This window comes from Nonomuraea sp. CX421 (assembly GCF_059358955.1).
Genome location: NZ_JCADBK010000007.1, coordinates 1 through 56480, shown reverse-complemented (window position 1 = coordinate 56480; position 56480 = coordinate 1). Strand labels below are relative to the sequence as shown.

The window sequence follows — 56480 nt, the reverse complement described above, 5'->3', positions numbered from 1 at the left end:
TTTCGTGCCTGTGGACGCGGCGGCTACGGAGCTTCCGCTGGACGGCCGGACATACCCCATGGTCGTCGCTGGGGATGGGGAAAAGGTCGTTGATCGCCCCGAGCGAACGCTGTTATGCCGTACGCGGAAAACCGCTGATGCCGCGCCAGGCGAGCCGGGCCATGAGCTGCTCGGCCGCGTCCTTGGGGATGGAGCCGTGGGTGGTGACCCAGTAGCGGGCGCTCACCTCGGCCATGCCCACCAGGCCCACGCCCAGCAGGTGGGCCTCGTCACTGGCGCAGCCGGTGTCCTCCTGGATCACCGCGCTGACCATCTCGGCGCACTCGCTGAGGGACCGCTCCACCCGCTGGCGTACGGGGGCCACGTTGCGCAGGTCTGACTCGAAGACCAGGCGGAAGGCCTCACCCTGGGTGGAGACGAAGTCGAAGAACGCGCTGAACGTCGCCTGAACCCGCAGTTTGTTCTCGTTGGTGGAGGCGAGCGCCTCACGGCAGCGGTTGACCATGTCGTCGACGTGCAGGTCGAGCAGGGCCAGGTAGAGCTCCAGCTTGCCGGGGAAGTGCTGGTAGAGCACGGGCTTGCTGACCCCGGCCCGGTCGGCGATCTCGTCCATGGCGGCCGCGTGGTAGCCGTTCTCGACGAACACTTCCTGCGCGGCGCTGAGCAACTGCCGTCGGCGGGCGAGTCGGGGCAGCCGGGTGCCCCGGGGCTTGGCGTCCGGGGTAGCGGTCACGCGGGTCTCCAAGAGGTATGGCGGCGGGCCGGATGACATCCTACGTGCGCGACCTCAGCGATAGTCGTCATCGTCGAGCTCTACGACCCGCTCCTGGTCCGCCGCGTCGGCGGGGTCGGCCTCCAGCGGGAGAGACCAGTGCGGCTCGTCGCCCGCGTCGGCCTCACGACGCTGCTCGGCGACGTCGGCCTCCGGCGCCTCCACGGACAGCCCACTCTCGTCGAAGGGGCCGTCGTCCCCGCGTACGTCCATCTCCGACATGTGAAGTCCCCTTCCAAGGTGTGGACGGCACCAGCCTACGCCTGGCCGAAAAGATCACCGTGTTCTTCCACTCTGGCGAGTACGTCGGGCGCGGTGAAGATCAGGTCGTCGGGGTGCTCACAGCTCTCGACCTCCTTCCACAGCAGCGGGGTGGACACCGTGGGGTGGTGCCGGGCCCGCAGTGAGTAGGGGGCGACGGTGGTCTTGGCCGGGTTGTTCTGGCTCCAGTCGATGAGCACCTTGCCGGGACGGGCCTTCTTGGCCATCACGCTGACGACCTGTTCGGGGTGCTCCTTCTCCAGCAGCTGGGCGAGCCGCTTGGCGTACACCGACGCCTCCTCGCGGCCGTCCCACGCGGCGTACAGTTGCATGCCCTTGTTGCCGCTGGTCTTCGGCCGGGCGGTGAGCCCGTCGGCGCGCAGCACCTCGCGAAGCGTGACGGCGACGCGGCAGCACTCCACGACGGTGGCGGGAGCGCCCGGATCGAGGTCGAACACCAGCGTGTCGGGCGGCAGCGCCTCGCCGTCGGCGGAGACCCGCCACTGCGGCACGTGCAGCTCCAGGGCCGCCAGGTTGGCGTAGTAGACGAGGGTCGGCAGGTCGTCGACGACGGCGTAGTCGATGGTCTCGCGGTTCTTGGTGCTGCCCACCGCCGGGAGCCTGACTCTCCTGACCCAGTCCGGGGTGTGCTCGGGGGCGTTCTTCTCGAAGAAGGAGGGGCCGTCGACGCCGTCGGGGTAGCGCTTGACGGTCAGCGGCCGGCCGGCGAGGTACGGCAGCAGCACCGGCGCCACGCGGCTGTAGTAGTCGATGACCTCGGCCTTGGCGAAGCCGGCGGCCGGGTAGAGCACCTTGTCGAGGTTGCTCAGCACGAGCTCGCGCCCGTCGACTCTGACCGGGACCTTCTTCCTCATCTGCCGGGTTCCGGACACTTCACAGGACGACCTCCGCGGGGAGCTGGTCGGGGCGGAGCCCGCGCCATACGGGATGGCGCAGTCTCAGCTCGTCGGTCCACATCGTGTAGGCCACCTCCCCGACGAGATCGGGTCTAACCCAGCGGTTGCGCCAGGGCACGTCGTTGGCGAACGGGCTGCGGGGGATCTCCAGCGGGCTCAGCGCGGCGTACAGCTCGTCGAGTGTGGCGTCGGTGAAGCCGGTGCCCACGTGACCGACGTACGTCAGCCCGTCGCCGGTGAACACACCGACGACGAGCGACCCGATGCCGCCCGACCTGCGGCCCTTGCCGGGTTTCCAGCCGCCGATCACGACCTCTCTGGTGCTCAGGTTCTTGACCTTGACCCACCAGGGGGAGCGCGTGCCCGACCGGTAGGGGGAGTCGAGCCGTTTGGCGACCACGCCTTCCAGCCCCTGCGTGAGCGTCGCCGCGAGCAGGTCGGAATCTCCCGGAAAGTACGGCGGCGCGCCGATGTCCAGCTCGTCGAGGAGGCTGCGCCGGTCGCGGTAGGGCAGTTCGAACAGTGCGGTGCCCTCAAGGTAGAGCAGGTCGAACGGCAGGTAGGTGATCGGGTACAGCTCCAGCATGGCCGGTTCGGGGTCCGTCAGGTGCATCCGCCGTTGCAGGCGCTCGAAACTGGGCCTGCCTCGTCGGTCCAGGGCGACCAGCTCGCCGTCGAGGATGGCGTTCTTGACCCCGAACCCCGAAATTTCGGGGTAACGGCGCGTGTAGTCCACTCCGTGGCGGCCCGTCACCCGCAGCCCGTCGTCGAGATGGACGAGCGCCCGGATGCCGTCCCATTTGACCTCCAGGCCATACCTTTCCCGATCCGTGGGTAGTTGCCCAGGTACGGCCAGCATTGGTGCGATCGGGTATGGCATCGCTTGCCCCATGACGGGTATGTGCCCATTGGCGAGCTGCCCGCTACAGCTGAGGAGTGCACATGCGCAGCATCTGGAAGGGTGCGATCTCCTTCGGGCTGGTCACGATCCCGGTCAAGCTGTTCTCCGCGACCGAGCAGAAGGACGTCAGCTTCCATCAGGTGCACCGTGCGGACGGCGGCAGGATCCGCTACAAGCGCGTCTGCACCAAGGACGGCGAAGAGGTCCCCTACTCCGACATCGCGAAGGGCTACGAGCTGGCCACCGGCGAGATCGTGGTGCTCACCGACGAGGACTTCGAGGGCCTGCCGCTGAGCACCTCGCGCCGCATCGACGTGCTGCAGTTCGCGCCGGCCGATCAGATCGACCCGATCTACTTCGCCAAGTCCTACTACCTCGAACCCGACGCCCAGGGCGCGAAGCCGTACGTGCTGCTGCGGAACGCGCTGGAGAGCTCGGGGCAGGTCGCGGTCGTCAAGGTGGCGTTGCGCCAGCGCGAGTCGCTGGCCACACTGCGGGTGCGCGACGGGGTGTTCGTACTGGAGACCATGCTCTGGCCGGACGAGATCCGCCGGCCGGACTTCGAGTTCCTCGACGAGGACATCGAGGTGCGGCCGCAGGAGCTCAAGATGGCCGAGTCGCTCATCGCCACGATGGAGTCCGACTTCGACCCGGCCGCCTACCACGACTCCTACCGCGAGGCGCTGCAGGAGGTCATCGAGGCGAAGGTGGCGGGCAAGGAGGTCATGGCGCCCGCCGAGGCCGAGGAGGAGGGCGGTCCGGCCGTCGACCTCATGGCCGCGCTGCGGGCCAGCGTCGAGGCGGCCAAGCGAGAGCGTTCGGGCGAGCCCGCCAAGGCTGGAAAGGCGACCAAGGGAGCCAAGGGGGCGAAGGAGAAAGAGGCCGAGAAGGCCGCTCCCAAGCGCAAGGCTCGCAAATCGGCCTGAGACCCGCCCTGAGGTCGCGTACGGACCGTGCCCCAGCGGGGGCACGGTCCCGTCTGTCCCGGCGCGGGGACGGTCCCGTCTGCCCTGGCGCCCGGAGCACCTGGCCGGTGATTCCGGAAACGCAGAATGCGCCTCCGGCGATAATCCGCCGGAGGCGCATTCTTCTTTGACAACTGCTCCGTCGGTGAATTCCCTTGAACGGCCCCGTGATTTCTGAGGGCGCATTCTCGGGGACGGAGACCGGTGCGGCCCTTTTCCGAATGCCTGTGTCCGCGCAGTCCAATCGCGTTGCCTTAGCGAACGATTCTCCTGGAGAACACAGGCACTCGGCTTCGGGTCGGCACCTCAGGCGGGCCGGGATCCGGTCGCCTGCCCACACCTCTACTACCGGACGCTCCGACTGCGAGCGTCGCGAGCCTCAGCTACTGCTGGATGGGCGCCGCGGTGCCGTAGTAGTAGTACGGCGGGTAGTTGCGGTTGTCGTTGTCGTTGTCGTTGTCGTTGTCATTGTCGTTGTCGTTGTCGCCGCGGTTGAAGTTGCGCGCGCGGGCGTCAGCGTCGTTGTCGTTGTCGTTGTCGGTGTCAAGGTTGTTGTGGTTGAACACGTGCACCTTGACCTTGACCTTGTGACGCTTGTGTCCGCCGCGGTGGCCACCCCAGCCACCCCAGCAGTGCCGACGCCAGCAGCCCGTGGTGAAGCTGGCGGTGGGCGTGGCGGTGGAGGCGGTGGTGCCGGCGGCAGCGCTCGACGCGGTGGTCAGCGCGCCCAGGCTGATGACTCCGCCGGTCATGGCCGTGCCGACCGCAAGCCCCGCGATGAGACTCTTGAACTTGGGCATTGAATTCCCCCCTAAAGGATCGGTTGCCCCGTTCACGATATTCTCCGGACTGATCGGAAAATATCGTGGATGACAGTTAATGCGCCATCCGACCGTTTTCATTTCCGGCGGACGAGCAATACAAACGGCCCTAGGGGTGTTTTACGATAGACTAACGCTCTCATTGCTAATGTTAACCTTTTATGAAATGAAATGGCATGATTTGTCCGTTTTCAAGGCGGCGGTCGAGTGCGGTGAATCCACCGCTCTCCCGCTCGCCTTATCTACATAAGTCCCAATAAAGGTGGATTTGTCCGATATGAGATAGTGTGATAGTCCAAGGTGGCTGTCATCAGGGGAGCGAGGAGGACCGATGGCAACAGAGCCGATCCCGCACTGGCCAGGACGCACGGTGGGCTCGGTGCACGTCAGATCGACCCCCGAGGGCGCGCCGGAGCGGGCCGTGTTCGTGCACGGCCTGGCGGGGGCCGCCACCAACTGGACCGACCTGATGGACGAGCTCAAGGACGTCGTGACCGGTCACGCCATCGACCTGCCGGGTGCCGGCCGCTCACCCGCGGCCGCCGACGGCGACTACAGCGTCGCGGGCCACGCCCGGGCCGTGATCGAGCTGATGGAGCACACCGGCCCCGCCCACCTGTTCGGCAACTCACTGGGCGGCGCGGTCTCCGTCAAGGTCGCCGCCGACCGCCCCGACCTGGTCCGCTCGCTGACGCTCGTCTCGCCCGCGCTGCCCGACCTGCTGCCGAGGTACGGCCCGTTCCGCGTGGCCGCCGCCGCGACGCCGTGGCTGGGGGAGTGGGTCACCGGAAAGCTCCGCCTGGTCTCCGCCGAGCAACGCGTCAACGCCAGCTTCGCGATGGTCTGGGCCAACGCGCGGGCGGTGCACCCCGATCGCCTGCGCGAGGCGATCGAGGAGCTGCGCCGGCGTGACGACCTGCCCTACGCCGCCGCGGCCATGCTCGGGTCGGCCCGGGGCATCGTGGCCGAGTACTTCCGCCGCGGCGCCGACAGCCTGTGGAGCCACGCGGCCAGGGTCCAGGCGCCCACCCTGATCATTCACGGCAGGCATGACCGGCTGGTGCGGCCCGCCATGGCCGCCAAGGCCGGCCGTACGTTCCGGCAGGTCAGGCTGGTGCTGCTGCCGAGAGCCGGGCATGTGGCGATGATGGAGATGCCCGGTGTGGTGGCCTTCGAGGCGCGCCGTCTGATCGCTGAGACGCGATTGGGGAATGCCCCGCTGGCCAGCTAGGTTTCACACAGGGAGATAGGTCCCCCTGAAACGGGAGCGTAGAAGTGTCGTTGCCACCGCTGGTCGAGCCGGCCGCCGAGCTGACCGTTGACGAAGTGCGCCGCTACTCGCGGCACCTGATCATTCCCGACGTCGGGATGGCCGGGCAGAAGCGGCTGAAGAACGCCAAGGTGCTGTGCGTGGGCGCCGGCGGTCTCGGCTCGCCCGGCCTGCTCTACCTGGCGGCCGCGGGCGTCGGCACGCTCGGCGTCATCGACTTCGACGTCGTCGACGAGTCCAACCTGCAGCGCCAGGTCATCCACGGGCAGTCCGACGTGGGCCGGCCCAAGGCCGAGAGCGCCGCCGCGTCGGTCCGCGAGATCAACCCCCTGATCGACGTCGTGGTCCACAACACGGCGCTGACCACCGAGAACGTCATGGAGATCTTCTCCGGCTACGACCTCATCGTCGACGGCACCGACAACTTCGCCACGCGCTACATGGTGAACGACGCCGCGGTGCTGCTCGGCAAGCCGTACGTCTGGGGTTCGATCTACCGCTTCGACGGCCAGGCGAGCGTGTTCTGGGCCGAGCACGGCCCCTGCTACCGCTGCCTCTACCCCGAGCCCCCGCCTCCCGGCATGGTGCCGTCGTGCGCCGAGGGCGGCGTGCTCGGCGTGCTGTGCGCGTCGATCGGCTCCATCCAGGTCAACGAGGCCATCAAGCTGCTCACCGGCATCGGCGAGCCGCTGGTCGGGCGACTGATGATCTATGACGCCCTGGAGATGAAGTACCGCGACCTCAAGGTCCGCAAGGACCCCGAGTGCGTGCTGTGCGGCAAGAACCCGACGGTCACCGAGCTGCTCGACGACTACGAGGCGTTCTGCGGGGCCATCTCCGACGAGGCCGCCGAGGCCGCCAGCGGCTCCACGATCACCGCCCTGGAGCTCAAGGCCATGCAGGACGACGGCGAGGACATCTTCCTCGTCGACGTCCGCGAGCCCAACGAGTACGAGATCGTCTCGATCCCGGGCGCCACGCTGATCCCCAAGGGCGAGTTCCTCAACGGCTCCGCCCTGGAGAGGCTGCCGCAGAACAAGCGGATCGTGCTCCACTGCAAGTCCGGCGCGCGGTCGGCCGAGGCGCTGGCCGTCGTCAAGAACGCCGGGTTCGCCGACGCCGTCCACGTCGGCGGTGGCGTGCTGAGCTGGGTCAAGACCGTCGACCCGAGCCTGCCGTCCTACTGAGTCCGATACGGTCCGGCGCCCGGTTTCCAAGGATGTCACCGGGTCGCCCGCATTAAGGTCGGTGCCGTGGACACCGCTCGCCCCTGGCCGCCCCTGGTAGTGGCCTCCGTGCTGACCATGGTCTGCGCGGTGGCCGCCGGGGTCGCCACGAGCGCGGCCGTCACCGAGCTGACCAGGAGCCCGACCGGAGCCGAGCTGCACGCCGCCGCCGAGCGGGAGGTGGCCGGGCGATGGCGCACCTGGGCGTCCGGGCGCGTCTTCCCGGCCACGCTGCCCTACTCCGCCGAGCAGGGCGGGCGCGAGCGGGCCAGCAGGATCGGCATCTCGCCGCAGGCGGCCTGCGCCGGCGCGGTCGACTCCAGGGCCGCCGCGGCGCTGCGCCGGGCCGGCTGCAAGGGAGTGCTCCGCGCCACCTACATCGACGCCCTGCGGGGCGTGCTCGTCACCGTGGGCGTCGTCGCCCTGCCCGACGAGCTGAGCGCCGCCCGTGCCAAGTCCGCCTTCCCCGAGGGCGGCGAACCCGTGCCCGGCCTGCTCCCGCTGGCCTTCAAGGGCACGCTCTCCGAGCGTTTCACCCCTTCCGTACGCCAGGCCGGCACCGTACGACAGGCCGGCCCCTACCTCGTGCTGACCACGGCCGGGCAGGTCGACGGGCGGCCCGCGCGGGCCGCGGGGGAGCAGCGGCCGGCCATCTTCGCCTTCGCGAGCGAGATCTCCGAGCGGGTCCTGGCCGACCTGAGCACGCCGCGGATGCCCGACTGCGGGGCGGCGCAGTGGCAGTGCTGAGGCGCGCGGCCGCGCTGGCGGTGGCCGGTGCGGTGCTGCTGGGCGGCGGCCCGGCCCTCGCCGACGACGTGCGCGCGGGGCAGCAACCGGTGCTCGATACGCTGGCGCTGCCCGAGGCCTGGCGGACCAGCAAGGGTGAGGGGGTCCTGGTGGCCGTGCTCGACTCCGGCGTCGACCCGCACCACCGCGACCTGGACGGCTCGGTGACCGTCGGCGAGGACTTCACCGAGGGGGCCAATCCGCCTGGGGTGGCGCCGCGCCGCCTGCACGGCACGTACATGGCCTCGCTGATCGCCGGGCACGGCCACGGTCCCGGCGGCAGGCGCGGCGTGATCGGCGTCGCGCCCAGGGCCGGGCTGCTGTCGGTCCGCGTGATCCTGGAGGACGAGGAGCCGGGGTTCCGGGACTTCAACTCCGCCGAGCGCTTCGAGGACGTGGTGGCCAGGGGCATCCGCTACGCGGTCGACCAGGGCGCCCACGTGATCAACATGTCGATCTCCAAGGAGCTGGCGACCAGGGAGGAGCGGTCCGCGATCCGCTACGCGATCTCCAAGGGGGTGGTGCTGGTGGCCGCCGCGGGCAATGACGGGGCACGCCGCCCGGGCCACGCGGCGTCGGCCCCCTACTCCTATCCCGCGGCCTTCCCCGGGGTGGTGTCGGTGGGGGCGACGGACCGGCGGCTGCGGCGGGCGACGTTCTCCAACTGGAACTCGTCGGTGCTGGTGTCCGCTCCCGGGGTCGACATCATGGGGGCCGGGCCCGGTGACGAATACTGGGTCGGCAGGGGGACGTCGCAGGCTACGGCGCTGGTCTCCGGGGTTGCCGCCCTCATTAAGGCAAAATATCCGGAAATGTCGCCCGCGCTCGTCGCGCAGGCCATGACCGCCAGCGCCACCGACCGCCCACCCGGCGGCTACGACACGGGCACCGGGTTCGGCGTGGTCAACGCGGCCAGGGCGCTGACCGAGGCGGCCCGGCTGGCCGGGCACACCGAGCGCGCGCGGGGCAGGCAGGCGCAGGATCCGTCGGCTCCGGTCGGCGGCGGCTCCGCGGGCCCGATCAGGGTCGTGGTCAGGGACCAGACCCGGGTCACGGTCTACGGCACGATTGCCGTGGCCGCCGGCACCGGGGCGCTGGCATCCTTGATGTTGATATATGTCCTGGTCAGGCGCGTACGCCGCGCCCAGGGTCCTCAAGACGCATGATCTGCGTACCTAGGGGGACAAAATAGACACGAGCCGAGCCTGGGAACGAGGCGGTGGTGAAGGCACGTAGGACCACCTCAGGGCTGCCACGCGGCACCGGAGCCACACCGGGACGGAGAAATCCACTCGGTGCGCCCGCGGGCCGCGGTTCGCGTGTGCGCGCCTGGCCGGCGGCCTCCTCCCGCCGCGGCACGGCCGTCCGCGAACGCGCGGAGGCGGCGGCGCTCCAGCAGGGCGTCCGCTACCGCCGCTGGTTCGTGCTGCTGGTGGTGGCCGCGCTGGCCATGTCGGCGCTCGTCGTGCTGGTCGGCATCGCCGGTCTGGTCGCCGAGACCAGGTCGAGGCCGCTGACCGGGGCCGAGCAGAACCGCTACAAGCAGGAGGAGATCGCCCGGCGCTGGCAGACGTGGCCGGCGACGGGAGTCTTTCCCGAAGAGGTGAAGTACGTCGGGCTCGACCGGGCCCAGCAGTACGCCAGGCGCGTCGGCATCGCTCCCGAGACCGCGTGCCGCGACGCCGTGGACACCTCGGTGGGCGGCATCCTCGGTGACCACGGCTGCGTCACCATGCTCCGCGCCACCTACGTCGACCAGACGTCGACGTTCGTCTTCACGGTCGGGGTGGCCGTGCTCAAGGACGAGGACTCCAGGCTCTCGGCCACCGAGCAGCTCAGCCAGGACGACCGGGTCGGCGTGCTGCCCGTCGCCTTCCCCGGCACGGTGACCGAGCGGTTCGGCAACAGCCAGCGCCAGCGCACCGGCTGGGTCGGCGCCGGGCCGTACATCGTCTTCTCCACCGGAGGCTACGCCGACGGGCGCACCCGGGCCGCCGTCCCGCAGGAGGAGATCCTGCACAGCGAGCTCTGGCCGGCGGCCAAGTCGATCGGCAACCAGATCGCCTACTTCCTCGCGGATCCGCCCAAGGTTCCGCCGTGCACCCAGGGGAACGTGTGCTGACCGTCGTCGCGCGCGTGCTGACCGCCGTGACCTTCCTGCTGCCCGGTCCCGCGATCGACGAGCCCGTACGCGAGCGGCAGCAGTGGGTCCTCGACGCGCTCAACGTCGAGCAGGCGTGGACCGTCACCAAGGGCGCGGGCGTCACCGTGGCCGTGATCGACAGCGGCGTCGACGCCGAGGTCAGTGAGTTGCGCGGCCGGGTGACCCTCGGCCCCGACATGAGCTCGGCCTCCCTCGACCGCGAGGTGCGGCCCGGCAGGCACGGCACCGCCATGGCCGGGCTCGTGGCCGGCTCCGGCGCCGGCAAGGGGCTGGTCGGCGTCGCGCCCGAGTCGCGCATCCTGTCGTTGCCCGTGGCCGTGACCGAGGATCCACCGGTCGACAGCCTCGACCCCCCGAGGGAGGCGGAGGGCGCGCCGGAGAGCCCGCTGGCCCGGGCCCTCCGCTACGCCGCCAACCACGGCGCCCAGGTCGTCACCATGTCCATCGGGACGTACGGACCGGTCAGGTCCGAGCGGGAGGCGGTCTCCTACGCGCTGAGCAAGGGCGTCGTCCTGGTCGCCGCCGTGGGCAACGACGGGCAGACCGGCTACGCCAAGGAGAAGGGCACCTCCTACTGGAGCTTCCCCGCCGGATATCCCGGGGTCATCGGAGTGGCGGCCGTCGACAGACAGGGCCGGGGCGCCACGTTCAGCAGCGACAACCTGTCCGTGCTCGTCGCGGCGCCCGGAGTGGACGTCCCGGTCGTCAGGCGAGCCGGCGGCTACGAGCTGGCCAAGGGCACCAGCCCGGCGGGCGCGCTGGTGGCGGGCGTCGCCGCGCTGATCAAGTCGCGCCACCCGGCCATGCCGCCCGAGCAGGTCGCGCAGGCGCTGATCGATGGCGCCCGGGGTCGTCCGGCGGCCGGATACGACGACAAGACCGGGTTCGGCGTGGTCGACGCGGGCGCGGCGCTCAATGCCGCCGCGAAGCTCGCCGGCGTCAGATCCGAGGTGGCCGTCCCCGGAAACCTGCACTTCGGAGTGGGTAAGGAGTCACCCCCGCTGTCACAGCCGGGCCCCGATCCCTGGCGGCTCTGGCTGTACGGCGGAGGTGTGCTGCTCGCGCTGGCGATCTTCTCCGGGGCCATCATCGTCCTCAATCAGCGCAAAGGTTGAAAGATCCGCTATGGTCGCGCCTCATGGGATACGAGCTCCGCGTGGTTCGGGAGGCACCGATCGCCTTCCCTGACCTCGCGAAGGCGATCTCGCCGGCCGGATTCGAGCTGCGCGAGACGCACGAGATCGTCGCCAGGCATGGCGGCGGCACACACGCCGTGGGGCGCTGGCAGGGCCAGTTGGTCGGCGAGCCCGGCTCCGACTGGCAGGTGGCCCAGCTCGTCAGGCTGGCCACGCTGCTCAGCGCCAGGCTCGTCGGCGAGGACGGCGAGATCTACGCGCTGCGCGACGGCGTCCTCGAGGTGCTGGCCGACGGCACCGCGATGGAGATGGGCAAGTTCGACGAGATCATCGAGGCCGGCCCGGCCGAATGGCGCCCGTGAACCCCTACGCCGAGCGCGTGCTCGAGGTGGTGGAGTCCATCCCCTCGGGCATGGTGATGTCCTACGGCGACATCGCCGAGTATCTCGGCGAAGGCGGCCCCCGGCAGGTAGGCCGGGTCATGTCGACGTGGGGCGGCGGGGTCCCCTGGTGGCGGGTCGTCCACGCCGACGGCACGGGCGCCCCTGACCACGAGCGACGCTGCCTGGCCCACTGGACGGACGAAGGCACCCCGCTTCGCGGCGACCGGGTCGACATGCGGCGGGCCCGGTGGGGCGGGCCTTCAGCGGATTCTCAGGAAAGCGTTTAACCTGCAGGTTTGTCCGCTTAGCGGCTCCATGGCAGATGACTCCCCTTAGCATGGGCTGAACAGTGATGGCGGTCCGAAAGGCGGTCCCCCCAATGGCCACCGGCGTTACAGCCCAGAGCCAGGGCGGCGAGCAGGCCGCCGACCGCCTGAAGGCTGTCCAGGACCTCTGCGACCGCGGCGAGCCCCTTGACGCGGTCATGCGGGCCGTGGGCCCAGGCGGTCGCGACGCGGCGTTCGACGGCGAGGTGCTCAGCGGGCCGCTGGGCGCCCGGATGGACCTCGCGGTCAAGCGTGGCGTCCCGCGCAGGCGCGAGCTCCTCACGCTGGTCCGCCCCTACCTGGCGGCCGTCGACCCCGGCGTCAAGCGCGAGCTGCCCGTCGCCCGGCGGCTCATCTGCCATCTGATCGAGCACCGGCCCGACGCCGAGCTGGTCGAGGGCGACACGCTGACCAAGGTCGTGGCGGCCGCGGCCGAGCCGTCCAAGCGGATCCGCAAGGGCCTGCGCTGGTACGCCGAGCTGCCGTTCCGCGACGAGCTCCCGCCCGCTCTGTTCCGGCTGCGGCGTGCGGACCTGGTGCCCGTCACCCACATCGACGACATCCAGTGGATCGACGGCCGGCTGCGCGTCACCGGGTTCGCCTACCTCGCCGGCCTCTCGGTGCGCAGCCGCCGGTTCAACCGGGCGACCGTGGTGCTGCGGGGCCCCCGCTGGCTGCCGCCCGTACGCCTGCGTACCCGCCGCGTGCTCGCCCCCGAGGCCACCCACGGCGCCCGCGAGCCGGGCTGCAACTACGACTGGTCGGGCTTCTCCGCCGACCTCAACCCGTGGGCGCTGCGCTGGCGCGGCGCGGTGCGGGGCCTGGTCTCCGCTGTCCGGCGGCGCATGCGCCACCGGCCCGCGGTGCGCGACGCGACGACCTGGCGGGCCGAGATCGTGTTCTGGAGCCGTGGCGCCCGGGCGACCGGCCTGCTGCGCGGCTCGTCGATCGGCCGGCCCGAGCGGCCCGCCGGGCGCAAGCTGCGGCCGGGGTTGTGGGCCAGGCCGGTCTGGACCTCCGACCGCGCGCTGCAGGTCGTGCTCCAGCCCAACCGCGCCGAGCTGGCCGACGCCGCCGTCCGTGACGACCATCTCGACCTCAAGATCTTTCTGCCCGGCCGTACGGTCACCAAGGGCCACGCCCGTCTCGGCGGGCATCGCATGGCCGCCGAGTTCACCCCCGTGGCCAACGGCACGGAGGTCCTGGTCAGCCTCGCCGTTCCGGCGTTGCTGCAGGAGAAGGACGGACGGCGGCTCTGGGTCGAGCCCAAGGGCGACCCCGCCGCGTCCGTCATGCTCGCCGACTCGGGCGAGATCCGCGCGCCGTCCGGCGACCGCGAGATCACCGTGCTCGGCGACCGCCGCGACCGCGTGATCGTGTCCGCCCACCGCATCCGCCCGGTGATCACCTCGGCGGTCTGGGAGGGCGGGGCACTGGTCCTGCGTGGCCGCTACCCCGACGCCGCCGGGCCGCGCGTCGTCACCCTGCGGCACCGCTCGGGGCTGTGCTACTGGATCCCCATGGACCGCTCGGGCGACGAGTTCTCCGTGCGGCTCACGCCCTCGGCCATGGACCGCTTCGGCGAGGCGGTGCCGTTGTCGTCCGGCACCTGGAACATGTCCATCCGCCACCCGTCGGGCGAGATCGTCCCGCTGCGCATGGACCACGCCGCGCTGCCCGGCCTCGACGAGAACCCGCGCACGCTCGACGGCCGCGTCTACCGCATGGTGTCGACCCGCTTCGACGTGCCGGTGGTCACGGTCGAAGAAGACCGTCCCGCGGGCGAGAAGGGCGTGGCCGGCACCCATGTGCTGCGCCGCGTCTTCTACCCCGCGCAGCGCGCGGAGCCGCTCAACGACGCCACCGTCTACGTGGTCAACGACGGGCGCCTCTACGCCGACAGCGTCCGGGCCGTCTACGAGGAGCGGCTGCGCCGGGGTGACGACCGCGAGCACATCTGGATCGTCAAGGACGGCGCGTTCGTCCCGCCGGGCGGCGCGACCGCGGTGCGCGCGGGCAGTCGCGAGCACCACGCCGCGTTGGCCAGGTCCCGCTACATCGTGACCAATTCCTTCCTGCCCGTGTGGTTCCGCTCCCGCGAGGACCAGGTCGTGGTGCAGACGTGGAACGGCACTCCCGTCAAGCACATCGGCAACGACCAGCCCCACATGACCCGCGACCCGCGCCCGCCGGTCTACCACCGGCAGGTGGCCGAGGTGCGCGGCTGGGACGTGCTGCTGTCGCAGTCGCCGTGGGCCACGCCGGTGCTGCGCCGGGCGTTCGGCTACCAGGGCGAGGTGCTGGAGAGCGGGCTGCCGCGCAACGACGTGCTCTCCTCACCCGACCGCGACCGGCTCGCGGCCTCGGTGCGCGAGCGGCTGGGGCTGGCCGAGGGCAAGCGGGTGATCCTCTACGCGCCGACCTGGCGCGACTACGACCGCAAGAACGCGATGGTCAAGCTCGACCTGGCGAAGGCGCGCGAGGCCCTGGGCGGCGACCACGAGCTGCTGGTGCGTGGGCACGCCATGCAGGCGGTGCCAGCGGTCCCCGACATCGCCCGCGACGTCACGACTTATCCGGATATGGCCGATCTTCTGCTCGTGACCGACGTGCTGGTCACGGACTACTCCTCGGTCATGTTCGACTTCGCCGCCACCGGCCGGCCCATCGTCCTCTACGGCTACGACCTGGCGAAGTACGCCTCGAAGCGAGGGCTCTACATCGACCTGCCGGAGACCGCTCCAGGGCCGTTGCTGTCGACCTCGGCCGAGGTGATCGAGGCGTTGCGGTCGATCGACGAGGTGGCGGCGGCCCACTCCGACCGCTACGACGCCTTCCGGGCCACCTTCGCCCCCCGCGACGACGGCAAGGCCACGGCCCGCGTCGTCGACCACATCTTCTCCTAGCCGCCCGCCTCAGACCTCCAACGCCGCCCAGTCGATGACGACGGGGATGGGGTTGCTGATCAGTGGGGTCTCGCCCGGCTCGTCCTTCATGAAGGTTCCGGTGTGCTTGTACGACCTCGTGGCGCTGTCCAGCCGGTAGCGCTCGATGATCGACACGCCGGTGCGGTCGAGCCGGACGATCCAGTAGTGCGGGATGCCGGCCTTGGCGTACTCGCCCAGTTTGTCGGTCGTGTCCTGAGTCTCTGACCCGGGAGAGACGATCTCCACGACGAGGAGAGCGTGCTCGGCCCGCAGGCGTTCGCCTCGCTCGCGATCGAGGCACCGGTAGAGCACGACGTCCGGCCGCCGGTTCAGCAGGGGCAGATCCCGGAGGCGCAGGTCCACGTCGTTGTTCACCGAGAGGCAGGGGTGGCCCTCGCGCATCGCGGCGTCGGCGTAGCGCTCCAGGAGGTTGGCCAGGCGCCTGCCGGCGGTCTGGTGATCAGGGGTGGGAGCCGCGCAGAAGACCACATAGCCGTCGACGATCTCTATGGCTCTGGCGATCTCCTCGGGTAGCGCCTCGTACTCCTCAGCCGTGACGCGGGACGGTTGGGGGCGGATGTTGAGGAGCCAACTGTCATCTGGCAGAGCTGTCATCGGGCATCTCCCCGGTCAGTGTCCACTCGCGCGCCAAGCCTATGGTCTCCGGCATCGCCTCAGGATGTGTACCGGTCGGGCGTATCCGCCGGTCCGGCCGACATCGAGTGCGGTGCCCTGTCGGTCGCCGCGTTGGCTGGTTCGGGCAAGACGAGGAATAGGCGAACGGTTCGGGGCGGCGTGTCGGCGCGAACTTGGAAATTTGCCCCGATATCGTGGGCGGTTTCGGCGGGGAGAGCGGTCAACTCGGCACGATCTACCCCTGTGGTCTGGTGGAATCTAGTGTTGTGAGTGGTCAGACCTGGCGATTGGTGCGGCGTGGGGGCGGGGGCCCCGTTGAGGCCCCTGTGCTCGATGAGCACCAGCGTGCCGTGGTCCGGCACGGGAGCGGCCCGTTGCTCGTCCTCGCGGGCCCTGGCACCGGCAAGACCACGACCGTGGTCGAGTCCGTGGTCGAGCGCATCGAGCGGCGCGGGGTCGATCCCGAGCGGGTGCTGATCCTCACCTTCAGTCGCAAGGCCGCCGGTGAGCTGCGCGAGCGCGTCACCGGGCGCCTGCGCCGCACGACCAGGACCCCTCTGGCACTGACCTTCCACAGCTACGCCTACTCCCTGCTCCGGCGGGAGGCGGTGCTCGCCGGGGAGCCGCCGCCGCGCCTGCTCAGCGGCCCCGAGCAGTTGCTGGAGATCCGCCGGCTGCTGCACGGCGAGCTGGAGGACGGGGCGACCGACTGGCCGGTCGCGCTGCGCGAGCCGCTGAAGACGCGCGGGTTCGCCGAGGAGCTGCGTGACTTCCTGTCGCGGGCGTACGAGCGCGGGCTCGACGGTGAGCGCGTGGAGGAGCTGGGCAGGCGGTACGGCAGGGCCGACTGGGCGGCCGCCGGCCGGTTCGCGCTGCGCTATCAGGCCCGGTTCGACCTCGACCCGGAGCCGGCTCTCGACTACGCCGAGCTGATCAGGGCCGCCGCGGCACTGCTGACCGACCCCGACGTGCGTCGCAGGGAACGCGCGGCGCACGACGTGGTCTTCGTGGACGAGTACCAAGACACGGATCCGGCGCAGGAGCTTCTGCTGCGGCAGTTGGCCGGTGACGGGCGTGACCTGGTCGCGGTTGGTGACCCGGACCAGTCGATTTACGGGTTCCGGGGGGCCGACGTGCGCGGGATCCTGAAATTTCCGGAACGGTTCCGCACCCTCGACGGGCGGGACGCCCCGGTTCTGGCCCTGCGCGTCTGCCGGCGCAGCGGGCCTGACCTTCTGGAGGCGTCGCGCCGCATAGCCACCCGCCTCCCCGCGGCCCCCGCCCCCTCACTGGCCGGGGGGCGAAGGACGTACGGGCATCGGGAGCTGGTGCCGGTGGACGACGCCGAGGCCGGTGAGGTGCGGGTGCTGCTGGCCGACAGCACCAGCCAGGAGGCGGCCGTCGTCGCCGACACGCTGCGCCGGGCTCACCTGATCGACGGGGTGCCGTGGCATCGGATGGCGGTGCTCGTGCGATCCGCCACCCGGCAGGTGCCTCTGCTGCGGCGGGCCCTGGTCAGTGCCGGCGTGCCCACGATGGTCGCGGGCGACGAGGTGCCGATCGCGCAGGAGCCCGGCGTCCGGCCCCTGCTGACGATGCTCCGGGTGGCGCTCGATCCCGAGATCCTCGACGAGGGCGTGGCCGAGGAGCTGCTCACCGGCCCTCTCGGCGGCACGGACATGATCGGCGTCCGGCGGCTCCGCCGGGCCCTGAAGATCGCCGAGAACGAGGCGACCGGCGGCGCGCCGCCCACCGCCACGTCCGAGGCAAGCCCATCGGACGCGGAGCACGACGCCGTCCCGTCCGCCGCGCCCGCCGCTCCGGAGGACGTCGTGCCGGGTGACGGGCAGGTCGCCGAGGACCCTGATGAGGACGGCGCCGGGCCGCGCTCGTCGAGACCCCGTTCGTCCGGGGAGCTGCTGGTGGCGGCCGTACGAGACGTGCGGGAGCTGACCCGGGTGGAGCCGCACGTCGCGCTGCCCGCCGAGCGGGTGGCCAGGCTGCTGACCACGGCCCAGGAGGCCGTGCGCCGGCAGGGCAGCGCCGAGGACGTGTTGTGGGCCGTCTGGCAGGGCAGCGGCCTGGCCGAGCGGTGGACGGAGCAGAGCCTGGCGGGAGGCGCCAGAGGGGCGCAGGCCGACCGCGACCTCGACGCGGTGGTGGCGTTGTTCGATCACGCGGCGAGGTTCGTGGACCGGCTGCCGAAGGCGGGGCCCGAGGTGTTCCTGGATGATCTGGCCTCGCAGGAGATCCCGGGTGACACGCTGGCCGAGCGGGCGCCCGACGGCGACGCGGTGCGGGTGCTGACCGCGCACCGCTCCAAAGGGCTCGAATGGGACGTGGTCGTGGTCGCGGGGGTGCAGGAGGGCGTCTGGCCCGACCTGCGGCTGCGGGGTTCGATGCTGGGAGTAGAGGATCTGGCCGAGGTGGTGGAGGGGGCGCGGCCGAACGCGGCGTCGCTGGCGTCCAAGCTGATGGCCGAGGAGCGCCGGCTGTTCTACGTGGCCGCGACGCGGGCCAGGAAGAGGCTGGTCGTCACGGCGGTCGGTGGCGAGGACACCGACGAGCGGCCGTCCCGGTTCCTGAGCGAGCTGATGCCGGGGGCCGTCGACACGGCCACGGTGGACGACCGGGCACGGTGGCTGAACATGTCGGCCCTCGTCGCCGACCTGCGGAGCGCGGTCACCGACCCCACGAGGCCGGCGACAGTACGGCAGAAGGCGGCCCAGCAGCTCGCCCGGCTGGCCGCCGCCGGGGTCCAGGGCGCGCACCCCGGCGACTGGTACGCCCTCACGACCATGACCGACGACCGCCCGCTGAGCTGGCCGGACGACATCGTCAGGATCTCCCCGTCGGCGGTCGAGAGCTTCAGCAAGTGCGGCCTGCGCTGGCTGCTGGAGACGGCCGTCGGGGCGGCCGGCACCAGCTCCGCCCAGGGGCTCGGCACGGTCATCCACGCGCTCGCCGTACTGGCCGCGACCGACCTGCCGAACGAGGACCTACTGGGCGAGCGCCTCGACGAGATCTGGAACGAGCTCGACTTCGGCGGCGTGTGGTTCAACCGCAAGCAGCGCCAGGTGGCCGAGCAGATGATCGGCAAGTTCCTGCGCTGGCACAAGGAGAATCCTCGCGAGCTGGTCGCGCTGGAGGAGGCCTTCATCGCGACCGTGAGCGACGGTGTCCAGATCAAGGGCCGGGTCGACCGCGTGGAGCGCGACTCGGCGAACCGAGCGGTGATCATCGACCTCAAGACCGGCGGCGCCAAGCCCAAGGCGGGCGAGCTCGACCGCCATCCCCAGCTCGGCGTCTACCAGCTGGCCGCGCTGCTCGGCGCGTTCGCCAGGCACGGCATGACCGAGCCGGGGGGCGCCGCGCTGGTTCAGCTGGGCAAGGCGGCGGGCAAGAAGGAGGCCGTCGAACAGCGGCAGGGCGCGCTGGCCGACGACGCCGACCCCGGCTGGGCCAGGGACCTGGTCGACACCGTCGCGATCGGCATGTCGGGGCCGTTCTTCCAGGCCAAGGTCAACGACGGCTGCCGCACCTGCGCGGCCAGGGCGAGCTGCCCGGTCAACGACAACGGGGGTCAGGTGTGCTGAGTTCCGCCGAGCTGGCCGCGAAGCTCGGTGTCCTGCCGCCGACCCGTGAGCAGGGCGAGGTCATCGAGGCCCCGCTCGAACCGATGGTCGTCATGGCGGGCGCCGGCTCCGGCAAGAGCGAGACCATGGCCGGCCGGGTGGTCTGGCTGGTCGCCAACGGCCTGGTCAAGCCGGAGAACGTGCTCGGCCTGACGTTCACCCGCAAGGCCGCGGCCGAGCTGGCCACCAGGGTCAGGGAGCGGCTCGCGGGTCTGGCCGAGGCCGGCCTGATGGAGCCGGGGCTGCTCGACGAGGAGCCGACCGTCTCCACCTACCACGCCTACGCGGCCCGGCTGGTGACCGACCACGCGCTGCGTGAGGCGCTGGAGCCGACCATGCGGCTGGTCACGCCGGCCGTCTCGTGGCAGCTGGCGTCGCGGGTGGTGGCCGGGTACGACGGCCCGATGGACCGGATCGAGCTCGGCCCGCCGTCGGTCACCGCGGCCGTGCTGGAGCTCGCCGGCGAGCTGTCCGAGCATCTGCGCACCGCCGCCGACGTGCGGCGGATGGGGCAGTGGCTGGCGGAACGACAGGCCGGGCTCCCGGGCCGCACCACGCTCGCGCAGCGCCGGCCGGGCAGTGTGCAGGCCGCGAGGGAGCAGTTGCTGCCGCTGGTGGAGGCGTACGAACGGCTCAAGCGCGCCAGGGAGGTCATCGACTACGGCGACCAGATGTCGCTGGCCGCCCGGATCGCCGCCAACCACAGGGAGGTCGGCGAGATCGAGCGCTCCAGGTTCGCGGTGGTGCTGCTCGACGAGTACCAGGACACCAGCCACGCCCAGCTGGTGCTGCTCCGGAGCCTGTACGGCAACGGTCACCCCGTCACGGCGGTGGGCGACCCCTGCCAGTCGATCTACGGCTGGCGTGGCGCGTCGGCGGGCAACCTGCGCCGGTTCCCGACCGACTTCCGCACCGGCGCCGGCGATCCGGCTCCGGTGCGTCAGCTCGGCGTCAGCTTCCGCAACGGCGACCGGGTCCTCGACGTGGCCGCCCGGGTCCAGCTGCCGCTGCGCATGGAGGCCCGCGAGGTGCCGGTGCTCGTGCCCGGCCCCAACCGGGTCGACCGCGGCCGCGTCACCTGCGCGTTCCACGAGACGGCCGAGGACGAGGCGCGATGGGTCGCCGACGGCGTCGCGGCGCTCCTCGGCCAGGAGGTCGCGCCCGACGGCCTGCCCTGGGGCGACGGCGAGCGCAAGAAGACCCTGGCCGTGCAGCCGCAGGACGTGGCGATCCTGGCGCGCAAGCGCTCGCAGTTCCCCACGCTGCGCAGGGCCCTCGAAGAGCGTGACATCCCGGTCGAGGTGGTGGGCCTGGGCGGCCTGCTGACCGTTCCCGAGGTCAATGACATCGTGGCCACGCTGCGGGTGCTCTACGACCCGACGGCGGGTGACGCGCTGGCCAGGCTGCTGGCCGGGCCGCGCTGGCGCATCGGGCCCGCCGACCTCCGGGTGCTCGGCGAGTACGCCCGGGAGCTGACCCGCGAGTCGCGCGGGGGCCACCGGGAGCGGGATCCGCTCGACCAGGTGGTGGCCGACCTGGCCGAGGAACGCGGCAGCCTGGTCGACGCGCTCGACGAGCTGCCCGACCGGGAGGCGTGGCTGGAGGCGTTCTCGCCGCTGGCCAGGACCCGGCTCGTCACGCTCGCGTACGAGCTGCGTCAGCTCAGGGCGCACACCGGGCAGCCGCTGCCCGACCTGATCACCGAGGTGGAGCGGAGGCTGGGCCTCGACATCGAGGTGGCGGCGCGAGGCGGAACGGTCAGCGCCTTCGCCGCCCGGGCCGACCTCGACGCGTTCCTCGACGCGGCCTCCAGGTTCGCGGGCGACTCCGAGGATCCGACGCTCGGCGCGTTCCTGGCCTACCTGCAGGCGGCGGAGAGCGAGGAGTTCGGGCTGGAGGCGGGCCGGGTCGGTGAGAGCAACAGCGTCAAGCTGATGACCGTCCACGCGTCGAAGGGCCTGGAGTGGCCGGTGGTGGTCGTGCCGGGCCTGTCGCAGCTGGTCAGCTCGAAGGGCACGATCGCGACCGGCAGCGTCTTCCCGGCCACGCCGGTCACCAACAGCCGCTGGACCGAGAACCCCCGCAAGCTGCCCTATCCGCTGCGCGGCGACGTGGGCGACCTGCCCCGGCTGACCGGACTGACCAAGGAGGAGCTGGCCGCGTTCGACGAGAGCTGCCGCGAGCGCGACCTCATGGAGGAGCGGCGCCTCGCGTACGTCGCCGTGACCAGGGCCCACTACCACCTCATCGCCTCCGGCTACCGCTGGGGCACCGCGTCCAAGCCGCTGGAGCCGTCCGACTTCCTGCTGGAGATCGCCGACACCGCCGACCGGGTGGCCTTCTGGGCGCCCGCCCTGGCCGAGGGCGCGACCAACCCGCTGCTCGCCGAGCCCGCCGCCGCGGTCTGGCCGGTCACGCCGGAGGGGCTGCGGTACGAGTCGGTGCTCGACGGCGCCCGCCTGGTGGAGGACGCCCTCGCGGGCGACCTGGTCCCGGCCGAGGACGAGCCGCTGCGCTCGTTCGAGGAGGAACGCGTACGGGCCTGGGAACGCGACACCGACCTGCTGCTCCGCGAGCGGGAGCTGCACCGGCGGCGTGGCTCGACGACCGTCGAGCTGCCGTCCAGGCTGACCGTGTCGTCGCTGGTCACACTGGCGGCCGACGCCCGTGAGCTGGCCCGCAGGATCCGCCGTCCGGTGCCGGTCAAGCCGGCGCCGCTGGCCCGCCGGGGCACCTCGTTCCACAGATGGCTGGAGTCGCGCTGGGACCAGCAGCGGCTGCTCGACGACTTCGAGCTCCGCGATCTGGACCTGGTCGAGGAGGTCGAGGAGGCCGACGTGCGCCTGGCCGACCTGCAGCGCCTCTTCGAGCAGAGCGAATGGGCCGAACGCCGGCCGCTCGACCTGGAGGTGCCGTTCGAGACCATGATCGCCGATCGGCTGGTGCGGGGCAGGATGGACGCCGTCTTCGAGCTGCCGGACGGGCGCTACGAGGTGGTCGACTGGAAGACCGGCGAGCCGCCGAAGGGCAGGGCGGCCGAGGCCGCCTCGGTGCAGCTGGCGGCCTACCGGCTGGCCTGGTCGCACCTGGCCGGGGTGCCGCTCGACCGGGTGGGCGCGGCCTTCCACTACGTGCGCGCCAACCGGACCGTCCGCCCGGTGGACCTGCTCGACGCCGACGGCCTGGTGGCGCTCATCGAGGCGGTGCCGGTCGGCCCTCAGACGTAGTGGAACGCCGGGTGCGGGTGCATCAGGAAGTCGTGGTGGGAGATGTTCCAGGCGTAGGCCCCGGCCATCGCGAAGACCACCGTGTCCCCTACTCGCACTGAAGTCACGATATTTCGGGCGAAGACGTCCTTGGGAGTGCACAGCTGGCCGACCAGCGTGACCGGCTCGTCCGTCACGCCCGGCCCGCCGCCCGTGGGCAGGACGGTGAACGGCTGGTCATGCCCCTTGGTGACCGGTGTGCGCAGATGATGGGTGCCGCCCAGCAGAACGGCGTACGCCTGGCCGCGCACCCGCTTCACGTCCACGACCGTGGTCACATAGTGGCCGCAGTAGGCGGTCAGCGCCCGGCCCGGCTCCACCCGCACCCGCTGCCCCGCCCGGCGCAGCTTGGCCAGGCCCGCGCCGTAGCCGGCCCAGTCGAACCTCTCGTCCGGCGCCGCGTAGTCCACCGCCATGCCGCCGCCCAGGTTGACCTCGGCGTGGTCGGTGTCCAGCAGCCGCTCGGCCAGGCCCAGCAACCGGTCGGCGTCGAGGCCGCTGGCCAGGTGGGCGTGCAGGCCGCGCAGCCGTACCTGGTCGGTGAAGAGCGGCAGGCACTCCTCGACGCCGGCCTCGTCCATCCCGAACGGCCCGTCCATGGTGAGCGCCGCCCCCTCCACGGGCAGGTCGGGGTTGATCCGCAGCAGCACGTCGGCCTCCCGGCCGGTGGCGCGGAGACGGCGCAGCTCGCCCGGCGACTCGACATGCAGCCGGTGGCAGGGCAGCCGCAGCTCGGCGTCGGTCTTGCCGGGCCCGCCGAGGGCCAGCGGCATGCCCGGGAAGAGCGCGGCGACGTGCGCGTGCTCGCCGCCCGAGGAGACCTCGAAGCCGTCGACGTGCCGGGCCAGCACGCGCAGCAGCTCGGGGTCCGGATTGGCCTTGACGGCGTAGTAGAGCTCGATGTCCGGCAGTGCCCACCGTACCGAGGCGGCGTGCTCGTCCAGCGCGGACAGGTCATAGATATAGGCCGGCATACCGGACGTTCGGCGGGCGGCGGTCCGTACTCTCGGGGTGATCATGCGAGCGGGTTGGCGATCGGGACGTACCCGGCGGACCGGTCGGCCGCCCTGGCCCAGCGGACACTCAGGTTGGCCTTGGCGGGCAGCGGGTCGCCGGCCAGCAGATTGGACAGGGGCAGTGGCCAGCCGAGGTCGGCGGCGTGCCGGGCGAGGATCTCGCGGGCCGCCCGCCACAGCTCGCGCAGCATCTCGTCGCCGTGCGGCGCGGCGAGCGTGGCGGCGATCTCGGTGAGGTGGTTGACCAGCAGGCAGTAGACCACCCGGTCCCAGCCGCGCTCGGCGTCGTAGGTCAGCGCCTGCGCCACCCGCGACGGCACGCCGCCGAGGTCGTGGTGGCCCGAGACCAGCTTGGTGCCCTCCAGGTCGCGGAACACCGCCTCGACGGGCAGGCCCGTGCCGTCGTCGAGGCCCACGAGGACGTTCTGCAGGTGGGGCTCCAGGATCACGCCGTGCGCGAAGTACAGCTCCAGCACCGGCAGCGCCACCACCGACACGTACGCCGTCCACCAGGCGAGCGGGTCTCGGGCCGACGCGCGGAGGGCCAGCGCCCCGGCCACGACGGGCACGACGCCCGCCGAGCACACGGACCACGGGCTGGCCCGGACGATCACGCCCAGTCCTTCGAGCAGCCGGGTGCCGAGCGCGGCCGAGCGGTAGCCGGGCTCGGGCAGCCATCGCGTGCCCGGCAGCCTGGCCGACACCTCGTCGAACACCGGGCCCAACCGCGAGGTCAGCTCCACCGCCCCGGCCAGTTCGTACCAGGCGTTCTTCCGTACGCAGTTGGTGATGCGGACGTCCAGGCTGAACTTCAGGCACGCCTCCGCCCGCGCGGCGTAGACCGTGCGGACCGACGAGGTGGGCACCACGTCCGGCCCCGGACCCAGATCGACCAGCTCCGCGCCGAGCGCCGGGCGCAACAGGTCGAGCTGCCACGGGTGCGCCGGGAGCAGCCGGTAGCCGGACGGCGCCTCGCCCAACGCGTCGAGCGCCGAAGGGTCCCCCTCCTGCGCGAGCACGTCCTCGCGCACCCCGAGCAGCCGCACCGGGAACTCCGCGTGCGCCTCGGGCGCGTAACGCAGCCAGTCGTGCTCGTCACCCCCGCGCGCCTTCGGGGTGGGGTGGAACGGGTGCCCGTAGACGAGCGCCTGCTCCGACTCCAGCCACGGGTCGGCGGGCGGCTCGGCCCCGGCCCGCGCCGCGAGGATCGCGGCCACCGCCGCCCTGCTGGCCGCCACCTGCCGGGCGAACTCCCCGTTGCGGGCGGCGGGCACCCCGCCCGACAGCTCGGCCTCGGCGAGGCGTACCAGCTCGTCGGAGGTCAGCGGCCGCCAGGCGCCGTTGTCGAGGCGCTCGGCCGGCCCGTCGAATCGCAGCGCCGCGCCGCCGTGCGTGCGGACGCGCAGCAGCCGCTCCGCCACTCTCAGCAGAAGGTACGGCGGAGCGGGCCAGACCAGCCCGCGAGGGCCGGCCACCTCCCGCACGCAGCAGCGGAGCAGGGCCGCCAGCGTCGCCTCCTCGGCCAGCGTGGCGGGCGCGTCGAGGACCAGACCGTGCATTCAAGCTCTCCTCAGGTAGTTGGGCCCGCTGGTGCCGTAGAACTTGTTGACGTCACGCGCCCCGGACCGTTCCTTGGCCACGAGGGTCCCGGCGGTGATCATGGACTTGCCGGTGAGCCTGGCCGCGTCGATGGTCCTGGCCCGGAGCAATCTGGCCATGGGGTCGCCACGGTGCTCGTCGAGCGCTTCGGCGAGGGTGTCGCGCAGCAGGGCGGAGGCCCGCCGGTGGGGCAGTGCGCCGAAGACGACCGCCGCGGCCGCCAGGTGCAGGGTGATGGTCACGAACACGTCGGCCAGCGCGTGGGGGTCGTCGGTCAGCATCCGCCGGTCGGTGAAGTCCGGCGGCTCGACCCCCGCCGCGGCCAGCCGGGCGGGGGAGGCGAGCAGCCCGTCGTTGTCCTTGACCAGCAGGCGCATGCGGCCTTCGTGGAGGACCAGCGCCAGGTTCTGCTGGTGCGCCTCCAGGGCCACGCCGTAACGCACGAACAGTCGTACGTGCCAGCGCAGCAGGAGACGCAGGTAGGCGGGGAGCACGTCGCCCAGCTCGGCCCGCACGCCGGGGACGTTGAGCGCCGCGACCGGCACGATCTTCCCCTCGGGCAGCCGGCGCACCATCCAGGCGAGGTACTCGTGGCCGGCGTGCGCGTAGGTCTGCTCGTCGGCCACCAGCACGTCGCGATCGGCCAGCCGGCGCAGCAGGAGCTCCGCCCTCGCGCCGTCCTCGAGCGTGCCGGCCTTGATGGAGCGGCGGTTGCGCGCGCCGAGGGTGCTGGTGGGCAGAGGCAGCTTGAGATGGGTACGGGGGCCGACCTCCACGGTCCGCATCGACAGCGTCGGCCGTACGGTGAGCCGGGCCTCGTCCAGCACCCGCACCCCGCCGATCTTCCGCACCTCGTCCACGGCCAGGGGATGCACCGGGAACAGCACCCCGTCGGCGGCGAGGCCCGGCGCCACGCCGGGCGGAGGCTCGGTGGCCGAACCCGGCGCCACGTCGGGCGGAAGTTCGGTGGCCGAACCCGGCGCCAGCGCCGCCCGCGGCACCACGGCCCACCTCAGCTCGAACGAGGGTGCGAACTCCGGCGCGTACGCGACCAGCTCCGCCGCCGACAGCCCGAGCCGGGCCCGGGACGTCGGGTAGACGGGATGGTCCACGAAGGCGGCCAGCGACTCGTAGGACGGCCGCGTCGCCAGCACCGAGGCGAGCCGCTCGTCGTGCAGTCGCGAGGCGGCCAGCGCCTGCGCGCACTCCTCGGAGAACGCGGCCACCCCTTCAGAGTCCGCCGGATCGGCCACCTCGGCCAGGGTGTCGAGCACCTCGCCCAGCCTCAGCCGCTCCTCCGGCGCCACCACGAAGTCCTGGAACAGCAGGCCCGGCGCCAGCCGCACCGTCCGTCCGCCGGTCAGCGTCATCCGGACGCCCTCCCGGCTCCGGCTCACGCGCGACGACAGCCCGCCATAGTCCTCCCGCAGCAGCGCGTCGAGCACGCGTGCCGCGAGACGGGACTCGCGCTCGTTCACCCGACCACCCAGGGCCGGGCCGCCCGGTAGGCGCCCACGGCCGCCTCGACCCGCGCCCGGTCGGGCCCCACAGCCCGGATCACGCCCAGATAGTCGCGGTTGGTGTGGGTCTGCCGGACGACGTCGCCCACGGACCGGAGCGGCCGGTGCCACAGCCGGACGTCGCCTGACTCCACCGACTCCGCGCCGGGCGCCGACGTGATCGTTCCGGACCGGTCGGCGACCAGGCTGACCGCGCTGCCGTACCGGGAGATCTCCGGCACGGCGGGCACCGGCTCGCCGAGGTGCACCCGCAGGATCCACTCGAACAGCGGCACGCCGAGCACGTCGGCCAGCAGGAAGTCGCAGTGGTCGCCGATCGCGCGATAGTTGACCTCGACGATGCGCGGCCCGCCGGGCGTGAGGACGTATTCGGTGTGGCAGGCGCCGAAGCCGACGCCGAGCGCCCGCAGCGCGGCCAGCACATGCTCGTGGGGCCCTCCAGGCGCCCAGTCGAGCCGCTCCTCGACGAAGTGGGGCGGCGGCCCCAGCGTGGTCTCGAACCCGCCCAGCACCCGCAGCTCGGTGCCGTCGCCGAGGGTTTCGAGGGTGCGCAGCGGCCCCTCCAGGTACTCCTCCACGACCAGCGCCTCGCCGGGGCGCCGCCTCCTGACCTCGGCCACCGCGGCGGCCAGGTCGCTCTCGACCAGCATCACGTCCTCGCTGGCCACCCCCTCGCGCGGCTTGACGACCAGCGGGTAGGGGAGGCCGCCGGGCACCGGGTCGCCGGGCGCCAGTCGCACCGAGCGGACCTGTTCGACGCCCGCCTCGGCGAGCCGGCGACGGGTCAGGAACTTGTTCTTGGCGGCCAGGCAGGCCCGCCAGTCCTTGCCGGGCAGCCCGAAGTAGTCGGCGGCCAGCGCGGTCTCGGCCTGCAGATGGTCGGAGTTGGTGAAGATCGCGTCGGGCCGGCCGAGACCGGCGATCACGTCGATGAGCGCCCGGGGGTCGCGAACGTCGCAGGCCACGCTTTCGGGATGCCGGTCGGGCCGGTCGGTCAGCATGGTCACCTGGCAGCCCAGGGCCCGCGCGGCGGGCAGGAATCCGTCGGTCACCGAATCGGTCGGCTTGATCGCGGTCATGTAGAGCCGCAACGCGTGACACCCCCGGGTGATCAGGTAAGGCTAACCTAACCGGATGATCCTAACTCGCGAGAGATCACCCCGCCGCCCGGATACCGTAACCGGTGGCTAACTCTGAGGTCATAGGATGGCATGTGATTTGGGAAGGCGGGCCCGTGGACACCAGGGCGGCAGAGCAGCTCATCGGACCACTGCTCCTCGCGCGCGGCACCATCGACAGATCGGCCGCGCTGCGGGCCGACGGCGCCTGGCTGGAGCGGGTCTGGGCCCAGCCGACGACCAGGGTCCTGGTCGTCCACGACGGTCAAACGCTGGTCAGACGGGTCGGCGACGAGGTGCGGGCGGTGCTGTTCACCACCGAGGAGGCGCCGCCGGGCGAGCGCTACCTCCTGGGCATCGACGGTGACGTCGTCTACTTCGCGGTGGCCGCGCCGCTGCCGGGCGGGCCGGCCGCCGACGTCAATGGCCGCGTGACGGTGCCGCTGAGCCTGCGTGACACGCCCGACGGTGCGACGGTCCCCGCGGGTCTGCGCCAGGCGGGCGGGCTGCTGGGCGACCGTGACGCGGGGCTCCTGGTCTACGCGGTGGCGCTGGATGCCTGGCACTCCACCCACGAGTTCTGTCCGCGCTGCGGCGGCCCTACGAACGTGATGGCGGGCGGCCACATCCGGGTCTGCCCACGCGACTCCAGCCAGCACTTCCCGCGCGTCGACCCCGCGGTGATCATGCTGATCCGCGACGAGCGCGACCGCTGCCTGCTGGCCCGAGGCCCCCAGTGGCCGGAGGGGCGCCTGTCGATCCTGGCCGGGTTCGTCGAGCCGGGTGAGTCGCTGGAGCACGCCGTGGTGAGGGAGGTCGCCGAGGAGGTCGGCATCACCGTCGTCAACCCGCGCTACCTCGGCAGCCAGCCCTGGCCCTTCCCGCGCAGTCTCATGCTCGGCTTCTTCGCCGACGCCCTGACGACGACGCTCACCCCCGACGCCCATGAGATCGCCGAGGCCCGCTGGTTCTCCCGGGAGGAGCTGTCCGACGCGCTGCGCTCGGGGGAGATCCGGTTGCCGCCCGCGGTCTCGATCGCCCGCCGGCTGATCGAGACCTGGTACGGCGGCCCCCTGGCCGGAGACTGGTGATCTGATGTCACTTACCGTAAATTCGAAGACACCTTCGGTAGCGAAAGCGGTAAACTCATGCCCATGAACGAGTCTCACATCGTCGAGATCCTGGATCTCGAGCGTCAGAAGCTGGCGATCCAGCACGCGGCCATCGAAGTGCTGATGGACGACAAGATCAAGGCCTCGGAGAGGCGGGTCATCGACGCCGTGACGGGCGCCATCACCAACGCCGTGGTCGAGCTCAAGGGCGACATCATCGACGTCCGCAATGAGCTCAAGCGAGACATCGGCAATGTCCGCACCGAGCTCAAGACCGAGATCAGCGCTGTCCGCACCGAGCTCAAGACCGAGATCAGCGCTGTCCGCACCGAGCTCAAGACCGACATCAGCGATCTGCGGATCGAGCTCAAGGGCGACATCGCGCGTCTGGAGCAGAAGTTCGACAGTCACGTCCACTGAGATGAGGACCTGAGTGACTCAAGCACCCAGGTCCTCGTGGGCATAGTAAACCAACCGACAGAGCCTCCGGCGGGAAGCCGGAGGCTTTCGTTGGTCGTCAGGCCGCTTCGAGCAGAGCCTTGACCTCACGGGCGGAGGGATTGGTACGCACCACGCGGCCCCGAGGGGTCTCGATCACCACGGTCGGCACCACCTGGTTGCCGTTGTTGACGCTCATCACGAACTGAGCCGCGTCCGGGTCGCGTTCGATGTCGATCTCGTCGAAGCTGATCCCCTCACGGGTCAGCTGCGACTTCAGCCGCTTACATGGGCCGCACCAGGTGGTGCTGTAGACCGTGAGCGCCATGTCGGTGGATCCCTCCAAAGGACAACGGAAACAGGCGCTCGGTGCAACAACGGGGAGCTGCCCGGTAATTCCTAGCCGATGCGGTCGGCTATCCACCGCTGCACGCGCTCGGTCACGCCCTCCTCGCGGTAGAGGGCCGAGCTGTGCGCCACGCCGGGTGTCGTGATGATCGTCACCGGCACGCCGACCTGGCCGAGCATCTCCTTGAGCACCTGGCTGTGCGTGGCCGGGACGAACTCGTCCTGCGAGTGGATGGTCAGCATCGGCGCGTCCTTACGGCTGGCGTGCCAGGCGATCTCCATGCTGGCCCAGATCCGCGAGCACTTGCCCTTGGGGGCGCAGCCGCCGGCCAGCTTGATCGCGGACGTGCGGAGCTTGCGCTTGTAGGGATCGGTGCTGGCGGCGCCGTCGGAGTAGGCGCGCAGGGGAGAGACGATCGGCGACAGGCCGACGACGCCCTTGAGCCCGCTGAGGCCGTTGCCGTAGGTGCCGACGGCGCCCGCGATGTGCCCGCCCGCGGAGAATCCCACCACCACGTAGTTCTTGGGATCGAACGACCAGCGCTCGGCGTGCTTACGGGCCGTCGCGATCGCGGCGAGGGCGTCGGTGCGTTGCGCGGGCCAGGCGGCCTGGCTGGTGAGCCGGTAGTTGATGTTGAAGACGGTGTAGCCCAGCTCGGCGTAGCCGCGGGCGATCTGGCTCATGCCCTTCTTGTCGCCGCTGGACCACCAGCCGCCGTGGATGAGGAAGACGCCGGGGCGCTGGGTGCCGTCGGAGGTCCACCAGACGTCCATGTCCTGGCGGCGCTGCGAGGCGTAGGAGACGGTCTCGAACGACAGGCCGCCCAGTCCGTATGGGTCGGTGGGGGTCGTGACCTCCGGCCCCGGTGTGGGCCCTGTGGTCGCGTGTGCGGTCACCGGTGTGAGCGCGATGGTTGCGAGCGCCAGCGCGCCGGCGAAAACCGCAAATCGCACAGCTTTGCCTTTCCCGATGGACATGGTCGGGCCCCATTGTGAAGGAAGTGACCGGTTCTCGCATCTTGGCGACCGGAAGGGGCACCGGGCGGCATGTTGCCAGAATGGAGCACCGCACCGCCACCGGCTGGGAGGATTGACAGGTGAGCGACGTGAACGACGTGCTGGCCGGGCTCGACCCGGAGCAGCGCGAGGTGGCCGAGGCCGTGCGCGGGCCGGTGTGCGTTCTCGCGGGCGCCGGCACCGGCAAGACCAGGGCCATCACCCACCGCATCGCCCACGCGGTGCGCAGTGGCGTCGTCGACGCGCCGAGCGTGCTCGCCGTGACGTTCACCACGCGGGCGGCGGGGGAGCTCAGGCAGCGGTTGCGCGCTCTGGGCGCTCCGGGGGTGCAGGCGCGCACGTTCCACGCGGCCGCGTTGCGGCAGCTCACCTACTTCTGGCCGCGGGTGATCGGCGGCGAGGCGCCCTCGGTGATCGAGTCCAAGTTGCCGGTGCTGGTGGAGGCCTGCCGCCGGATCCGGAAAAATCCGGATCGGTCCGAGCTGCGGGACATCGCGGCCGAGGTGGAGTGGGCCAAGGTCACCCAGATAGGTCCGGAGGACTACGTCGCGGCCGCGGGCAAGCATCACCGCACGCCTCCGGTGCCCGCCGATCAGGTGGTCGTCCTCTATGAGGCGTACGAGCAGATCAGGCGTGAGCGGCACCTGGTCGACTTCGAGACGATCCTGGAGCTGACCGCCGCGGTGATGACCGAGCACCAGGAGGTGGCGACGCAGATCCGCCGGCAATACCGCTACTTCGTGGTCGACGAGTACCAAGACGTCAACCCGCTGCAGAAGCTCCTGCTCGACACCTGGCTCGGCGGCCGCGACGACCTGTGCGTGGTCGGCGACCCCAACCAGACCATTTACTCCTTCACCGGCGCCACCCCGCGCTACCTCACCGGCTTCGCCGTCGAGCACCCCGACGCGGCTGTGATCCAGCTGGTCCGCGACTACCGCTCCACCCCCCAGGTGGTCGACCTCGCCAACCTGGTCATCGCGAAGGGCAGGTCCTCCCACCGGCTGCGGCTCGTCGCCCAGCGGCCCGACGGGCCGAGGCCCGTCTTCCACGACTACGACGACGAGCCGGCCGAGGCCGCCGGGGTCGCCCGCGCCATCCGCAAGCTGCTCGACCGGGGCGTCGCCTCGCGCGAGATCGCCATCCTGTTCCGCACCAACTCGCAGTCCGAGGCGTACGAGTCGGCCCTGGCCAAGGCCGAGATCCCCTACGTGCTGCGGGGCGCCGAACGCTTCTTCGAGCGGCCCGAGGTGCGCCAGGCGGTCGTCCTGCTGCGCGGCGCCGCCAGGTCCGCGTCGGGCGAGCCGCTGGCCTCGGAGGTCCACCACATCCTGGCCGGAGTCGGCCTCACCCCGCAGCCGCCCGGCGGTGGCAAGGCGCGCGAGAAGTGGGAGTCGCTGAAGGCGCTGGCCGACCTCGCCGAGGACATGGCGGCCGAGGGGGCCGAGCTGCCGGAGTTCGTCACCGAGTTGGAGCGCCGCGCGTCCGAGCAGCACGCGCCGCCGGTCGAGGGCGTCACGCTGGCCTCGCTGCACGCCGCCAAGGGCCTGGAGTGGGACGCCGTCTTCCTGGTCGGTCTCACCGACGGCATGATCCCGATCATCTACGCCGAGACGCCCGAGCAGATCGAGGAGGAGCGCCGCCTCCTCTACGTCGGCATCACCCGGGCCCGCGAGCACCTGTCGCTGTCGTGGGCGCTGGCCCGCTCGCCCGGGGGGCGCAAGGGCCGTCGGCCGTCCAGGTTTCTCGACGGCCTCACCGGTCGCGCCTCCGCCCCGTCCCGAGCCGCCTCGGCCGCCCGCGAACGTCGCCAGGTCGCGGCGCCGGTGAGCTGCCGGGTGTGCGCCAAGACCCTGTCGGCGGCCGCGGAGCAGAAGCTGGGGCGGTGCGTCACCTGCCCGGCCGACTACGACGAGGCGCTGCTCGAGAGCCTGAAGGCGTGGCGCTCCGCGACAGCCAAGGAGGCCAAGGTCCCGCCGTACGTCGTCTTCACGGATGTGACGTTGCAGGCGATCGCCGAGCTGGTGCCGGTCAGCGAGCAGGAGCTGCTGTCGATCGCGGGCATCGGCCGGGTCAAGGTCGACCGCTACGGCGAGGCCGTCCTGGGGCTCTGCCGCTCGGCCGGCGGCTGACGGGCGTCGTAACTGCGCCGAAATGAAGGCCCGCCATCATACGGTGGGCGGGTTTGGTGTGTCATGAGCAACAAGTCAGACTTGCCGGTAGACGGCACTCACGAGGGGGATTCGTGAACGAGGCGCTGAAAGAGCTCATCGATCTGCTCGACCTGGAGCAGATCGAGCTCGACATCTTCCGCGGTCGCAGCCCGGAGGAGCGCATCCAGCGGGTGTTCGGGGGACAGGTGGCCGCGCAGGCGCTGGTCGCGGCCGGCCGTACGGTGCCGGATGACCGGACCGTGCACTCGCTGCACGCCTACTTCATCAGGCCCGGCGACCCGTCCATCCCGATCGTCTACAACGTCGAGCGACTGCGTGACGGGCGGTCGTTCAACACCCGCCGCATCATGGCCATCCAGCACGGCAAGGCGATCTTCATGATGTCCGCCTCGTTCCACATCTTCGAGGAGGGGGTGGAGCATCAGGCGTCCGTGATGCCGGTGGTGCCCGAGGCCGAGACGCTGCCGATGTTCCAGGACCAGATGATCGGGCTGGTCGGCGACGCGCCCGAATACCGCGACTGGCTGTCGCGGCCGCGGCCGGTCGACGCCCGCTACGCCTCTCCGCTGACCTGGGAGGCCTACCAGAATCCCGCCCTGAAGAGCGCTCAGACCAACGTGTGGTTCCGCTACCATGCCGAGCTGCCCGACGACCCGCTGCTGCACGTGGTGCTGGCCGCCTACGCGTCCGACTTCACGCTGGTCGACACGATCATGCTGGCTCATGGCATGGCGTTCGGCGCCTCCGACGTGCAGGGGTCCTCGCTCGACCACGCCATGTGGTTCCACCGGCCGTTCAGGGCCGATGACTGGCTGCTCTACGCACAGGAGTCGCCGTGGGCGGGCGCGGGCCGTGGGCTCGCACGGGGTGAGATGTTCACCGCGTCGGGTGAGCTTGTCGTCTCGGTCGTCCAGGAGGCCTTGATCCGTACAACAAGGTCACAAAATCGCAGGTAGAAAATGTGTTGCCGGTTCCCGGCTTCCCGGTTTAGGGTCATGGTCATGCAAGTCGGACGGTCCTGTCCGACTGTCCCAGAGCGGAGGTGAGTCCCAGTGATCAGCATTCAGATGTCGGCCACGCCGTGGCTCACGTTCGCATGCCGTAACTCGGTGAGGCTCGTCGATGGGCCGGCCAGACTGCGGCAGCACGAGTCTGCCCGTAGCCAGGCCGCCGCCTATGCGCTCGCCCACCTGGGCGCCAGCGCTGATGGCGTGCCCGTCTCCGCAGGCGCCAGCCAGCCGACCCAGCAGTTCACCAAGGGTGGAATGCGTGGTCCGCAACCCTGGAGGGATGCTCCGGTCATAACCTGACCGGCACAAGAGCAGCCTCCAGGCCGCGGATCCGCACACAGGATCCGCGGCCTCTTTGTTTTCCGTGATCCCCCCACCACCCACGAGGTGCCCGACCAAGATCAAAGATCGATCAGAAGGAGAACAAGATGGGGGCGAAGACGATCATGGACCTGATCGACGAAGCCAAGATCCCCTGTCGTACCGACCCTGACCTGTGGTTCGCCGAGTCGCCGGAGGACGTCGAGTTCGCCAAGGCGCTCTGCGGCGGTTGCCCGATCCAGAAGGCCTGCCTGGACCGCGCGCTTGAGCGCGAGGAGCCCTGGGGCGTCTGGGGTGGCGAGCTGATCCTCCGGGGCGCCGTCGTACCCCGCAAGCGGCCCAGGGGCCGCCCGCGGAAGCACCCGGTCGCCGCCTGAACACGTACCAACGAACGAGAGAGCAGACAGACAGATGAGCACGAACTTCACCCGAGGCCTCGAACTGCCGTATCTCTACCAAGAACTGGTCAGCGACCGAATACAAACGCTCCACCGCGAAGCGGAGGAGCAACGCCTGATCTCGCGCATCCGACGCGTGCGACGGGCGGAACGCGGAGTGCGGCGGGCGAACGAGCGCCTCAGCCAGGCCCTGAGCCGCGGAGTCTGACGTGGGAGATCCTGCCGCCGGCGCAGGATCTCCCACGGATCCCTTCTGATCGAGCCGGGCGCGACCACCGCGTCCGGCTCTGAGCAGGAAGAACCGGCCCTGACGGACCGGTGTGACCGGGCGGCCGGCTCCCGCCGGCCGCCCATGGTCATGGCACGCTCTGGTACGCCGCTCCCACGGCGTGCGTGACGAGCGTGGTGAGCACGTCCTTGACCGAGGCCCGGTTGCGCGCGTCGCACATGACGACCGGGGTGAGCTCGTCCAGGCCGAGCGCTCGCCGTACCTTCGCCGGATCGTGGCGGCGGGCGCCGTCGAAGCAGTTGACCGCCACCACGAACGGCAGGCTGCGCTGCTCGAAGTAGTCGACGGCCGGGAAGCAGTCCTGCAGGCGGCGGGTGTCGGCGATGACGACGGCGCCCAGCGCGCCGAGCGACAGCTCGTCCCACATGAACCAGAACCGGTCCTGGCCGGGGGTGCCGAACAGGTAGAGCCAGAGGTCCTCACGGATGGTGATGCGGCCGAAGTCGAGCGCCACCGTCGTGGTGACCTTGGTCTCGACGCCCGAGATGTCGTCCACGCCCATGCCGCGATCGCTCAGCAGTTCCTCGGTGTGCAGCGGCCGGATCTCGCTGATCGTGCCCACCAGGGTGGTCTTGCCAGCACCGAAACCGCCCGCCACCAGGATCTTCAGGGCGGTCGCGGCGGCGAGTGACCTCCCCGCGGGCCGGAGGCGGTCAGAGCCTGCGAATTCCATGCAGTACTTCCCTGTAGGTGCGTTCGTCGATCGTCTGGTCGGCGGTCTGGGGCGGGTCGATGGTCACCAGGCCATCGCTCCGAAGGTCGCCGAGCAGCACACGGGTGATGTTGAGCGGCAGGCCGAGCTGCGCGGCCACGTCGGCCACCGGGGTCGGCCTGCGGCAGATGGACAGGATCGTCTGGTGCTCGGGGTTCAGGCCGGCCGGTTCGAACGGCAGCCTGCTCGTTCTCACGATGGCCACCAGGTCGAACGTCTCGCCGGGCGGCCGCGCTCGGCCCCCCGTGAGCCCGAACAGCCTGACCAGTGGCCCGGGATCCTCGTCCGTCACGGTTTCGTGCCGTTCCATACCGGCGCCGGGGCCGCTCCCCTCGGCTGCGTGGACAGGTGCTCACCCACCCGCTTGACGAGCAGTGCCATCTCGTACGTGATCAGCCCCAGCTCGGCGTCACCCGCGGCCAGCACGGCCAGCCGCGCCCCCTGTCCCGCCGCCGTGACGAACAGGAAGCCACCCTCCAGCTCGACGATCGTCTGGCGGACTCCGCCGAGGCCGAAGTGGCGCCCCGCGCCCATGGCCAGGCTGTGGCTGCCGGCCGCGATGGCCGACAGGTGCTCGTTGTCCTCCCTTGTCATCCCCTGCGAGCCGCCCATCGTCAGGCCGTCGGCGGACAGCAGGATCGCGTGCCGTACGCCCGCGACGCGCTGGGTCAGGTCGTCGAGCAGCCAGCTCAGCTCAGTTCTCGGGTCGGCCATGAGGGTCCTTTCCATTCCGCAGGTCGTGGGGCCACTCGGCCTCCTCGCGTCCCTGACGCCAGCCCTGCTGCATGGAGGACATGACGCGGAGGAGTTCCTCCGGGGAACGGGTGGTGACATCGGGTTCGTCCCGTGGCTGCGGCTTTCGTAGTTGCGGTGCGAGGCTGGCCTGTCGTACGCGTACCGGCAGGCCGTCGAGGTCGTCGTCGGTGTCCGGCGGCGACGCGGTGGCCGCCCCGACGGGCGACGGCGAGGGCGGTGGTGGCGAGGCCGGCGGCGGAGCCGCGTTCAGCGTCCGTACGGCGGACGCGGTGCGGAGCGTCCCGGCGGCCGGGGGACCAGATCGGGCAGGGTGGGCCGGGAAGGACCGGCTGGCGTCGAACAGCGAGACCTCGAGCTCCGCGCCGGGGCCGCCGCATTCGGTGATCAGGCTCGACGGCAGCATCACGATCGCCGTGGTGCCGTCGTAGGGCGACGGGCGGAGCACGACCTTGATCCCGTGACGGGCGGCGAGCCGGGACACCACGAAGAGCCCCATCCGGTCGCTGCCCGCCAGGTCGAACTCCGGCGGGGTGGCCAGCAGGGCGTTGAGCTCCTCCAGCGCGGCCGGGTTCAGGCCGAGGCCGCGATCTTCGATCTCGATGGCGAAGCCGTTGGCCGCGGTGAGGCCGCGCACCTGCACCATCGTGTTCGGCGGCGAGAAGACCGCGGCGTTCTCCACCAGTTCGGCGATCAGGTGGATGACGTCGGTCACCGCGCCGCCGACCAGCAGCGGCGCGTGGGGCATCGCCTGCATGCTGACCCTGGTGTAGTCCTCGACCTCCAGCACCGCGCTGCGCACCACGTCGTAGACGGGCACCGGGTCGCGCCAGCGCCGGCCGGGGGCCGCGTCCGACAGGATGATCAGATTCTCCGCGTGCCGGCGCATGCGGGTGGTGAAGTGGTCGAGCTTGAACAGCCCTTCCAGCGTCTCCGGGTCGTCGACCTTGCGCTCCATCGAGTCGAGCAGGTTGAGCTGGCGATGCAGCAGCGCCTGGTTGCGCCGGGCCAGGTTCAGGAAGACCTGGCCGACGCCCTTGCGCAGGACGGCCTGGCCGACGGCCGCCTCGACCGCGGTGCGCTGCACGGAGGAGAACGCCTGCGCGACCCGATCGACCTCGGCGGTCCGGGCGCGCTCCAGCTCGGGGGTCTCGCCCGGGTCGACGTCCTCGCCCTTGCGCAGTCGTTCGACCAGCTGCGGCAGCCGTACTTCGGCCAGCTCGACGGCCGAGCCCTGCAGCTTCTTCAACTCACCGATCAGGGAACGGCCGAACCGGTAGGACAGCACGATCGACAGCACCACGGCGAGCAGGCCGAGCCCGAGGACCAGCGAGATGCGCAGCAGGCCGGCCGCGACGAGATCCTCGCCCTTCGCCGTCGCGCGGGCCAGGTCCCGGTCGGAGTTGCTCTTCAGCCCGGCGACCGTGGCCTCGGCGTCGCGCTTCCAGGCGCTCGCGGACACCGGCAGCTTGCCGGTCGTCTGCCAGCTGTAGACGGCGTCCTCGGCCGTCAGGAACCGCTGGTAGGCGGGGGTCGCGACGAGCTGCGCGTGCCATTCCCGCAGATCGGGGCCGATGTCACGCTCGGCGTTGGCCAACTGGAGCCGGCGGCTGGTCATCGCCGTGACGAACGCCGCGTGCTCGGCCCGGGTCATCTCGCCACGGGCCAGCGCCGGGGTCAGGATGGCGTTCTCCCTGGCCAGGTACTCGGTGGCGGAGCTGTAGGCGGTCAGCCCGCGCAGCACCCGGTAGGAGGAGATCTCGGTGATCCGCTCCGCTCCGCCGAACTGGCGGTTGGCGACGCTGATCAGCGCGCTTAACTTCTCCGTCGCGGTGAGCGGGGTCATCTGCCCCTCGTCGGTGGCGGAGCGCACCGCGGGCAGCCCCTCCAGCGCGTCGAGGAGCGCCTGCACGGTCTCGGGCTTGGTGCCGACCGGGTGCTCCTCGCTGACGGCCGTGGCCACGTCCCGGATCCGGGACGCCGCGCTGTCCGTGCGCTGCCGCTGCGCCGCGAGTTCCGGGTCGTCCGCGGTACGGCCGGCGCTGACGGCGGTGGCCTGGCGTTCGCGCTGGATCTCGGCGATCAGCGCCCGAGTGGGGACACCGACGACATCCCATTCGCTCCGGCTCTGCGCGAATCCGGAGGTCTCGCTGACCATCGAATAGGCGATGAACCCCCACAAGGCGACCAGCGAGACGAGCGGCACCAAAAGGATCTTGAGGATTTTGGAGCGGATCGGCGGGACGGATCTCATGCGTACTGTCCAATTCCGCGCGTGTGGCTGCGCATGGTCGAACGGCCTGAGTGAGGCAAGAACTGCCAGTTGTGCACGCTGCGACTAGCGCGTTGTGATTTGTCCCACTATGCCGGGGGGGCTGGCGCGCGACAAGATGGCGCCGCAAAAGTTGGGGTTTCGAGACGGAATCCCCGTGCCCATCGACGTTTCCGACCTCCGCGCCCACCCATGAGAATGCGTCCATGACCGAGACCGACCCCCGACCTGTCTTGCTCAGAGCCCCTAAGAGACGGCGGGGCCTCCGTCGCGTGCGCCGGACACTGGTCGTCCTCGCCTGCCTTGTCGCTCCTGCCCTTGTCGTCATGGTCCCGATGTGGGTCAACGACGCCCGGCTGAACGGCATGATGGAGCGGATCCTCGACCGGCCACCGCTTCCCGACACCATGGTCAGTCGTGTGCAAGGCGCCGTCGGTCTGCTTGAGGGCAACGGCAACCACTGTGACTACCTCGTCCGGATCTCCGTCTACACCTCGCTGAGCAGCGCCGAGATCGAGGCCCACTACGGAAGCATGACGCGCGTCCACGTCGAGGCCCCTGCCAGCGAGGGCTCTGCCGGCGATGTCCCGGCAGGTCAGGCGAAGTCCATGATCCTCGAGTTTCTCGCCACCGACGACGCGGGCTGGGACCTGCGCTGCCACTGACGACACACGAGCAGAGCCTTCCACCGCGCGCCAGAGAGATGTTTCATCGAAGCAGCCGACAGTCATCGACCTTGGAGGCAGGCAGTGGCATTCCAGCTCATAGCGCTCTACAACCATCCCGAGAGCGCCGAGGCTTTCGACAAGCACTACGACGAGACGCACGCTCCGCTCGCGGCCCAGTTCCCCGGGCTGCGCTCCTACACGGCCACCCGTCCCGCCGCCACCTCGGGCGAGCGGCCCGCCTACCACCTCGCCGCGGTGCTGACCTTCGACGACGAGGAGTCGTTCAACGCGGCCGTGGGCAGCGACGTGGGCAAGGCGGCCCTGGCCGACCTGGCCAACTTCGCCGGGGCCGGGGTCACGATCCTCACCGGCCCGGCGGACATCGTGCGCTGACCGCACCCCACACTGGAAGCCCTGGTCATGCCACCGTGACCAGGGCTTTCGTGAGGACGGCCGCCTTCTTGGCTGTGAACAGCGGGACGGTGCCGTTGTTGATCGCCCGGAACGGCGCATTCGGTACGATGTGGGGCATGGGGCCGGTGTTGGTGACGTCGCTGACGATGCTCCCGTCGCTCGCCCTGCTGCTGATCGCCTTTCATGACGAATCCGGCACGGTAGACACCCGAAACCGCCTCTCCGGCTTTCGCACCCGCGAAACACTCGCCTCGCCGGAGGCCTGGAACGCCGCCCACAGGTGGATGAGGCGCCCGTTGCGGCGACTGGCCGGGGCGCTGGCGGTCGTGATCGGCGCCTCCGTGATCAGTGACACTGCGTTCACGCTGCCCGAAGCGCTGGAATTCGCGATCATCGGCGCCCAGCTCACGATCCTCATCGGCGGTCTCCTGCTCATCTGCCGGCGAGCCAACCGTGTGGCCGCGCAGGTCAACCGGCAAGCTTCAAGCAAGACCGACACCTCGGGCACCTAGAAACTGGCAAGGGCCGGGCCGCCCGCGTGACCTGACTCGCGACCTTGGACCCGGTCACCAGCCTGGAACCGGCGACCCACCTGGGAACCGGTCACCCGCCTCGGACCCGGTGACTCATCTGGGAAACCGGCGACCCACTGGAACGACAGAAAACCCCCGAACCCGAAGGTTCGAGGGTTTCGATGTCTTGCAACATCACATGGTAGCGGGGGCAGGATTTGAACCTGCGACCTCTGGGTTATGAGCCCAGCGAGCTACCGAACTGCTCCACCCCGCGTCGGTGTGCGTTGTAAGAGTATCGGCCGTGCGGGGTGGGTGCAAACTGATCGGCCGGGGCCGCCCGGCCCACTAAGGGCTGGGCGCCGGTGATGGAGTCGGTGACACGGTGGGGGAGGTGGTCGGCGTGGCCGACGGGCTGACCGAAGGTGACGGGCTGGGCGTGCCGGTCGCCGCGGGCTCGGTGCCGAGGTTGCGCAGCGCCTTCAGCGCGTCGTCCAGGCGCTTCTGCGCCTTGCCGTACTCCTCCCAGTTCGGTGGGTTGGCCTTGAGGGCGTTCTGGGCGTCCGCGTAGGCCTTCTCCGCCGTGGTGATGGCCTGTGTCAGCGCCGTGATCTGCTGGTTGGGCTGGGTCTGCTGGTCAGGCTGCGTCTGGGTGGTCTGCTGGGCGTCGCCGAACACCTGCTTCAGAGCGTCTTCCAGCTTGTCACCCGACCCCACCTTGTTGCCGAACGCCACCAGGACGCGCCTGAGGATGGGGTAGGGCTCCTGCCCGGTGCCCGCCTTGGTCTGTACGTAGACGGGCTCGATGTAGATGAGCCCACCGGCGTACGGCAAGGTCAGCAGGTTGCCGTATTTGACGTTGGCCTGGCCCAGGCCGAGCGGGCCGAGCTCGCCGGAGAACTTGTTCTGGAAGTTGTTCTGGGCCTGGCCCGGTCCCGGGATGGCGGTGTTGGAAGGCATGCGCAGGATGCGCAGCTTGCCGTAGTCGTCACCCACCGTGGAACCCGCTGCCATGAAGGCCGCCAGGTTGGGGCCTTCCCTCGGCACGAACGTCGTCGTCAGCGAGAACGACGGCTTGGCGTTGCCGACCGGCATCGTGGTGGTCAGGTAGTAGGGCGGCTGCTTGGTCTGCTGGTCGCCCTGCGACGGGTCGTTGGGGACGTTCCAGAAGTCCTGGCCGCTGTAGAAGGCGCCCGCGTTGGTGATGTGATAGCGCGAGAGCGTGTAGCGCTGCACCTTGAAGAGATCTTCGGGGTAGCGCACGTGGCTGTTGAGGTCGGGGCTCATGTCGGAGGCCGGGCGGATGATCCCGGGGAAGGCCTTGCTCCAGGTCTTGAGCACCGGGTCGTTGTCGTCCCAGCCGTAGAGCGTGACCGTGCCGTCGTAGGCGTCGACCGTGGCCTTGACCGAGTTGCGGATGTAGTTGATGTGGTCCTGGGGCTGCTGCGCGACCACGCGACGGTCGGTCGTCGTGTCGCGGGTCATGTCACCCAGGCTCTCGCTCTGCGAGTAGGGATACTCGTTGGAGGTCGTGTAGCCGTCGACGATCCAGGTGATCCGGCCGTCGATGATCGCCGGGTAGGGGTTGCCGTCGAGGGTGAGGAACGGCGCGACCTTCTCGACCCTGTCACGCGGGTTGCGCACGTACAGGATCTTGGAGTTGTCGTTCACGTCGCCCGACAGCAGGATGTTCTTCTCGCCGTACTTCGCGGCGAACATCATCCGGTTGACGAACGAGCCGACCGGGACCCCGCCCTTGCCGGTGTAGGTCGTGTTCTTCTGGCCGGTGCCGCCCGTCTCCGGGTAGTCGAGCTCCTGTGGGTTGTTGGGGTTGCCGCCGGCGATGACGTACTCGTTGGCCGCGGTAGTCTCGCCGAAGTAGACGCGTGGCTCCGACAGCTTGGTCGAGGTGGACAGCTGGCCGGTGACCGGCATGTCCTTGGCGTCGTACGCGGGCAGGCCGCCGGAGTCGACCTCATTGCCGGGCGCGGCCACGAAGCCGTAGCCGTGCGTGTAGACGAGAGCCTTGTTGATCCAGTTGTTCTGGCCCTCGGGCGGGCCGAGCAGCTCGCGGACGCTCACCACGTGGTCGACCAACTTGCCGTTGGAGTCGGGATAGCGGTCGACGTCGAGCTGGTCGGGGAAGCCGTAGAAACCGCGGATGCGCTGCGTCTGCTCGTACGTCGCGGACACCAGAGCCGGGTCGAGCAGCCGCACACCGGACACGGAGGCGTCGCCGTCGTTGGTCTTGACCTTGGTCGGGTCGGCCTCGGCGGTGTATTCGATCATTTCGGCGCCCGCGATGCCGTACGCCTCGCGGGTCGCGTCGATGTTGCGATCGATGAAGGCGGCTTCCTTGAGCTGCTGGTTGGGCTTGACCTGGAACTGCTCGACCAGCAGGGGATAGACGCCGCCGATCAGCACGGCCGACAGCACCAGCAGGCCGAAGGACACGCCGGGGAGCATGCCACCCGGCCTGATCACGCCCGCGAAGAACAGCGCGGCGCAGATCAGCGCGATGATCGCGAGGATCGTCTTGGCCGGCAGCACCGCGTTGACGTCGGTGTAGGACGCGCCGTTGACGAAGCCGCGGTCGGAGAAGACCAGACCGTAGCGGTCGATCCAGTAGGCGACGGCCTTGAGCAGCACGAACACCCCGAGCAGCACCGACAGGTGCGCCCGCGCGGCGCGGGAGGCGTGCACGCCCGGCGACTGCAGCCGGAATCCGCCGTACAGATAGTGCGTGATCGCCGACAGGATGATCGAGATGATCACCGCGGTGAACAGGAAGTTCAGCACCATCCGGATGAACGGGTAGTCGAACATGAAGAACGAGATGTCGAACCCGAACAGCGCGTCCGCCTTGCCGAACGACGCGCCGTTGGCGAACTTCATCCACGTCTGCCACTGCCCGGCGAACGACGAGCCCGCGAAGAGCGCGAGCATGCCCATGCCGACGATGAAGATGAGCTTGCGGTGGGGATCGAGCGCCATCCGGTAGCGGTCGGCGCCACTGCCGCCGCCGAACATGGCGGGCCCGAACATCGGCCGCGTCCGGAAGGCCAGCAGCATGTTGCCGCCGACGATGCCCACCATCAGCACCGCTCCCACCAGGAACAGCACGATCTCGGTCAGCAGCACACCGGAGAAGACCGACGTGTAGTCGATCGCGTCAAACCACAGATAGTCGGTATAAATGCCGGAGAAGAGGAAGAAGAACGCCACGATCGCCACAAGCGCGATCGCGACAGGCAGAAGCAGTCGCGGTCGGCGGGGCAAGCGCATCGCCCTGCCGGCTCCTGGGGTCCGGAAGCTCAAGGCCAACCCCTCGTCGTGATGAACAAACGGTCCGTGTCTGGCAACCTACACTGCAGGGCCAGCCCTACGGCTAACGTACGGCGGCCGCCAGAAGTTTCATCCGGTGCCGCACGCGGGCACTTCGCCCTTGCCGGTGCGCAGCGCGTCGAGTGCGAGCACCGCGTTGTGCAGATTGTCGGCCTTGACCAGGCGCAGCCCGTCAGGCACGGCTTGCAGGGCCTCGTCGCAGTTTTCGGCCGGGGTGAGGAACACCGAGGCTCCCGACTTGCGGGCGCCGACCATCTTCTGGGCGATGCCGCCGATCGCGCCCACCTGGCCGGCGGGGGTGATGGTGCCGGTGCCCGCGATGTCCTTGCCGCCGGTGAGCTGGCCAGGAGTGAGCTTGTCGATGATGCCGAGAGAGAACATCAGCCCCGCGCTCGGCCCGCCGACGTCGCCCACGTTGATGTCGACGTCGAACGGGAACTCGTACTTGGGCTGCATGACCACGCCCACGATCGCCTTGCCGTCGGGGCCGGCCTCGGTCGGCACCGTCACGTCCAGCGTCTTCGCGCCCCGCGTGACGTTGAAGGTGACGGTCTCGCCCGGCTTGTGCGCCCTGACCGCGTCGGAGACGGTCTTGAGCTCGGTCACCCGCCGGCCGTCGACGGTGTTGATCTTGTCGCCGTCCTTCAGCCTGCCGTCGGCGGGCTTGCCCTTCTGGATGGACGCGACCAAGACGAGGGTCTCGTAGGAGATCTTGAGCTCGGTCAGCGCGGCGGCGGTGGCGTAGTCCTGGGAGTTGGTCATCTCGACGGTGTTCTCCTCCTCGACCTGCTTCTGCGAGCGGGTGTCGGGGAAGATCGTCTCCTCGGGGACGACGGCGACGCTCGGATCGATCCAACCCCGCAGCGCGGTCAGCAGGTCGATCCGGCTGCTGGGGCCGCCCTGGTAGGCCACCGTGACCAGGCTCAGCGCACCGCCGGTCGGGTAGGTCGGCCGTCCGCTGATCGCGATCACGGGTTTCTTCTCGATCTCGCCGATCGTGTTCTCGGTCGGCCCGGGGCTCAGCACGACGTACGGAACCTTCGCGGTGGCGCCGAGGATGCCGAGCACGAGCACGAGAAAACCCGAAACCAGCAGGGTCAAGGCGCGTCGCGACATGGAGACGAGCTTATTCGCAGGCACCGACCCACTCGGCCGACCCGTCGGCGAACAGCTGATGTTTCCAGATCGGGACCTGGGCCTTGAGATCGTCGATCAGTCGACGGGACGCCTTGAACGCCTCGTCACGATGCGGACAGGCCACCGCCACGATCACCGCCGTGTCGCCGAGCTCCAGATCGCCGACCCGGTGGACGGCGGCCAGCGCGGTCACGGAGAAGTCGGCGGCGACCTTCTCGGCCACCCGCCTCAGCTCCTCGACCGCCGACGGATGGGCCGAATAGGACAGCCGGGTCACCGGCTTGCCGTGATCCTGCTCACGTACGGTGCCGATGAAGACGGCGGTGCCGCCGGCGGCGTGGTCGCTCACGGCGGCCAGCACCTCGTCCACGGAGAGCGCAGTGTCGCGAATGCCGAGCAACCGGATGACGTCCACGTAAGGGAGCCTACATAGTCTGTCCGGAGATGCCGCGTTCAGAGACGCCGCTTCTTGCGCACCTGATGGACGATGGCCGCGGTGCCGATGACCGCGACGGTGGCGCCGGCGGCCGTGAGCGTCGCCTCCTTGACCGGCAGCCGCCTGCCGACCACGGTCGTACGGTTCTCGCGGAGCTCCAGCAACTGCTCCAGCGCCGCCTCGTTGGTCCAGGCGGGCTTCCAGCCGGCCTCTCGCAGCCCCGCGCAGTCGACGACCCACGGGTAGACCACGTAGTGCAGGTCGGTCGCGGGAGCCGGGGTGATGCCGAGCCGGTGCAGGCGCTGAGCCGTGCCGAACGTCAGCCCGGCGGGCAGCTCGAATCTCCGCAGCCCCGACAGCTCCTCGACCTTCTCCTGCTCCAGCCACCCGTCGGAGCCCACCGCCAGCACGCCTTTCACCAGGCCGCGCGCGGCCAGCACCAGAGCCGACAGCAGGTCGTCGAGGTGGCAGAACTGCCAGCGCGGTGAGCAGCCCTTGACCGTCAGCAGCCTGGGCGACTCGAAATGCCGGGTGATGACCGTGTCGACCCCCGGCCCCACCACCGCCGCGGGCCGGAGCACGGTCACCTCGAGCCCCGGATGGCTGCGCAGCGCCCGGCGGACCAGCGCCTCGATCTCCAGGTAGTCGCCCACCACGCCGGTGTCGGGCTCGGCGGCGACCGCGGCGTCCTCCGGCAGCGGCACGTCGTTCTCGGGCGCGGCGCCGTACACCATGGCGCTCGTGACGAGCACCACACGGCGGACCCGCGCGGCGGCGGAGGCGGTCAGCACGGTCTGCGCCGCCCGCAGGTTGTAGGCCCGGCGCTCGCCCGGATCGGAGTCGACCGCGTAGTCGCCGGCCAGATGCACCAGGACGTCGATGTCGGAGATCCGGTTCGCCAAGAGCGGATCTCGTACGTCGATCACTCTCCACGTGGCTTCCTGGATGTCGCCGCGCTCTTCGTCGATGGCCACCACTTTGCGGAAATCCGCGGAGGATACGAGTCTCGCGAGCAGCTCGCGGCCTAGGCCGGAGGCCGCGCCGGTGACGGCTACGACTGGTTGGCGCGGGCGTTTCGAGGTAGGCACCAGGTCCTCACTTTGCACTGAACCGCCGTAGGACGACTAACGTTGCGGATGTGGACTCCTCCATCCTGCACGAGGTAGAGCGGTGACTGACCTGCCAGGTCGCGAAAACGACCCTAACGAGAACCCGTTCGCCATGTTCGGCAACCCTGAGCAGATGGCTCAGGCGATGCGCCAGTTCGCCGACATGCTGTCGGCGCCGCAGGGTTCGGGCCCTGTCAACTGGGACATGGCGAAGAACATAGCCCGCCACGCCGTGGTCGCCGACGGTGATCCCAGCGTCATGGAAGGCGAACGCCGTCAGATCGTCGACGCGCTGAGCCTGGCCGACCTCTGGCTGAACGAGGCGACCTCGCTGCCCAGCGGTGTGTCCAATCCGCAGGCGTGGAGTCGTTCCGAGTGGATCGAGAACACGATCCCGGTGTGGCGCAAGCTCTGCGAGCCGATCGCCGAGCGCATGGTCGACACCATGGGCGGCGCGCTCGGCGGAGCCGGTCTGCCACCCGAGGCGCAGCAGATGGCCGGGCCGCTGATGGGCATGCTCAAGCAGATGGGCGGCATGATGGTCGGCCAGCAGATCGGCCAGGCCCTCGGCTCGCTGGCCCGCGAGGTGATCGGCACCAGCGACATCGGCCTGCCGCTGTCCGGCACCGCCGCGCTGTTGCCCGGCGGCATCGCCTCCTTCAGCCAGGGCCTCGAGCTGCCCGCCGACGAGATCAGGCTCTACCTGGCGCTGCGCGAGGCCGCTCACCACCGGCTGTTCCAGCACGTGCCGTGGCTGCGCTCGCACCTGCTCGGCGCGGTCGAGGAGTACGCCAGGGGCATCACGGTCGACACCTCCGCCCTGGAGGAGCAGATCCGCGGCCTCGACATCAACAACCCGGAGGCGATCCAGGAGGCACTGAGCGGCGGCGCGCTCCTCAAGCCCGAGGAGACCGAGCGGCAGAAGGCCGCGCTGACGCGCCTGGAGACGATGCTCGCCCTGGTCGAGGGCTGGGTGGCCACTGTGGTCGGCCAGGCCGCCGAGGGCAAGCTGCCCTCCGCCGGCGCGCTGGCCGAGACGGTACGCCGGCGGCGCGCCACGGGCGGCCCGGCCGAGCTTACCTTCGGCACGCTGGTCGGCCTGGAGCTGCGGCCCCGCCGGCTCCGCGAGGCGGCGGCCCTCTGGCAGGCGCTGAAGGACGCGCGCGGCATCGACGAGCGCGACGCTCTCTGGTCACACCCCGACCTCATGCCGCACGCCGACGATCTGGACGATCCCGAAGCGTTCGTCCGTGGCGACTCGTCGTGGGACATCTCACAGCTGGAGACCAAGCCCGATGACGAGGGCGACGGGAGTTGAGCTCACACCGAGACGCGGTTGACGTGCTGACCGGCTGGGTGGCGCCGACCGTCGAGGAGAAACTACTGCGCGAGGAGTTCCTCGACCACCTGCGCGCGCACCACGACGCGATGTGGCGCGAGTGCGTGCCCGGGCACCTGACGGCGACCACCGCGGTGCTGTCACACGACGGTGCGCGCGTGCTGCTCACCCTCCATCCCAAGGCCGGGATGTGGCTCCCGATGGGCGGTCACTGCGAGCCGTCCGACCCGACGCTCGAGGCCACCGCGCTGCGTGAGGCCACCGAGGAGTCCGGGATCGAGGGGCTCCGACTGCTCCCCGGCCCGCTGGCGCTCGACCGGCACAAGGTGTGGTGCCATCCTCCCCACAGCTGGCACCTCGACGTCGAGTACGCCGCCGTGGCTCCCGCCGACGCCGAGGCTGTGATCAGCGAGGAGTCGCTCGACCTGCGCTGGTTCCCGGTCGACGAGATCCCCGAGCTCTCCGACGACGCCACCCGCCGGCTGGCGGCCCGTGGCCGGGCGGCCCTTACGTCAAGTTCACGCGCACACGGCTAGAGTCCGTACCGTTCCAAAAGGGGGATAGGTGGACGTCTCAGCCGAGAGTCCTGTCGGGGGCACGATCGTCACGCCCGTGCGCGGGCCGCGCCGCAAGATCGGCGGCGCCGCGCTGACCTGGTTGGCGGTCACGCCGTTCGCCGCCTGGGCCGTGGCCAGGGTGGCAGGGCTGGAGCGCGGGTCGCTGCCCACACAGCTCATGACCGCCACCCCGTACGCCGCCGCGGGTTCGCTGGTCCCCCTGCTGATCGCGGCGCTCGGGCGCAAGCGGGCCGCGACCGTGGTCGCCCTGCTCACGACGACCGCTTTCGGCCTCACCGTGCTGCCCCGGACGCTCGGCTCCGCCGAGGCCACGGCGGGCAGGCCGTTGAAGGTGCTGACGATCAATCTGCTGTTCGGGCGGGCCGACGTGGAGACGGTCGTCGACCTGGTACGCCGGTTCGATCCCGACGTGCTGAGCACCCAGGAGCTGACGCCTGGCGCGGTCAGCGAGCTCGACGCGGCAGGGCTGAAGACCCTGATGCCACACCGGGTGCTCCAGGACGAGTGGAGCGCGAGCGGCAGCGGCATCTACTCCAAGCATCCCGTCGAGCCGCTCGACCCGATGGTCCCGCCGATCGGGCACAACATGCCGGCGGCCCTGGTGTCGCTGCCTGGCGGCAAGGCGATCGAGCTCGTGGACGTGCATCCCTACCCGCCGGTGGGCCGCCAGTTCACTGATTGGAACGAGGCACTGGAGGCGCTGCCGCCGGCGTCGGCCGAGAGAGTGCGGGTGCTGGCGGGCGACTTCAATGCGACGATCGACCACGCTCCCATGCGGCGGTTGATGTCACGCGGCTACAAGGACGCGGCCGGCCAGGTGGGCGCGGGCCTGATCCCGACCTGGCCGGCGAACAAGCGGGTGCCGTCGATCATCACGATCGACCACGTGCTGGTCGACCGGCGCGTGGGCGTCAAGGATGTCAGCGTGCACACCGTGCCCGGCACCGACCACCGCGCGGTGTTCGCCGAGCTCAGAGTGCCCTGATCAGGGCACGGGTGGAGTCCCAGCCTTCGAGACCGGGGTCGAGGCGGTCGAGGTCGGCGCGGGTGCGCAGGCGGTGCCAGCCTGGCCCGGTCGCGACCATGCGAGGGCCGGGGGCCCGAGCACGCAGGGTCGCCACCAGGTGGGGGTCATCGAGATCGGGATCGGCCCAGCCGGGCATCGGGAGCCCGCAGGCCAACGCCACGGCTCCGCCGTGCTCGGCCGGGCAGACCGTGATCTGGGCGCGGCCCAACTCGCGGAACAACTTGCCGATCAGCAGCGGCGGCAGGTCGGGCGCGTCGGCGGCGACGACGGCGGCCTGGTCGCCCTTCAGCCGCCCGATGACACCGGAGAGCGGAGTGTCCTCGTCGACCACGATCACCTCGGTGCCGGGCCAGACGATCTCCTCAAGCTCCGGAACGCTCGTCACCAGGACCGGCGTGACGAGCTCCAGGCTCGCGACCATCTCGTAGGTGTCCTCGGCGATCGCCTCGAGGAACGTCCGGGGGTCGACGCCCTCGGGGGCCGCCCCCGCCATGCCCCGGCGTGCCAGCACCGCGACGACGCGCGTCAACACTCCTCCGGTGTGGAGTGCCCGGCGGCGGAGAACCCTTCGAGGAATCCACGCGCCCGCTCCGCCTTGGGATACTGCTCCACCAGCTTCCAGAACGCGGGGCCGTGGCTCGGCACGAGCAGGTGCACCAACTCGTGGATGATCACGTAGTTGATCACCCACTCTGGCAGGCCCTTGAGTCGCGTCGAGATGCGGATCGTGCCGTTCTCCGGGGTGCAGGAGCCCCATCGGTGCTGCTGGTTGTCGACCCAGCGCACACTCACCGGCTCGGCCTTGCCGTCGAGGAACTTCATCGACAGCTCTATCGCCCTGGCGAGGAGGTCCTCGTCGGTCGGCCGCCTTCGGCGCTCCTTGGCCGCCAGCCGATCGAGCATCCGGCTCACCCATTCGTCAGCGTCTTCACCGGTCAGCCAGGAGGGCAGCAGCACGATCGTCTTGTCGCCGTCGCGGTAGGCGGACACCGTCCGCCGGCGACGAGGACTGCGACGAACCTCGACTGTCTCGGGGGGCACATATGCACGTTAGCCGAGACTGACGAAATTCCACAGAGGGAGAGGGGTTGTTTCTGCTGGTCAGATGATTAAGACCCGGTGAATTTGGGCATGCGCCTTTCCCGATGGGCGGTCAAACCCTCGATCATGTCGGCAGAGGCCATGGTCACCGGCTGGGCGAGCGACTCCCAGCGCAGTGCGGCTTCAAGGTCCTGATGGTCCTGGTTGAGGGCAACCTTGGTGAGTTTGGTGGCGATGGGGGCGTTTGCGGCGATCTTCCGGGCGACCGTGTCGACCTCGCTCATGAGGTCGGCCCTGGGGAAGGCTTGATCCACCAGTCCCTTGCCCGCCGCCTCCGCCCCGGTGAGCGTGCGGCCGGCGAGCAGCATCTCCCGGGCCAGCCCGACCCCCACCCTCCTGGGCAGCAGGTACGTCGCCGCCATCCCCGGGTGCAGACCCAACGAGGTGAACGGCGCCAGCAGCTTGGCGTCGTCGGCGGCGTAGATCAGGTCGCAGGCCAGTGCCACGCAGAGCCCCGCGCCCACGGCGGCCCCGTTGACGGCGGCGATCGTGGGCACCTCCAGCTCGGTGATGGACAGCCACGTGCGATAGAACCCGAGCATCCGATCCCGCAGTCGAGGCACCGGCTCCGCACCTCGCTCGCCCAGCCAGGACAGATCGCCGCCCGAGCTGAACGCCGTCCCCGCCCCCGTGACCACCACACAGCGGACGTCCTGGTCGGTGGCCAGCTCGGCCATCGTTCGGCGCCACTGCTCCGTCATGTCGTCGGTCATCGCGTTACGCCGGTCGGGCAGATTGAGGGTGACCCGGACGACACCGTCTTCCGAGCGATCGACCAAGAGCTCGTTCATGCCGGAGATCGTAACCGTCCACAGGCCGGCCGCTCAGCTACGGGGTTATCCACAGGAGCCCGCGAAGCCGCTCCGGAGGGCGGGCGCGCGTGCGAATCTTGCGGCCATGAGGCCACGTGTGAAGCCCGCGTTGAAGCGGATCCTCCGCGACGAGCAGACGTTGCAACTGGGCGTGCATCCCGGGCGGGCGGTCCTGCTGACCGGGCTGACGCGGTCCGTCCGGCAATGGCTCGACGGGCTCGACGGGAGCCGCGACCTCGGGCAGACGCTGCTTGCGGCGTCGGCGGCCGGCCTGGCCGAGCAGGAGGCGCGAGGGTTGCTCGACCAGCTCACCGCGCGTGGAGTCGTGCACGACGCCGCCACGGTTCTCGCGAAGGAGTTGCCGCTCGCCGAGCGTGACCGGCTTGCCCCCGACCTCGACGCCCTCGACCTGGCGTCGACCGCTCCGGAGGGCGCGGCGGCCGTGCTGGCCGTCAGGCGACGGGCCCGGGTGCGGGTCTACGGAGCCGGCCGGGTCGGAGCCCAGGTGGTCGCTCTCCTGGCCGCCTGCGCGGTGGGAGACATCCGGGTGATCGATCCGGGGCCGGTCCGGGTGCGCGACCTCACACCGGGTGGGCTGACCTGGGCTGAGGCGGGGATGAGCCGACAGGACGGGGCGGTGGCCGTGGCGCGCAGGCTCCTGCCCGGTGACGGGGCCACGTCGTCCAGCGGTGTGCGGGCCGGCGGCCCCTACCTGGGCGATCGGACCGAGCGCCCCGATCTCGTCATCCTCGCCCCGGTCGGGCCGCTCGACGGCGTGCTCGTCAGCGAGTTGACCACGCTCGGCATCGCCCACCTCCTGGTCTCCGCCTTCGAGGGGCACGGATCCGTGGGGCCTCTGGTGCTGCCCGGCCACACCGCCTGCCTGCACTGTCTCGACCTCACCCGGCGCGACGGCGACCCCGACTGGCCGATCGTCACTGCCCGCCTGGGCGGCTATCCGCCCGGCGAGATCGCCTGCGACACCACTCTGGCGGCACTCATGGCCGCCTCCGTGACCGGTCACGCGCTTGCGTATCTTGATGGCCGGGAGGCTGCTGTGACCAATGGCACAGTGGACGTCATGCCTGATTGGCACTGGAAAACCAGGCCCTGGAGCCCTCATCCCGAATGTCGTTGTATGCGAAACAATCCTTATTCGCTAAGAATGGAGGATGTCAGCGACCAGGGACTGACCTGATCCGGAGACGACATCGCGAAGGGAGGAGCGGTTTCTCGATCGAGACACCGCGCATCAGTGTGAGCGATCTGCCACGCCGCGCCGTCACGCGCTCCGCAAAACTGGCCACCCTTCCGCTCGGGTTCGCCGGCCGCACCGCACTCGGCCTGGGCAAGCGCATCGGAGGCAGGCCCGCCGAGCTCGTCGCCCAGGAGATCCAGCAGCGCACCGCCGAGCAGATCTTCAAGGTGCTCGGCGAGCTCAAGGGCGGCGCCATGAAGCTCGGGCAGGCGCTGTCCATCTTCGAGGCGGCACTGCCCCAGGAGATCGTCGGCCCCTACCGGGCCACGCTGACCAAGCTGCAGGAGGCCGCGCCCCCGCTACCCGTGGCCACGGTCCACCGGGTGCTCTCCGAGCAACTGGGCGACGACTGGCGGGAAAACTTCCGTTCCTTCGACGACCAGCCCACCGCGGCGGCCTCCATTGGCCAGGTCCACCGCGCGGTGTGGCACGACGGCCGCGAAGTCGCCGTCAAGATCCAGTACCCAGGCGCCGGTAAGGCCCTGCTCGGCGACTTCACGCAGCTGGCCCGCCTCGGCAAACTCTTCGGCGTGTTGCTGCCGGGCCTCGACATCAAGGCGGTCCTCTCCGAGCTGCGCGAGCGCATCGCCGAAGAGCTCGACTACTTCCGCGAGGCCGAGGCCCAGCACGCCTTCGCTCTGGAGTTCCGCGACGATCCCGACTTCCACGTGCCCGACGTGATCGCCGCCAACGAGATGGTGCTGGTCACCGAATGGATGGACGGCACCCCGCTGTCCCGGGTCATCGCCGAGGGCACCCAGGAAGAACGCGACCGGATGGGGCTGCTCTTCGTCCGTTTTCTGTTCTGCTCACCGGCCCGGGTGGGCATGCTCCACGCCGACCCTCATCCGGGCAACTTCCGCATGCTCGACGACGGCAGTCTCGGCATCCTCGACTTCGGCGCGGTCAACCGTCTCCCGGAGGGCTACCCCAAGGTCTTCGGCCAGCTCACCCGCATCTTCAACCAGGGCGACATGGAGAGCGTGGTCGAGGGGCTCCGCGCCGAGGGCTTCATCCTGCCCGGCATAGAGGTGGACGTCGACGCCCTCCGGGGTTTCCTCGCCCCCTACGTGGAGCCGACGGCCGTGGAGGAGTTCACCTTCAGCCGCCAATGGCTACAGACCCAGGCCGCCAGCGTCACCGACCTACGGCCCAACAACGTGGTGCGCCAGCTCAACCTCCCCGTGTCCTACGTCCTCATCCACCGGGTGCACGCGGCGGGTGTCGGCGTGCTCTGCCAGCTCAACGCCACCGCCCGGTTCCGTGACGAGGTGATCCGCTGGGTCCCCGGCTTCGCCGACGACCCCGACGAGCAACCGCTCTCCATCGGCTGAGTTCTGCGGTTACCTTGCCCTGACCTGGTCACGAGCCCCGAAGGGCCAGGAGACAGCCAGATAGCTGGCCCTTCGGTGCTCGCCTCTGACAGCAGTGCCGCCACTCCCGCCCGGTCCCATCCAGCGTCAGGCTCAGGCGCGTCACCGGTGGAGCAGTCGCTCGGCGGAAAGGAGTCCTGCAGTTGCCGATCAGGCGACCTAGGGACCCTTGAAATGCCTTCGGTCTGTTGATTACATCATTACATGACAGAGGAAAGCGTACCCACGCTCTACGAATGGGCGGGAGGCGCGCCGGCCCTGGAACGCCTGACCGATGCCTTCTACCGGCAGGTGAAGAGGGATGATCTGATCGGCCCGTTGTTCGAGCACATGGATGCCGCTCACCCCAGATATGTCGCCATGTGGCTGGGCGAGGTCTTCGGTGGCCACGAACGCTATACCGAGGACCGGGGCGGCTACCCGCACATGCTCTCCATGCACCTTGGCAAGGCGATCACCGAGCCGCAGCGCCGCCGTTGGATCAACCTGCTCATGGACGCGGCCGACGAGGTGGGACTGCCGGACGATCCCGAATTCAGGGCGGCGTTCGCCGGCTACGTCGAGTGGGGCACGCGACTCGCCCTGCACAACTCGCGACCAGGGGCCCGGCCCGTCACCCATGCCCCGGTGCCTCGCTGGGGCTGGGGCGTGGCCCCGCCGTACACGCCGTGACCTCGGGCCCCGGCGATCGTCCTGCTTGACATCCGCCCCAGGCTCTTCCAGCAGGTCCACGAGCGTGGCGGACTCGCCCGCCCCCTCGCGAGTCCACCGCGAGCTGCTCCGCGCCGACGCCTCGTCGTCCATCTCGGTGATTCGGTGCTGCTGGGAGAGTCTGTCCAGATCCATGGCTCCTGCGCGTCGCCCATGTCGTGCCTGGGTTCGTCCAGGTGCTCGCTCATGGCTCTCAGGCTTTATTGATCATCAGGACTGCTTTTCGTATGGCCCAGCAGGTCAGAAGGACGCCGAAGACGGCTTCCACGATCCGCATCCAAAGAGGAGAGGCTTCGTCCGCATAAATCACGACACCGAGCCACATTAGGCCGAATACTCCGACAAGGATGATTGCCGCCCAATTCAACCCTCGTTGCCACATACGCGAAGTCTTACAGCCGTACGCCCAAGGGCGAGTATGTGCCGAGTTGTCATCCGGTCACCGCTTTACGTCCGTCCGATAACAGGACAAAGATGCAGGACCGACCCAGTGATCTTGACGAGCACGCCCTCCGGCTGGTCCTACCCGAATGGGGCATTCAACCCATCGTGTTGGCTTACGCCCCAGTTGGTTTCGGTGACCACCACTGGATCGCGACCGGCGCTGATGGGCGGCGGTGGTTCGTCACCGCCGTCGACCTGCGCCTGAAGGGCGCGCACGGGACAGCCGCTCTCCGCCACGCCATGGACACCGCCGACGCGCTGCGCGACCTGGACTTCGTTGTGGCTCCCGTACGCACGGCTCACGGCGAGACCGTCCGGCAGGCCGGTGCCCGATACGCCGTGAGTGTCTTCCAGTACCTGGACGGCATGCCTGGATCATTCGGCCAGGAGCTGACCCCCACACAGCGAGGACTGGTCGTGGACCTGCTGGCCAGACTGCACGAGGTGGAGCCACCGGCACAGTGCTCTGCTCCTCAACGCCAACCGTCGCATCGGGCGAGTCTGGAGCAGGCCATCGCGGGGTCTGATCGTCCCTGGGAGGCCGGCCCGTTCACGCGAGCCGCCGGATCGCTGGTAGCGGACCACGCCAAGGGGCTGCGGCGACGGCTGGACGAGTTCGATCGGTTGGCGAGCGAAGTCGACTGGGACGTGCGCGTGGTCACCCATGGGGAGCCGCACCCGGGCAACCTACTGTGGCAGGGGGAGCGGGGCCTGCTGGTCGACTGGGACACGGTGGGTTTGGCGCCGCCCGAGCGAGACCTCTGGATGTACGAGGGAAATCTCGAGAGATACGTGGACGTGTCCGGCCGTCGGCCGCGGCCGGCCGCCCTGGCCTTCTACCGCCTTCGATGGGCCCTGGACGACGTGGCCATCTTCGTCGACCAGTTTCGCCGCCCCCATGAGCGGACGCCCGACACCGAACTGTCCTGGTCGGCGTTCGCCGGCACGGTGGAGGAGTTGACGGCTTAGCGCGGCAGCCGGCGCCCGGTGCCGACGCAGCGGCGCGAGCGCATGCCGCGCGGGCGGATGGTCTCCTTCTGCTCCAGGCAGGCGAGCAGCGCCGCCGCAGTCCGGGCATCGGACAGGATCCGTTGTACGGCCTCGCCGTCGGCGGGTAGTTGCCCCCGCTCGGCCAGTTCGTGCTTGATGAAAGCCAGGGGATCGGGCGCGTCCGCGATGTCCGCGGCGACCGTGGCCCTGGCGGCGGTGAGCAGGCGCAGGTAGTGCGTCCGCAGAACAGCCTCGCGCATGCGGGCGTGTTCGAGGTCGTCGATCAGGGTCCGGGCGACTCGCAGCAGGTCTCCAGCATGAGTCGCCTCGTCGGCGAGGTAGGCGCGGATGTCGTCGAACTCCGAGCGAGTCATGGTGGACACCTCCGTGGGCGCATGGTGCTCGTAGGTACTTCGTACCGAGACACGATTGCGGATGGCTTGCGGTCGGCTTGCCTTCACGGATGTGGGGCGGCGTGTTGGACAGGTTTGAGTGTCAGGTGGTGAGGGGAGGACCTGAGGATTACCTATGTGGCGCCGGGTAGGGGTTCAGGGCTGCTAGAGTTGCGGAGCGCAGGGCGCCGCAGGTTCGCAGAATCTCGGAGATGCCCGCGCATCCCACTTCTTCTGGTTTGTCTGGACGGTTCGTGTCTGTCCAGATGGCTGGTAAGTTAGAGGGGTTGCCCTGGGAACGGGGTGGTGTTCGATTTCTGCTGGTCAGACTGGTTCGGGTCAATT

Annotated in this window: 53 protein-coding genes and 1 tRNA gene; 29 read left to right on the top strand and 25 right to left on the bottom strand. The window is 70.3% G+C overall.

Annotation, left to right across the window (positions count from 1 at the left end; all coding sequences use genetic code 11):
• Nucleotides 1-112: 112 nt before the first annotated feature.
• The 4 genes from AC5L3X_RS15170 to ligD (AC5L3X_RS15155) are packed head-to-tail and all read right to left on the bottom strand — an operon-like array spanning nucleotide 113 to nucleotide 2830.
• Entirely contained in the window at nucleotides 113-733 is a 621-nt protein-coding gene (locus tag AC5L3X_RS15170; protein WP_189128764.1) for a TetR/AcrR family transcriptional regulator, read from the bottom strand.
• 54 nt (nucleotides 734-787) lie between these two features.
• The gene (locus AC5L3X_RS15165) at nucleotides 788-994 is read right to left on the bottom strand and encodes a hypothetical protein (RefSeq protein WP_225264316.1); all 207 of its coding nucleotides are present in this window, start codon (nucleotides 992-994) and stop codon (nucleotides 788-790) included.
• Between the two features lie 35 nt (nucleotides 995-1029).
• The gene (gene ligD / locus AC5L3X_RS15160; RefSeq protein WP_189128763.1) at nucleotides 1030-1908 is read right to left on the bottom strand and encodes a non-homologous end-joining DNA ligase; all 879 of its coding nucleotides are present in this window, start codon (nucleotides 1906-1908) and stop codon (nucleotides 1030-1032) included.
• A gap of 19 nt (nucleotides 1909-1927) precedes the next feature.
• Nucleotides 1928-2830, bottom strand: coding sequence for a non-homologous end-joining DNA ligase (ligD, locus tag AC5L3X_RS15155; protein WP_494857515.1), 903 nt, complete (start codon nucleotides 2828-2830; stop codon nucleotides 1928-1930).
• 62 nt (nucleotides 2831-2892) lie between these two features.
• Between ligD (AC5L3X_RS15155) and ku the strand changes: the two genes are divergently transcribed.
• Entirely contained in the window at nucleotides 2893-3777 is an 885-nt protein-coding gene (gene ku / locus AC5L3X_RS15150; protein WP_189128761.1) for a non-homologous end joining protein Ku, read from the top strand.
• Nucleotides 3778-4199: 422 nt separating this feature from the next.
• Here the strand turns inward: ku and AC5L3X_RS15145 are convergent, their stop codons facing one another.
• On the bottom strand, nucleotides 4200-4616 hold the full coding sequence (locus AC5L3X_RS15145) for a hypothetical protein (RefSeq protein WP_494857514.1): 417 nt from the start codon (nucleotides 4614-4616) through the stop codon (nucleotides 4200-4202).
• Between the two features lie 352 nt (nucleotides 4617-4968).
• Here AC5L3X_RS15145 and AC5L3X_RS15140 point away from each other — a divergent pair, with 352 nt between their 5' ends.
• The 9 genes from AC5L3X_RS15140 to AC5L3X_RS15100 all read left to right on the top strand — a co-directional run bounded on the left by AC5L3X_RS15140 (nucleotide 4969) and on the right by AC5L3X_RS15100 (nucleotide 14834).
• Nucleotides 4969-5868 (top strand): alpha/beta fold hydrolase, encoded by a 900-nt coding sequence (locus AC5L3X_RS15140; RefSeq protein ID WP_494857513.1) that lies wholly within the window; start codon nucleotides 4969-4971, stop codon nucleotides 5866-5868.
• A gap of 44 nt (nucleotides 5869-5912) precedes the next feature.
• Entirely contained in the window at nucleotides 5913-7094 is a 1182-nt protein-coding gene (gene moeZ / locus AC5L3X_RS15135; RefSeq protein ID WP_189128758.1) for an adenylyltransferase/sulfurtransferase MoeZ, read from the top strand.
• 66 nt (nucleotides 7095-7160) lie between these two features.
• Nucleotides 7161-7880, top strand: a complete 720-nt coding sequence (locus AC5L3X_RS15130) for a hypothetical protein (RefSeq protein WP_494857512.1) — start codon at nucleotides 7161-7163, stop codon at nucleotides 7878-7880.
• On the top strand, nucleotides 7868-9085 hold the full coding sequence (locus tag AC5L3X_RS15125) for a S8 family serine peptidase (protein ID WP_494857511.1): 1218 nt from the start codon (nucleotides 7868-7870) through the stop codon (nucleotides 9083-9085). Before AC5L3X_RS15130 ends, AC5L3X_RS15125 begins: the two co-directional genes overlap by 13 nt.
• 155 nt (nucleotides 9086-9240) lie before the next feature.
• The gene (locus AC5L3X_RS15120; RefSeq protein ID WP_494857510.1) at nucleotides 9241-10041 is read left to right on the top strand and encodes a hypothetical protein; all 801 of its coding nucleotides are present in this window, start codon (nucleotides 9241-9243) and stop codon (nucleotides 10039-10041) included.
• Nucleotides 10017-11198 (top strand): S8 family serine peptidase, encoded by a 1182-nt coding sequence (locus AC5L3X_RS15115; RefSeq protein ID WP_494857509.1) that lies wholly within the window; start codon nucleotides 10017-10019, stop codon nucleotides 11196-11198. The genes AC5L3X_RS15120 and AC5L3X_RS15115 overlap by 25 nt, the downstream gene beginning before the upstream one ends.
• Nucleotides 11199-11221: 23 nt before the next feature.
• The gene (locus tag AC5L3X_RS15110) at nucleotides 11222-11581 is read left to right on the top strand and encodes a hypothetical protein (RefSeq protein WP_494857508.1); all 360 of its coding nucleotides are present in this window, start codon (nucleotides 11222-11224) and stop codon (nucleotides 11579-11581) included.
• Nucleotides 11569-11889, top strand: coding sequence for an MGMT family protein (locus tag AC5L3X_RS15105; protein WP_494857507.1), 321 nt, complete (start codon nucleotides 11569-11571; stop codon nucleotides 11887-11889). The genes AC5L3X_RS15110 and AC5L3X_RS15105 overlap by 13 nt, the downstream gene beginning before the upstream one ends.
• Nucleotides 11890-11981: 92 nt before the next feature.
• A complete protein-coding gene (locus AC5L3X_RS15100; protein ID WP_494857506.1) occupies nucleotides 11982-14834 on the top strand; it encodes a CDP-glycerol glycerophosphotransferase family protein in 2853 nt (950 codons plus the stop codon).
• A gap of 9 nt (nucleotides 14835-14843) precedes the next feature.
• Here the strand turns inward: AC5L3X_RS15100 and AC5L3X_RS15095 are convergent, their stop codons facing one another.
• Nucleotides 14844-15470, bottom strand: a complete 627-nt coding sequence (locus AC5L3X_RS15095; RefSeq protein WP_494857505.1) for a Uma2 family endonuclease — start codon at nucleotides 15468-15470, stop codon at nucleotides 14844-14846.
• Between the two features lie 347 nt (nucleotides 15471-15817).
• On the opposite strand from AC5L3X_RS15095, the gene AC5L3X_RS15090 reads away from it, so the two are divergent.
• Complete coding sequence (locus AC5L3X_RS15090) at nucleotides 15818-19087, top strand: ATP-dependent helicase (protein ID WP_494857504.1); 3270 nt, start codon at nucleotides 15818-15820, stop codon at nucleotides 19085-19087.
• Nucleotides 19081-22353 (top strand): ATP-dependent helicase, encoded by a 3273-nt coding sequence (locus AC5L3X_RS15085; RefSeq protein WP_494857503.1) that lies wholly within the window; start codon nucleotides 19081-19083, stop codon nucleotides 22351-22353. Before AC5L3X_RS15090 ends, AC5L3X_RS15085 begins: the two co-directional genes overlap by 7 nt.
• Here AC5L3X_RS15085 and AC5L3X_RS15080 read toward each other — a convergent pair.
• From AC5L3X_RS15080 to AC5L3X_RS15065, 4 genes are read right to left on the bottom strand one after another with little or no spacing between them, the layout of a single operon-like run.
• Nucleotides 22344-23411 carry a type III PLP-dependent enzyme domain-containing protein gene (locus tag AC5L3X_RS15080; protein WP_494857502.1) on the bottom strand — a complete coding sequence of 356 codons (1068 nt, stop codon included), beginning with the start codon at nucleotides 23409-23411 and terminating at the stop codon, nucleotides 22344-22346. The genes AC5L3X_RS15085 and AC5L3X_RS15080 overlap by 10 nt on opposite strands.
• The gene (locus AC5L3X_RS15075) at nucleotides 23408-24967 is read right to left on the bottom strand and encodes an IucA/IucC family protein (RefSeq protein WP_494857501.1); all 1560 of its coding nucleotides are present in this window, start codon (nucleotides 24965-24967) and stop codon (nucleotides 23408-23410) included. Before AC5L3X_RS15075 ends, AC5L3X_RS15080 begins: the two co-directional genes overlap by 4 nt.
• The gene (locus AC5L3X_RS15070) at nucleotides 24968-26485 is read right to left on the bottom strand and encodes an IucA/IucC family protein (RefSeq protein ID WP_494857500.1); all 1518 of its coding nucleotides are present in this window, start codon (nucleotides 26483-26485) and stop codon (nucleotides 24968-24970) included.
• On the bottom strand, nucleotides 26482-27618 hold the full coding sequence (locus tag AC5L3X_RS15065) for a siderophore biosynthesis protein (RefSeq protein WP_494857499.1): 1137 nt from the start codon (nucleotides 27616-27618) through the stop codon (nucleotides 26482-26484). Before AC5L3X_RS15065 ends, AC5L3X_RS15070 begins: the two co-directional genes overlap by 4 nt.
• 143 nt (nucleotides 27619-27761) lie before the next feature.
• On the opposite strand from AC5L3X_RS15065, the gene nudC reads away from it, so the two are divergent.
• On the top strand, nucleotides 27762-28736 hold the full coding sequence (nudC, locus tag AC5L3X_RS15060; RefSeq protein ID WP_494857498.1) for an NAD(+) diphosphatase: 975 nt from the start codon (nucleotides 27762-27764) through the stop codon (nucleotides 28734-28736).
• 63 nt (nucleotides 28737-28799) lie between these two features.
• Nucleotides 28800-29177: a hypothetical protein gene (locus tag AC5L3X_RS15055; RefSeq protein WP_494857497.1), complete on the top strand. Its 378-nt coding sequence runs from the start codon at nucleotides 28800-28802 to the stop codon at nucleotides 29175-29177.
• A 97-nt stretch (nucleotides 29178-29274) separates the two neighbouring features.
• Here AC5L3X_RS15055 and AC5L3X_RS15050 read toward each other — a convergent pair whose 3' ends face one another.
• Both AC5L3X_RS15050 and AC5L3X_RS15045 read right to left on the bottom strand, forming a co-directional pair.
• Nucleotides 29275-29523, bottom strand: coding sequence for a glutaredoxin family protein (locus tag AC5L3X_RS15050; protein WP_189128745.1), 249 nt, complete (start codon nucleotides 29521-29523; stop codon nucleotides 29275-29277).
• Between the two features lie 71 nt (nucleotides 29524-29594).
• Nucleotides 29595-30497 (bottom strand): alpha/beta hydrolase, encoded by a 903-nt coding sequence (locus AC5L3X_RS15045; RefSeq protein WP_225264301.1) that lies wholly within the window; start codon nucleotides 30495-30497, stop codon nucleotides 29595-29597.
• 152 nt (nucleotides 30498-30649) lie between these two features.
• Between AC5L3X_RS15045 and AC5L3X_RS15040 the strand changes: the two genes are divergently transcribed.
• The 5 genes from AC5L3X_RS15040 (at nucleotide 30650) to AC5L3X_RS15020 (ending at nucleotide 34671) form a co-directional block, all read left to right on the top strand.
• Nucleotides 30650-32692, top strand: coding sequence for an ATP-dependent DNA helicase UvrD2 (locus AC5L3X_RS15040; protein ID WP_494857803.1), 2043 nt, complete (start codon nucleotides 30650-30652; stop codon nucleotides 32690-32692).
• A 113-nt stretch (nucleotides 32693-32805) separates the two neighbouring features.
• The gene (locus AC5L3X_RS15035; RefSeq protein ID WP_189128742.1) at nucleotides 32806-33690 is read left to right on the top strand and encodes an acyl-CoA thioesterase; all 885 of its coding nucleotides are present in this window, start codon (nucleotides 32806-32808) and stop codon (nucleotides 33688-33690) included.
• 96 nt (nucleotides 33691-33786) lie between these two features.
• The gene (locus AC5L3X_RS15030) at nucleotides 33787-34044 is read left to right on the top strand and encodes a hypothetical protein (protein ID WP_189128741.1); all 258 of its coding nucleotides are present in this window, start codon (nucleotides 33787-33789) and stop codon (nucleotides 34042-34044) included.
• A 128-nt stretch (nucleotides 34045-34172) separates the two neighbouring features.
• Nucleotides 34173-34442 (top strand): WhiB family transcriptional regulator, encoded by a 270-nt coding sequence (locus tag AC5L3X_RS15025; RefSeq protein WP_189128740.1) that lies wholly within the window; start codon nucleotides 34173-34175, stop codon nucleotides 34440-34442.
• A gap of 34 nt (nucleotides 34443-34476) precedes the next feature.
• Nucleotides 34477-34671, top strand: coding sequence for a hypothetical protein (locus tag AC5L3X_RS15020; protein ID WP_189128772.1), 195 nt, complete (start codon nucleotides 34477-34479; stop codon nucleotides 34669-34671).
• 148 nt (nucleotides 34672-34819) lie between these two features.
• Here AC5L3X_RS15020 and AC5L3X_RS15015 read toward each other — a convergent pair whose 3' ends face one another.
• From AC5L3X_RS15015 to AC5L3X_RS15000, 4 genes are read right to left on the bottom strand one after another with little or no spacing between them, the layout of a single operon-like run.
• Nucleotides 34820-35425, bottom strand: coding sequence for a GTP-binding protein (locus AC5L3X_RS15015; RefSeq protein ID WP_189128739.1), 606 nt, complete (start codon nucleotides 35423-35425; stop codon nucleotides 34820-34822).
• Nucleotides 35406-35756, bottom strand: coding sequence for a DUF742 domain-containing protein (locus tag AC5L3X_RS15010; protein ID WP_189128738.1), 351 nt, complete (start codon nucleotides 35754-35756; stop codon nucleotides 35406-35408). The genes AC5L3X_RS15015 and AC5L3X_RS15010 overlap by 20 nt, the downstream gene beginning before the upstream one ends.
• Nucleotides 35753-36178, bottom strand: a complete 426-nt coding sequence (locus AC5L3X_RS15005; RefSeq protein WP_189128737.1) for a roadblock/LC7 domain-containing protein — start codon at nucleotides 36176-36178, stop codon at nucleotides 35753-35755. The genes AC5L3X_RS15010 and AC5L3X_RS15005 overlap by 4 nt, the downstream gene beginning before the upstream one ends.
• Nucleotides 36159-38471 (bottom strand): sensor histidine kinase, encoded by a 2313-nt coding sequence (locus AC5L3X_RS15000; RefSeq protein WP_494857496.1) that lies wholly within the window; start codon nucleotides 38469-38471, stop codon nucleotides 36159-36161. Before AC5L3X_RS15000 ends, AC5L3X_RS15005 begins: the two co-directional genes overlap by 20 nt.
• Before the next feature lie 344 nt (nucleotides 38472-38815).
• On the opposite strand from AC5L3X_RS15000, the gene AC5L3X_RS14995 reads away from it, so the two are divergent.
• The 3 genes from AC5L3X_RS14995 (at nucleotide 38816) to AC5L3X_RS14985 (ending at nucleotide 40083) form a co-directional block, all read left to right on the top strand.
• Nucleotides 38816-39154 (top strand): hypothetical protein, encoded by a 339-nt coding sequence (locus tag AC5L3X_RS14995; protein ID WP_494857495.1) that lies wholly within the window; start codon nucleotides 38816-38818, stop codon nucleotides 39152-39154.
• A gap of 84 nt (nucleotides 39155-39238) precedes the next feature.
• Nucleotides 39239-39550 carry an EthD family reductase gene (locus AC5L3X_RS14990; RefSeq protein WP_189128734.1) on the top strand — a complete coding sequence of 104 codons (312 nt, stop codon included), beginning with the start codon at nucleotides 39239-39241 and terminating at the stop codon, nucleotides 39548-39550.
• A 74-nt stretch (nucleotides 39551-39624) separates the two neighbouring features.
• Entirely contained in the window at nucleotides 39625-40083 is a 459-nt protein-coding gene (locus AC5L3X_RS14985) for an SdpI family protein (RefSeq protein WP_494857802.1), read from the top strand.
• Nucleotides 40084-40283: 200 nt separating this feature from the next.
• Here the strand turns inward: AC5L3X_RS14985 and AC5L3X_RS14980 are convergent.
• The 5 genes from AC5L3X_RS14980 to AC5L3X_RS14960 all read right to left on the bottom strand — a co-directional run bounded on the left by AC5L3X_RS14980 (nucleotide 40284) and on the right by AC5L3X_RS14960 (nucleotide 46092).
• Nucleotides 40284-40360 (bottom strand) — tRNA-Met (locus AC5L3X_RS14980).
• A 71-nt stretch (nucleotides 40361-40431) separates the two neighbouring features.
• Nucleotides 40432-43368, bottom strand: coding sequence for a UPF0182 family membrane protein (locus tag AC5L3X_RS14975; protein WP_494857494.1), 2937 nt, complete (start codon nucleotides 43366-43368; stop codon nucleotides 40432-40434).
• Between the two features lie 129 nt (nucleotides 43369-43497).
• Nucleotides 43498-44544, bottom strand: coding sequence for a YlbL family protein (locus tag AC5L3X_RS14970; RefSeq protein WP_494857493.1), 1047 nt, complete (start codon nucleotides 44542-44544; stop codon nucleotides 43498-43500).
• 10 nt (nucleotides 44545-44554) lie between these two features.
• The gene (locus tag AC5L3X_RS14965) at nucleotides 44555-44980 is read right to left on the bottom strand and encodes a molybdenum cofactor biosynthesis protein MoaE (protein ID WP_494857492.1); all 426 of its coding nucleotides are present in this window, start codon (nucleotides 44978-44980) and stop codon (nucleotides 44555-44557) included.
• Between the two features lie 38 nt (nucleotides 44981-45018).
• Complete coding sequence (locus tag AC5L3X_RS14960) at nucleotides 45019-46092, bottom strand: NAD-dependent epimerase/dehydratase family protein (RefSeq protein WP_494857800.1); 1074 nt, start codon at nucleotides 46090-46092, stop codon at nucleotides 45019-45021.
• 79 nt (nucleotides 46093-46171) lie between these two features.
• On the opposite strand from AC5L3X_RS14960, the gene AC5L3X_RS14955 reads away from it, so the two are divergent.
• Genes AC5L3X_RS14955 through AC5L3X_RS14945 form a run of 3 tightly spaced genes read left to right on the top strand, consistent with a single transcriptional unit; the run spans nucleotide 46172 to nucleotide 49012 of the window.
• The gene (locus AC5L3X_RS14955) at nucleotides 46172-47428 is read left to right on the top strand and encodes a zinc-dependent metalloprotease (protein ID WP_225264299.1); all 1257 of its coding nucleotides are present in this window, start codon (nucleotides 46172-46174) and stop codon (nucleotides 47426-47428) included.
• Entirely contained in the window at nucleotides 47425-47985 is a 561-nt protein-coding gene (locus AC5L3X_RS14950; RefSeq protein WP_189128729.1) for an NUDIX hydrolase, read from the top strand. The genes AC5L3X_RS14955 and AC5L3X_RS14950 overlap by 4 nt, the downstream gene beginning before the upstream one ends.
• A 28-nt stretch (nucleotides 47986-48013) precedes the next feature.
• Nucleotides 48014-49012 (top strand): endonuclease/exonuclease/phosphatase family protein, encoded by a 999-nt coding sequence (locus AC5L3X_RS14945; protein ID WP_494857491.1) that lies wholly within the window; start codon nucleotides 48014-48016, stop codon nucleotides 49010-49012.
• On the opposite strand, the gene AC5L3X_RS14940 is transcribed toward AC5L3X_RS14945, so the two are convergent.
• From AC5L3X_RS14940 to AC5L3X_RS14930, 3 genes are all read right to left on the bottom strand, one after another.
• On the bottom strand, nucleotides 48999-49583 hold the full coding sequence (locus AC5L3X_RS14940; RefSeq protein WP_494857490.1) for a glycosyltransferase family protein: 585 nt from the start codon (nucleotides 49581-49583) through the stop codon (nucleotides 48999-49001). The two genes, AC5L3X_RS14945 and AC5L3X_RS14940, sit on opposite strands and share 14 nt — an antisense overlap.
• Nucleotides 49580-50095 carry a M48 metallopeptidase family protein gene (locus AC5L3X_RS14935; protein ID WP_189128726.1) on the bottom strand — a complete coding sequence of 172 codons (516 nt, stop codon included), beginning with the start codon at nucleotides 50093-50095 and terminating at the stop codon, nucleotides 49580-49582. Before AC5L3X_RS14935 ends, AC5L3X_RS14940 begins: the two co-directional genes overlap by 4 nt.
• A gap of 68 nt (nucleotides 50096-50163) precedes the next feature.
• The gene (locus AC5L3X_RS14930) at nucleotides 50164-50946 is read right to left on the bottom strand and encodes an enoyl-CoA hydratase/isomerase family protein (protein ID WP_189128725.1); all 783 of its coding nucleotides are present in this window, start codon (nucleotides 50944-50946) and stop codon (nucleotides 50164-50166) included.
• Between the two features lie 106 nt (nucleotides 50947-51052).
• Between AC5L3X_RS14930 and AC5L3X_RS14925 the strand changes: the two genes are divergently transcribed.
• The 4 genes from AC5L3X_RS14925 to AC5L3X_RS14910 all read left to right on the top strand — a co-directional run bounded on the left by AC5L3X_RS14925 (nucleotide 51053) and on the right by AC5L3X_RS14910 (nucleotide 55722).
• A complete protein-coding gene (locus tag AC5L3X_RS14925) occupies nucleotides 51053-52165 on the top strand; it encodes a ThiF family adenylyltransferase (protein WP_494857489.1) in 1113 nt (370 codons plus the stop codon).
• 59 nt (nucleotides 52166-52224) lie between these two features.
• Nucleotides 52225-53559: an ABC1 kinase family protein gene (locus AC5L3X_RS14920; RefSeq protein WP_494857488.1), complete on the top strand. Its 1335-nt coding sequence runs from the start codon at nucleotides 52225-52227 to the stop codon at nucleotides 53557-53559.
• 243 nt (nucleotides 53560-53802) lie between these two features.
• Complete coding sequence (locus tag AC5L3X_RS14915) at nucleotides 53803-54270, top strand: group II truncated hemoglobin (protein ID WP_494857487.1); 468 nt, start codon at nucleotides 53803-53805, stop codon at nucleotides 54268-54270.
• Nucleotides 54271-54858: 588 nt separating this feature from the next.
• Nucleotides 54859-55722 carry a phosphotransferase enzyme family protein gene (locus AC5L3X_RS14910; RefSeq protein WP_494857486.1) on the top strand — a complete coding sequence of 288 codons (864 nt, stop codon included), beginning with the start codon at nucleotides 54859-54861 and terminating at the stop codon, nucleotides 55720-55722.
• On the opposite strand, the gene AC5L3X_RS14905 is transcribed toward AC5L3X_RS14910, so the two are convergent.
• The gene (locus AC5L3X_RS14905; RefSeq protein ID WP_189128721.1) at nucleotides 55719-56117 is read right to left on the bottom strand and encodes a hypothetical protein; all 399 of its coding nucleotides are present in this window, start codon (nucleotides 56115-56117) and stop codon (nucleotides 55719-55721) included. The genes AC5L3X_RS14910 and AC5L3X_RS14905 overlap by 4 nt on opposite strands.
• Nucleotides 56118-56480: the final 363 nt, after the last annotated feature.

What these genes read in the sequence shown, in the direction of transcription:
- AC5L3X_RS15020 (WP_189128772.1), top strand. Translation starts at nt 34,477, where the DNA reads ATGAGCACGAACTTCACCCGAGGCCTCGAACTGCCGTATCTCTACCAA.
- AC5L3X_RS14995 (WP_494857495.1), top strand. Translation starts at nt 38,816, where the DNA reads ATGGTCCCGATGTGGGTCAACGACGCCCGGCTGAACGGCATGATGGAG.
- AC5L3X_RS15075 (WP_494857501.1), bottom strand. Translation starts at nt 24,967, where the DNA reads ATGCACGGTCTGGTCCTCGACGCGCCCGCCACGCTGGCCGAGGAGGCG.
- AC5L3X_RS14970 (WP_494857493.1), bottom strand. Translation starts at nt 44,544, where the DNA reads ATGTCGCGACGCGCCTTGACCCTGCTGGTTTCGGGTTTTCTCGTGCTC.
- AC5L3X_RS15055 (WP_494857497.1), top strand. Translation starts at nt 28,800, where the DNA reads ATGAACGAGTCTCACATCGTCGAGATCCTGGATCTCGAGCGTCAGAAG.
- AC5L3X_RS15100 (WP_494857506.1), top strand. Translation starts at nt 11,982, where the DNA reads ATGGCCACCGGCGTTACAGCCCAGAGCCAGGGCGGCGAGCAGGCCGCC.
- AC5L3X_RS15140 (WP_494857513.1), top strand. Translation starts at nt 4,969, where the DNA reads ATGGCAACAGAGCCGATCCCGCACTGGCCAGGACGCACGGTGGGCTCG.
- ligD (WP_494857515.1), bottom strand. Translation starts at nt 2,830, where the DNA reads ATGCCATACCCGATCGCACCAATGCTGGCCGTACCTGGGCAACTACCC.
- AC5L3X_RS15105 (WP_494857507.1), top strand. Translation starts at nt 11,569, where the DNA reads ATGGCGCCCGTGAACCCCTACGCCGAGCGCGTGCTCGAGGTGGTGGAG.
- AC5L3X_RS15005 (WP_189128737.1), bottom strand. Translation starts at nt 36,178, where the DNA reads ATGGCCGACCCGAGAACTGAGCTGAGCTGGCTGCTCGACGACCTGACC.
- AC5L3X_RS15050 (WP_189128745.1), bottom strand. Translation starts at nt 29,523, where the DNA reads ATGGCGCTCACGGTCTACAGCACCACCTGGTGCGGCCCATGTAAGCGG.
- AC5L3X_RS15165 (WP_225264316.1), bottom strand. Translation starts at nt 994, where the DNA reads ATGTCGGAGATGGACGTACGCGGGGACGACGGCCCCTTCGACGAGAGT.
- AC5L3X_RS15095 (WP_494857505.1), bottom strand. Translation starts at nt 15,470, where the DNA reads ATGACAGCTCTGCCAGATGACAGTTGGCTCCTCAACATCCGCCCCCAA.
- AC5L3X_RS15025 (WP_189128740.1), top strand. Translation starts at nt 34,173, where the DNA reads ATGGGGGCGAAGACGATCATGGACCTGATCGACGAAGCCAAGATCCCC.
- AC5L3X_RS15110 (WP_494857508.1), top strand. Translation starts at nt 11,222, where the DNA reads ATGGGATACGAGCTCCGCGTGGTTCGGGAGGCACCGATCGCCTTCCCT.
- AC5L3X_RS15015 (WP_189128739.1), bottom strand. Translation starts at nt 35,425, where the DNA reads ATGGAATTCGCAGGCTCTGACCGCCTCCGGCCCGCGGGGAGGTCACTC.
- AC5L3X_RS15000 (WP_494857496.1), bottom strand. Translation starts at nt 38,471, where the DNA reads ATGAGATCCGTCCCGCCGATCCGCTCCAAAATCCTCAAGATCCTTTTG.
- ku (WP_189128761.1), top strand. Translation starts at nt 2,893, where the DNA reads ATGCGCAGCATCTGGAAGGGTGCGATCTCCTTCGGGCTGGTCACGATC.
- AC5L3X_RS14915 (WP_494857487.1), top strand. Translation starts at nt 53,803, where the DNA reads ATGACAGAGGAAAGCGTACCCACGCTCTACGAATGGGCGGGAGGCGCG.
- AC5L3X_RS15145 (WP_494857514.1), bottom strand. Translation starts at nt 4,616, where the DNA reads ATGCCCAAGTTCAAGAGTCTCATCGCGGGGCTTGCGGTCGGCACGGCC.
- AC5L3X_RS14905 (WP_189128721.1), bottom strand. Translation starts at nt 56,117, where the DNA reads ATGACTCGCTCGGAGTTCGACGACATCCGCGCCTACCTCGCCGACGAG.
- ligD (WP_189128763.1), bottom strand. Translation starts at nt 1,908, where the DNA reads ATGAGGAAGAAGGTCCCGGTCAGAGTCGACGGGCGCGAGCTCGTGCTG.
- AC5L3X_RS14975 (WP_494857494.1), bottom strand. Translation starts at nt 43,368, where the DNA reads ATGCGCTTGCCCCGCCGACCGCGACTGCTTCTGCCTGTCGCGATCGCG.
- AC5L3X_RS14925 (WP_494857489.1), top strand. Translation starts at nt 51,053, where the DNA reads ATGAGGCCACGTGTGAAGCCCGCGTTGAAGCGGATCCTCCGCGACGAG.
- AC5L3X_RS14930 (WP_189128725.1), bottom strand. Translation starts at nt 50,946, where the DNA reads ATGAACGAGCTCTTGGTCGATCGCTCGGAAGACGGTGTCGTCCGGGTC.
- AC5L3X_RS15080 (WP_494857502.1), bottom strand. Translation starts at nt 23,411, where the DNA reads ATGATCACCCCGAGAGTACGGACCGCCGCCCGCCGAACGTCCGGTATG.